The 55683-nt window shown below is 65.0% G+C and carries 58 protein-coding genes and 3 other RNA genes (2 of these 61 only partly in view); 19 read left to right on the top strand and 42 right to left on the bottom strand.

Annotated elements, in window-relative coordinates:
* Nucleotides 1-614, top strand: partial view of a type III secretion system effector XopF1 gene (gene xopF1 / locus BJD12_RS24185; RefSeq protein WP_005994461.1) — the 3' portion only. 1405 nt of this gene lie to the left of the window's left edge; 614 of the gene's 2019 nt are visible here — the last part of the coding sequence; the start codon falls outside the window, past its left edge; its stop codon occupies nucleotides 612-614.
* Nucleotides 615-721: 107 nt separating this feature from the next.
* On the opposite strand, the gene xopZ is transcribed toward xopF1, so the two are convergent.
* From xopZ to sctU, 13 genes are all read right to left on the bottom strand, one after another.
* On the bottom strand, nucleotides 722-4675 hold the full coding sequence (gene xopZ / locus BJD12_RS07980; RefSeq protein WP_039421390.1) for a XopZ family type III secretion system effector: 3954 nt from the start codon (nucleotides 4673-4675) through the stop codon (nucleotides 722-724).
* Nucleotides 4676-4907: 232 nt separating this feature from the next.
* The gene (locus BJD12_RS07975) at nucleotides 4908-6011 is read right to left on the bottom strand and encodes a pectate lyase (protein ID WP_161793293.1); all 1104 of its coding nucleotides are present in this window, start codon (nucleotides 6009-6011) and stop codon (nucleotides 4908-4910) included.
* Nucleotides 6012-6172: 161 nt separating this feature from the next.
* Entirely contained in the window at nucleotides 6173-6655 is a 483-nt protein-coding gene (locus tag BJD12_RS07970) for a CesT family type III secretion system chaperone (RefSeq protein WP_005994469.1), read from the bottom strand.
* A gap of 55 nt (nucleotides 6656-6710) precedes the next feature.
* On the bottom strand, nucleotides 6711-6998 hold the full coding sequence (hrpE, locus tag BJD12_RS07965) for an HrpE family protein (protein ID WP_005994471.1): 288 nt from the start codon (nucleotides 6996-6998) through the stop codon (nucleotides 6711-6713).
* 84 nt (nucleotides 6999-7082) lie between these two features.
* Nucleotides 7083-7325, bottom strand: a complete 243-nt coding sequence (hrpD6, locus tag BJD12_RS07960) for an Hrp regulator HrpD6 (protein ID WP_005994473.1) — start codon at nucleotides 7323-7325, stop codon at nucleotides 7083-7085.
* Nucleotides 7326-7335: 10 nt separating this feature from the next.
* Entirely contained in the window at nucleotides 7336-8283 is a 948-nt protein-coding gene (gene hrpD5 / locus BJD12_RS07955; RefSeq protein WP_005994475.1) for an HrpD5 family protein, read from the bottom strand.
* Nucleotides 8280-9110 (bottom strand): hypothetical protein, encoded by an 831-nt coding sequence (locus BJD12_RS07950; protein WP_042828243.1) that lies wholly within the window; start codon nucleotides 9108-9110, stop codon nucleotides 8280-8282. Before BJD12_RS07950 ends, hrpD5 begins: the two co-directional genes overlap by 4 nt.
* Nucleotides 9107-9367 carry a type III secretion system export apparatus subunit SctS gene (gene sctS, locus BJD12_RS07945; RefSeq protein ID WP_005994479.1) on the bottom strand — a complete coding sequence of 87 codons (261 nt, stop codon included), beginning with the start codon at nucleotides 9365-9367 and terminating at the stop codon, nucleotides 9107-9109. Before sctS ends, BJD12_RS07950 begins: the two co-directional genes overlap by 4 nt.
* A gap of 4 nt (nucleotides 9368-9371) precedes the next feature.
* Nucleotides 9372-10016, bottom strand: coding sequence for a type III secretion system export apparatus subunit SctR (gene sctR / locus BJD12_RS07940; RefSeq protein ID WP_005994481.1), 645 nt, complete (start codon nucleotides 10014-10016; stop codon nucleotides 9372-9374).
* Nucleotides 10003-10956: a type III secretion system cytoplasmic ring protein SctQ gene (gene sctQ / locus BJD12_RS07935; protein ID WP_039421384.1), complete on the bottom strand. Its 954-nt coding sequence runs from the start codon at nucleotides 10954-10956 to the stop codon at nucleotides 10003-10005. Before sctQ ends, sctR begins: the two co-directional genes overlap by 14 nt.
* Nucleotides 10957-11048: 92 nt before the next feature.
* Complete coding sequence (sctP, locus tag BJD12_RS07930) at nucleotides 11049-11678, bottom strand: type III secretion system protein SctP (protein ID WP_042828244.1); 630 nt, start codon at nucleotides 11676-11678, stop codon at nucleotides 11049-11051.
* The gene (locus tag BJD12_RS07925; protein WP_005994488.1) at nucleotides 11678-13600 is read right to left on the bottom strand and encodes an FHIPEP family type III secretion protein; all 1923 of its coding nucleotides are present in this window, start codon (nucleotides 13598-13600) and stop codon (nucleotides 11678-11680) included. Before BJD12_RS07925 ends, sctP begins: the two co-directional genes overlap by 1 nt.
* A gap of 8 nt (nucleotides 13601-13608) precedes the next feature.
* Nucleotides 13609-14682: a type III secretion system export apparatus subunit SctU gene (gene sctU, locus BJD12_RS07920; RefSeq protein WP_005994490.1), complete on the bottom strand. Its 1074-nt coding sequence runs from the start codon at nucleotides 14680-14682 to the stop codon at nucleotides 13609-13611.
* A 212-nt stretch (nucleotides 14683-14894) separates the two neighbouring features.
* On the opposite strand from sctU, the gene BJD12_RS07915 reads away from it, so the two are divergent.
* The 10 genes from BJD12_RS07915 (at nucleotide 14895) to BJD12_RS07870 (ending at nucleotide 22890) form a co-directional block, all read left to right on the top strand.
* Nucleotides 14895-15350, top strand: a complete 456-nt coding sequence (locus BJD12_RS07915; protein ID WP_005994495.1) for an HrpB1 family type III secretion system apparatus protein — start codon at nucleotides 14895-14897, stop codon at nucleotides 15348-15350.
* Between the two features lie 31 nt (nucleotides 15351-15381).
* The gene (locus BJD12_RS07910) at nucleotides 15382-15774 is read left to right on the top strand and encodes a type III secretion protein HrpB2 (protein ID WP_005994497.1); all 393 of its coding nucleotides are present in this window, start codon (nucleotides 15382-15384) and stop codon (nucleotides 15772-15774) included.
* Nucleotide 15775: 1 nt separating this feature from the next.
* Entirely contained in the window at nucleotides 15776-16540 is a 765-nt protein-coding gene (sctJ, locus tag BJD12_RS07905) for a type III secretion system inner membrane ring lipoprotein SctJ (protein ID WP_005994499.1), read from the top strand.
* A gap of 24 nt (nucleotides 16541-16564) precedes the next feature.
* Nucleotides 16565-17194: a type III secretion protein HrpB4 gene (locus tag BJD12_RS07900; RefSeq protein WP_039421382.1), complete on the top strand. Its 630-nt coding sequence runs from the start codon at nucleotides 16565-16567 to the stop codon at nucleotides 17192-17194.
* A complete protein-coding gene (gene sctL / locus BJD12_RS07895) occupies nucleotides 17179-17880 on the top strand; it encodes a type III secretion system stator protein SctL (RefSeq protein WP_005994503.1) in 702 nt (233 codons plus the stop codon). Before BJD12_RS07900 ends, sctL begins: the two co-directional genes overlap by 16 nt.
* Nucleotides 17870-19198, top strand: coding sequence for a type III secretion system ATPase SctN (gene sctN, locus BJD12_RS07890; protein WP_005994505.1), 1329 nt, complete (start codon nucleotides 17870-17872; stop codon nucleotides 19196-19198). Before sctL ends, sctN begins: the two co-directional genes overlap by 11 nt.
* The gene (locus BJD12_RS07885) at nucleotides 19191-19700 is read left to right on the top strand and encodes a type III secretion protein HrpB7 (RefSeq protein ID WP_005994507.1); all 510 of its coding nucleotides are present in this window, start codon (nucleotides 19191-19193) and stop codon (nucleotides 19698-19700) included. Before sctN ends, BJD12_RS07885 begins: the two co-directional genes overlap by 8 nt.
* Entirely contained in the window at nucleotides 19697-20527 is an 831-nt protein-coding gene (gene sctT / locus BJD12_RS07880; RefSeq protein ID WP_005994509.1) for a type III secretion system export apparatus subunit SctT, read from the top strand. Before BJD12_RS07885 ends, sctT begins: the two co-directional genes overlap by 4 nt.
* Before the next feature lie 178 nt (nucleotides 20528-20705).
* The gene (sctC, locus tag BJD12_RS07875; protein WP_005994511.1) at nucleotides 20706-22526 is read left to right on the top strand and encodes a type III secretion system outer membrane ring subunit SctC; all 1821 of its coding nucleotides are present in this window, start codon (nucleotides 20706-20708) and stop codon (nucleotides 22524-22526) included.
* Nucleotides 22527-22814: 288 nt separating this feature from the next.
* A non-coding RNA gene (locus tag BJD12_RS07870) (sX9 sRNA) lies at nucleotides 22815-22890 on the top strand.
* 4 nt (nucleotides 22891-22894) lie between these two features.
* Here the strand turns inward: BJD12_RS07870 and BJD12_RS07865 are convergent.
* Both BJD12_RS07865 and xopA read right to left on the bottom strand, forming a co-directional pair.
* Nucleotides 22895-23335 carry a hypothetical protein gene (locus tag BJD12_RS07865; protein WP_005994513.1) on the bottom strand — a complete coding sequence of 147 codons (441 nt, stop codon included), beginning with the start codon at nucleotides 23333-23335 and terminating at the stop codon, nucleotides 22895-22897.
* Nucleotides 23336-24545: 1210 nt separating this feature from the next.
* Nucleotides 24546-24827, bottom strand: a complete 282-nt coding sequence (xopA, locus tag BJD12_RS07860; protein WP_005994515.1) for a XopA/Hpa1 family type III secretion system protein — start codon at nucleotides 24825-24827, stop codon at nucleotides 24546-24548.
* A 378-nt stretch (nucleotides 24828-25205) separates the two neighbouring features.
* Between xopA and BJD12_RS07855 the strand changes: the two genes are divergently transcribed.
* Both BJD12_RS07855 and BJD12_RS07850 read left to right on the top strand, forming a co-directional pair.
* A complete protein-coding gene (locus BJD12_RS07855; protein WP_005994517.1) occupies nucleotides 25206-25778 on the top strand; it encodes a lytic transglycosylase domain-containing protein in 573 nt (190 codons plus the stop codon).
* Between the two features lie 126 nt (nucleotides 25779-25904).
* A non-coding RNA gene (locus BJD12_RS07850) (sX9 sRNA) lies at nucleotides 25905-25980 on the top strand.
* A 149-nt stretch (nucleotides 25981-26129) separates the two neighbouring features.
* On the opposite strand, the gene BJD12_RS24180 is transcribed toward BJD12_RS07850, so the two are convergent.
* Both BJD12_RS24180 and thiE read right to left on the bottom strand, forming a co-directional pair.
* Entirely contained in the window at nucleotides 26130-27473 is a 1344-nt protein-coding gene (locus BJD12_RS24180) for a hypothetical protein (RefSeq protein WP_229003605.1), read from the bottom strand.
* Nucleotides 27474-28639: 1166 nt separating this feature from the next.
* Nucleotides 28640-29263, bottom strand: coding sequence for a thiamine phosphate synthase (thiE, locus tag BJD12_RS07835; protein ID WP_005994522.1), 624 nt, complete (start codon nucleotides 29261-29263; stop codon nucleotides 28640-28642).
* Between the two features lie 51 nt (nucleotides 29264-29314).
* On the opposite strand from thiE, the gene BJD12_RS07830 reads away from it, so the two are divergent.
* A complete protein-coding gene (locus BJD12_RS07830; RefSeq protein WP_039421375.1) occupies nucleotides 29315-29527 on the top strand; it encodes a rubredoxin in 213 nt (70 codons plus the stop codon).
* A 327-nt stretch (nucleotides 29528-29854) separates the two neighbouring features.
* Here the strand turns inward: BJD12_RS07830 and BJD12_RS07825 are convergent, their stop codons facing one another.
* From BJD12_RS07825 to BJD12_RS07790, 8 genes are all read right to left on the bottom strand, one after another.
* Nucleotides 29855-30736: a SirB1 family protein gene (locus BJD12_RS07825; RefSeq protein WP_039421356.1), complete on the bottom strand. Its 882-nt coding sequence runs from the start codon at nucleotides 30734-30736 to the stop codon at nucleotides 29855-29857.
* Nucleotides 30737-30776: 40 nt separating this feature from the next.
* Nucleotides 30777-31223: a DUF192 domain-containing protein gene (locus BJD12_RS07820; protein WP_005994528.1), complete on the bottom strand. Its 447-nt coding sequence runs from the start codon at nucleotides 31221-31223 to the stop codon at nucleotides 30777-30779.
* A 378-nt stretch (nucleotides 31224-31601) separates the two neighbouring features.
* A complete protein-coding gene (gene rpiA / locus BJD12_RS07815) occupies nucleotides 31602-32249 on the bottom strand; it encodes a ribose-5-phosphate isomerase RpiA (protein WP_005994531.1) in 648 nt (215 codons plus the stop codon).
* 94 nt (nucleotides 32250-32343) lie between these two features.
* Nucleotides 32344-32814 (bottom strand): EVE domain-containing protein, encoded by a 471-nt coding sequence (locus tag BJD12_RS07810; protein ID WP_005994533.1) that lies wholly within the window; start codon nucleotides 32812-32814, stop codon nucleotides 32344-32346.
* Nucleotides 32811-33401: a 5-formyltetrahydrofolate cyclo-ligase gene (locus tag BJD12_RS07805; protein ID WP_005994535.1), complete on the bottom strand. Its 591-nt coding sequence runs from the start codon at nucleotides 33399-33401 to the stop codon at nucleotides 32811-32813. Before BJD12_RS07805 ends, BJD12_RS07810 begins: the two co-directional genes overlap by 4 nt.
* 276 nt (nucleotides 33402-33677) lie before the next feature.
* Nucleotides 33678-33861, bottom strand: a non-coding RNA gene (gene ssrS / locus BJD12_RS07800) — 6S RNA.
* A 96-nt stretch (nucleotides 33862-33957) separates the two neighbouring features.
* The gene (locus tag BJD12_RS07795; RefSeq protein WP_005994537.1) at nucleotides 33958-34257 is read right to left on the bottom strand and encodes a cell division protein ZapA; all 300 of its coding nucleotides are present in this window, start codon (nucleotides 34255-34257) and stop codon (nucleotides 33958-33960) included.
* Nucleotides 34254-34475, bottom strand: a complete 222-nt coding sequence (locus tag BJD12_RS07790; protein WP_039421372.1) for a TIGR02449 family protein — start codon at nucleotides 34473-34475, stop codon at nucleotides 34254-34256. The genes BJD12_RS07795 and BJD12_RS07790 overlap by 4 nt, the downstream gene beginning before the upstream one ends.
* 237 nt (nucleotides 34476-34712) lie before the next feature.
* Between BJD12_RS07790 and BJD12_RS07785 the strand changes: the two genes are divergently transcribed.
* Together BJD12_RS07785 and pepP are read left to right on the top strand one after the other, a co-directional pair.
* The gene (locus BJD12_RS07785; protein ID WP_005994541.1) at nucleotides 34713-35255 is read left to right on the top strand and encodes a YecA/YgfB family protein; all 543 of its coding nucleotides are present in this window, start codon (nucleotides 34713-34715) and stop codon (nucleotides 35253-35255) included.
* A gap of 13 nt (nucleotides 35256-35268) precedes the next feature.
* Nucleotides 35269-36600 (top strand): Xaa-Pro aminopeptidase, encoded by a 1332-nt coding sequence (gene pepP / locus BJD12_RS07780; protein WP_039421353.1) that lies wholly within the window; start codon nucleotides 35269-35271, stop codon nucleotides 36598-36600.
* Nucleotides 36601-37034: 434 nt separating this feature from the next.
* On the opposite strand, the gene BJD12_RS07770 is transcribed toward pepP, so the two are convergent.
* From BJD12_RS07770 to rph, 8 genes are all read right to left on the bottom strand, one after another.
* Nucleotides 37035-37433 (bottom strand): XVIPCD domain-containing protein, encoded by a 399-nt coding sequence (locus BJD12_RS07770; protein WP_005996749.1) that lies wholly within the window; start codon nucleotides 37431-37433, stop codon nucleotides 37035-37037.
* Nucleotides 37434-37461: 28 nt separating this feature from the next.
* Nucleotides 37462-38787, bottom strand: coding sequence for a Xaa-Pro dipeptidase (gene pepQ, locus BJD12_RS07765; RefSeq protein WP_005996751.1), 1326 nt, complete (start codon nucleotides 38785-38787; stop codon nucleotides 37462-37464).
* Between the two features lie 60 nt (nucleotides 38788-38847).
* On the bottom strand, nucleotides 38848-39195 hold the full coding sequence (locus tag BJD12_RS07760; protein ID WP_005996752.1) for a PilZ domain-containing protein: 348 nt from the start codon (nucleotides 39193-39195) through the stop codon (nucleotides 38848-38850).
* The gene (locus tag BJD12_RS07755) at nucleotides 39192-41621 is read right to left on the bottom strand and encodes a DUF1631 domain-containing protein (protein WP_005996754.1); all 2430 of its coding nucleotides are present in this window, start codon (nucleotides 41619-41621) and stop codon (nucleotides 39192-39194) included. Before BJD12_RS07755 ends, BJD12_RS07760 begins: the two co-directional genes overlap by 4 nt.
* A gap of 196 nt (nucleotides 41622-41817) precedes the next feature.
* Nucleotides 41818-42975, bottom strand: a complete 1158-nt coding sequence (hemW, locus tag BJD12_RS07750) for a radical SAM family heme chaperone HemW (protein ID WP_005996756.1) — start codon at nucleotides 42973-42975, stop codon at nucleotides 41818-41820.
* A gap of 16 nt (nucleotides 42976-42991) precedes the next feature.
* A complete protein-coding gene (gene rdgB, locus BJD12_RS07745) occupies nucleotides 42992-43591 on the bottom strand; it encodes an RdgB/HAM1 family non-canonical purine NTP pyrophosphatase (RefSeq protein ID WP_005996758.1) in 600 nt (199 codons plus the stop codon).
* A complete protein-coding gene (locus BJD12_RS07740; protein ID WP_005996760.1) occupies nucleotides 43588-43980 on the bottom strand; it encodes a VOC family protein in 393 nt (130 codons plus the stop codon). Before BJD12_RS07740 ends, rdgB begins: the two co-directional genes overlap by 4 nt.
* Complete coding sequence (gene rph / locus BJD12_RS07735; RefSeq protein WP_005996762.1) at nucleotides 43977-44702, bottom strand: ribonuclease PH; 726 nt, start codon at nucleotides 44700-44702, stop codon at nucleotides 43977-43979. Before rph ends, BJD12_RS07740 begins: the two co-directional genes overlap by 4 nt.
* A 113-nt stretch (nucleotides 44703-44815) precedes the next feature.
* Here rph and BJD12_RS07730 point away from each other — a divergent pair, with 113 nt between their 5' ends.
* From BJD12_RS07730 to rpoZ, 3 genes are all read left to right on the top strand, one after another.
* Nucleotides 44816-45676: a YicC/YloC family endoribonuclease gene (locus tag BJD12_RS07730; protein WP_005996763.1), complete on the top strand. Its 861-nt coding sequence runs from the start codon at nucleotides 44816-44818 to the stop codon at nucleotides 45674-45676.
* 149 nt (nucleotides 45677-45825) lie between these two features.
* Nucleotides 45826-46437, top strand: a complete 612-nt coding sequence (gene gmk, locus BJD12_RS07725) for a guanylate kinase (RefSeq protein ID WP_005996765.1) — start codon at nucleotides 45826-45828, stop codon at nucleotides 46435-46437.
* A 288-nt stretch (nucleotides 46438-46725) separates the two neighbouring features.
* The gene (gene rpoZ, locus BJD12_RS07720) at nucleotides 46726-47025 is read left to right on the top strand and encodes a DNA-directed RNA polymerase subunit omega (protein ID WP_002812428.1); all 300 of its coding nucleotides are present in this window, start codon (nucleotides 46726-46728) and stop codon (nucleotides 47023-47025) included.
* A 303-nt stretch (nucleotides 47026-47328) separates the two neighbouring features.
* Here rpoZ and BJD12_RS07715 read toward each other — a convergent pair whose 3' ends face one another.
* The 9 genes from BJD12_RS07715 to BJD12_RS07680 all read right to left on the bottom strand — a co-directional run.
* Nucleotides 47329-48690, bottom strand: a complete 1362-nt coding sequence (locus BJD12_RS07715) for an FGGY family pentulose kinase (protein WP_005996768.1) — start codon at nucleotides 48688-48690, stop codon at nucleotides 47329-47331.
* A complete protein-coding gene (locus BJD12_RS25105; RefSeq protein ID WP_005996770.1) occupies nucleotides 48654-48983 on the bottom strand; it encodes an FGGY family carbohydrate kinase in 330 nt (109 codons plus the stop codon). Before BJD12_RS25105 ends, BJD12_RS07715 begins: the two co-directional genes overlap by 37 nt.
* Nucleotides 48984-48986: 3 nt before the next feature.
* Complete coding sequence (locus BJD12_RS07710; protein ID WP_042828589.1) at nucleotides 48987-49760, bottom strand: SDR family NAD(P)-dependent oxidoreductase; 774 nt, start codon at nucleotides 49758-49760, stop codon at nucleotides 48987-48989.
* 87 nt (nucleotides 49761-49847) lie between these two features.
* The gene (locus BJD12_RS07705) at nucleotides 49848-50867 is read right to left on the bottom strand and encodes an ABC transporter ATP-binding protein (protein WP_005996774.1); all 1020 of its coding nucleotides are present in this window, start codon (nucleotides 50865-50867) and stop codon (nucleotides 49848-49850) included.
* A 25-nt stretch (nucleotides 50868-50892) separates the two neighbouring features.
* Nucleotides 50893-51723 carry a carbohydrate ABC transporter permease gene (locus tag BJD12_RS07700; RefSeq protein WP_005996775.1) on the bottom strand — a complete coding sequence of 277 codons (831 nt, stop codon included), beginning with the start codon at nucleotides 51721-51723 and terminating at the stop codon, nucleotides 50893-50895.
* Nucleotide 51724: 1 nt separating this feature from the next.
* The gene (locus tag BJD12_RS07695) at nucleotides 51725-52594 is read right to left on the bottom strand and encodes a carbohydrate ABC transporter permease (RefSeq protein ID WP_005996777.1); all 870 of its coding nucleotides are present in this window, start codon (nucleotides 52592-52594) and stop codon (nucleotides 51725-51727) included.
* Nucleotides 52595-52695: 101 nt separating this feature from the next.
* On the bottom strand, nucleotides 52696-53991 hold the full coding sequence (locus BJD12_RS07690; protein WP_005996778.1) for a carbohydrate porin: 1296 nt from the start codon (nucleotides 53989-53991) through the stop codon (nucleotides 52696-52698).
* A gap of 108 nt (nucleotides 53992-54099) precedes the next feature.
* Complete coding sequence (locus tag BJD12_RS07685) at nucleotides 54100-55443, bottom strand: ABC transporter substrate-binding protein (protein WP_042828590.1); 1344 nt, start codon at nucleotides 55441-55443, stop codon at nucleotides 54100-54102.
* Nucleotides 55444-55627: 184 nt separating this feature from the next.
* Nucleotides 55628-55683, bottom strand: the end of a protein-coding gene (locus tag BJD12_RS07680) for a sugar-binding transcriptional regulator (RefSeq protein ID WP_005996784.1). Its footprint extends 898 nt past the window's final position; the window shows 56 of its 954 coding nt (coding positions 899-954); its start codon lies off the right edge, out of view — the gene reads right to left on this strand; it ends in the stop codon at nucleotides 55628-55630.

Here is a 55683-nt window from a genome sequence, read left to right as displayed (position 1 = left end):
TGCTGACCAATCTGGCTTCACTTGGGGCCGGCCGCCTGATCGCCGCGCCCTTGCGTGGCGGAAACGAAAGCGGCAGCGTGACGGGCGAAGCCGCCAACTCCACCGCGACGGTCGTGCAGCAGGCCGCGCAGACCCTGTTCAACGATACGATCTGGAATGCGCTCAAGGCCAGGAATGGGGCCAACACCACCCAGGCGACGCGACTGGACCAGGAACGTGCCGTCACCGCAGCCAGGTATCAACGCACCATCGCACGCACGCTTCAGTCGCTGGCCGAACCCATCGACACGGCGATCGCGCTGTTTTCGGATCCGACACCGGCACAGATGGCGCGCGCCCTGGAAGAAGGGGAGCAGCAAGCGATTGCACCGGGGCCGCTGGCGGTGAGATTGCGCGAAAGCCTGGAGCAATTGCGGGTAGACATCGGCACGCGTTCCATCTCGATTGCGACCATCGACAGTGTGCGCGCTCGGTTGCGCGCCGGGCACGCGGATAGATTGAGCGGAGTACCGCGCAACGACCTGACCAAGACGCTCGATAGCGAGTTGAAAACGCTCAAGCATGCATTGCAAGGGAGCGAGGAACTTCGCCAATGGGAAAACGGCCGGCCATGATCGGTCGCTGCTGCAGTGATCGACTCGGAGTACATGCCGCGGCGGCATCCGCAGATGCCGTTGCGGCTGTCGTTGGCGTGCAGCCCGGTGCCCGCCTGATGCGCGGTTCAGGTGCGATCAAACGGTGCGGAACCGGCGGCGCGGGGTACAGCTTCGTACGCCGGCCATTGGCCGACGGTGCGCATGGCTTCGGCAATCCGATTGCGCTGGCGCTTGACGATGAAATCCACGCCACATTCTTCGGTCAGTTTCGCCTTCTCGCGGACCAGCAACAAGGTCGGCTCCCACACCGCGCGCTGCTGCAACAACGCGTCGAAGGCCGTGCGCTCGGCGAGTGCGCGAGCGTGGTCACCCGCATGCTCTGCCATCAGGGCAAGTGCCCGGTGTACGTCCAGCAGCGGCGCAGCCTCGCTGCGCAACGCCTCGTCGGCAAACAGCGCGGCCAGCGCGTTGCCGTCGGCGAAGCGCTTGGCCTGCTGCATGAAATGCTCCAGCTGTAGCTCTGCCAGCACAGGCTGCAGGGTGCGGTCGACGTCGTTGCCCAGCTTGACCAGGCCGTAGTCGGCCCAGCGCTCCCACTGGCTGCGCACCAGGCGCTCGAACGCTGCGAACTGCGAAAAATCGGTCGCGCGGTCGCTGCGAACCGGGTCGATTTCACCGCCAAACTGGAACAGCGTGCAGAACGCGGTGGCTATATTCGCGCTTACTTCGGCGGCATAGCCGGCATCGATGGCCGAGGCCGTGGTGCTGGCCACAGGCGTCGGCGATGAACCCTCGCTCCGATGTTGGGCAAGCGCCACCTGCACGCCGGCCGTCAGGCGTGCGGCAGCTTCCACCCGGTGGGCGGCAGTGGCGTCGACGTACTGCGTGGTCATGTAGCCGGCCACGGTCGTCGACGTCCAGCCGAGGTCCTGGCGCGATCTGACGCCGAGCCCGAGCGAGACGCCTGCGCGACGGCCATGCGCATCGCCCGCACGCAGCCCCGCACTGATGCTGGCGCTGCATTCGGTGCCCTGGCTGACGCGTGCGGCCTGGTCGATCAGTCCGACGCTGGCATCCGGGTGCTCGGCCAGCAAGCGCTGCATCCAGTCCGCGCCCTGCGGCTGTTCTGCAGGGTGGGAGGTCGCCTGGCGCACCAGATGTTCCAGCATGTTCAAGAACGCCTGCAACAGCTCGGGTTCGCGGCCCTTGCCCAGCCGCGGGATCCGCAGCTGCAGGCCATCTTCCACGCCGACTTCGCGCCGGTAACGCCAGTCCGCCGCGGCCGCCACGCCGACCGCGGCGTAATCGCTGCCCACATCGATGCCATAGCCAGCCGTCAGCCCCGCACCGAGCTGGCGCTGTGTCGCGGATTGACGGCTGATCTGCAGGTACAGGCCGGTGCGGCCCATGTAGAACTCCAGCGAGGCATCGCGATTGCACTGCATGCTGGCAATCAGGCGCGTGCCCATGCCGAACGCGGACCCTGCAATCGCAGCGGCGGCCGAAAGCGGCGCAAGATTGGCGCCCCGGGTCCGTTGGCAGGTGATCCGCCAGCGGTCTCGCCATTCCAGGTGCGACAGCATGTCGCGCAGCAGGTCCAGCAATGCCTCGTGATGGGCGAGGGCATTGGCACCGGTCTGCTTGACCAACTGCAAGCTCTTGTCCATGGCTGTATCGAAATGCGCCAGGCACTCGTCCGCGTGTGCCAGCCACAACGCGTCGTGTGGCGATGCATCGTCCGGCTGTCGCTGCGCAAGGTGTTCTGCGTGTTCGGCCCGCGCCACGCGCAGGCAGCTGCGCACCAGATCCAACGCCGCCGGCGCGGTGCATCTGCCGCTCTGCAGCTGCTGCCAGACATGCTCCAATCCTGCCGGCGGGGCTGCCTGAATCACTGCAGCGCCCGGGCGTTGGGATGCCTGCGCCTGATGATGGGCGTGCAGTGCCGCAGCACGTTCGGTGATGCGTGCCAGAGTGGCGGCATCGAAGACCACGCAACTGCGGTCCACGTCCTCATCGACCCACTGCAGCAGTTCTGCAGCCGCCCGCCAGTTCAACTCGGCCTGCGATGGAACCCAGCCCTGCGGCCGGGCCGCATGCAATGCGCTCAGGTAGCCGATCAAGGCAACAGAGGCATGCTCCAGCATCAGGTTGGCGCGTCGACGCGGTGTCGGCAGTGCCGTGGCCGATCCCACCTCCAGCCCTTCCGACAAGGCGTGCAGTGGATTGGGCGTGCGCGCGTTGGCGGGTTGTGGCGAGGTGGCGGTGCGCACCGCGTCGCCGAACGCCTGCAGGTGGGCGTTCGCGCGCGCATACGCCGAACCGGGAGCGCGCGATTCGTACCCGTTGCGCAGCGCATGGTAGGCCGCGCGTTCGTCGCTGCTGCAGTCGCGCAGCGCCTGCGCCGGGTCGGCTGCGTGCAGGGCGGCACCGGCTGCGCGCCGCGCACCGCGCAGCCAGCGGCGCGTGGTGGCATCGTCACCAGGTGCGGCACGCAGCAGCGTATCGGCCCGCAGCGCGATGCGCGCGATGTCCTGTCGCGCGGGGGCGGCGGCACGCTCATGCCGTGCCTGGATCAGGTGACCGAGCACCTGGCGGCCACGCGGAACACGCGCCAAGGTGTCCAGCCAGTGGATTGTCGCCGCTTCGATCGCTGCACGGGGAACGGACTGCTCGCCCATCGTTGCGTCCTGCTGCGCATCGGGTCGCTCCGGGTCGGCGGGGATCAGCGCGCTCCAGGTGCTGCGACGCACATGCTCGAAGGTGGCAAGCAGTAGCGACGCCTCGTCGGCACGGTTGTCGCCAGGCACCCCGGCCACTGCCGAGCGCAGCGCGGCCAGCGCGATGGCCACCACGCCTGCTGCAGGGACCGCCTGTTCTCCGAAACGCACGGTGGAGAGCCCGCTCGCCCATGTCGACAAGCGCTTGCGCAACGCATCGGCGGCGGCAACATCACTCGCGCTGGATGCGGTGTGCGCGATCTGCGCGGCAATCAGTGCATCCGATGCGGCCCGTAGCGCCTGGCCGGCGCGTAGATCGTCGGCCACTGCGCTGTCGAGCTCGCGCTCGAGCGATCGGGTGAGCCCCGATAGCGGCGGCAGCAACGCATGTAGTGCGTCGGCGTGCTCCGCAGTCTCGAACAGGTCACCAGCCACGATATGCGCAGACCGTAGCGCCTGGGCCAGGGTGGTGTGGAGACTGGCGGCGCTCGCCTCCAGCCGCTGTAACCATGCCTGCTGTTTCTCGCGCCGCGCAGACAGACGGCGAGCGTCTTCGTGCAGCGCGCGGATCCGATCCAGTTCGGCTTCGTGCTTGAGCAGGTCACCCAAGCGCGGCCGGCGATCGCCTGTAGCAGGCGCCGGCGTGGCTGTCAGCTGGTCCAGTCGCTGCTGCAGCTGTTGCTCGGTGCGCGCCAGGCGCTCGCTGCAATTGGCGATGTGGTGGCGCAGGAGCTGGTTCCAGGTGGTCAGCACCTGGTGGCGTTTGCGGGTTTCATTGGCACGGTCGGCCAGGCGCGGCGCGCGTTTGGCATGCAGTCCTGTGGCCTGCTCCAGGCGATCGATATGCAGCAGCACCAGACGCTCCAGCGCGGCGGCCTTGCGCACGGCGATCCGTGCATCGTTCAACCGTTGCGAGGTAGAAAACTTCGCTGCCTGCAAGGGCGCGAGCGCGTGCCAGTCGCCGGGCCCCGCCGCAGCGGTCGGGGCAGGCTGCGCAGGCGTACCCTGGTAGCGCAGCAGGCGCATATGGTCGGGCGTAGTGTGTCTGGCCAAGCCAACCGCCGTGCCGGCGAACCGTGCGAGCTTCTGCAATGACTGTTTCACCCGGCGCAGCCTGCCTGCCTTGGGTGGCGCAGGCGTGTCCTGTCCTGTGTCGGCAGGGCCTGTGGCGGCGATGTAACGACGTACGCGTGCGCCCACGTCCATTTCCGCAGCGCGTGCTTCTGACTCTGCGCCGAGCCCATCGAGCTGATGCAGCCGATGATGGGCCTGCTTGTGCGTCGACGGTGTCCCCGCATGTGCGGCGCCATGACTGTTGCCAGGCAGTCCGAATGTGAGGGTGGAAGGGCGTATCCGGGTCACGCTAGGCACCTCGCACGTTGACTGTCAGGTGGACCGCCCCTCTCATTCGGTAACAGCGTGCAGGATTTCCATGCGATGCGATGCGCTCGCGTAGGCAAACCGATGCGCACCGCGCAGGGCGCAACACAGGCACCCGGCGCTGCCGCCCTCACCAGCGCCGATGCCCGGCAGATGCGGCAATGCAGTACATCTGCCGGGCACGAGCCATACGCAGCGCCGGTGCGGGCTGCGATCAGCCGCTGTAGGCTTTATGGCCGATACGTGACGCTCCGGTGGCCTGGGAGGCGTCGGGGGCAATCACCTCCTCGGGCGCATCGGTCTTCAGGTTTGCCAGCGTCACCGTCGCGCCGGGCGCGTCGGTACGGAAGACCGCTTCCTTGACCCGGCTGAACTCGCAATTCTCGACCTGAAGGTGCGAGTCGATATCGCCATGCCCGCCGTTGGTACGGAAAACCTTGCTGGCGCCGATGACGGTGTCGCCCGACATCACCACGTCGGCAGCGCCGTTGTCCTGCACGACCTTGTCCGCAGCGTTCTTGAACGTGCAATTGATGATTTCGACCTTCGGCCGGCCGCTGACCTCGGGGCTGCACCCGGCAATCCCCGCATCATGCTCACGGTTGCCCTGCCCATCGATGGTGACGGCGTCCTCGCTGACATCTTCGTTGACGCAGTTGACCATCTTGCCGTTGCCAATGAAGTGCACGCCATCGCCGCCGCCTTTCATGTGGACATTGCAGAGGCTGCCACCGTCTTCGACGATGAACAACGGTTGCTGGTGCTCGTCCTGATCGCCCCTACCCATGCAGGGGCCGCCGATGTACGTCTGATTCTTGCCATCGAACACCTCGCCCTTGTGCACCACGATGGGCTTGTTCTGCACGCCGGCTGGTGCGGTGACCACCTTGCCGGGAGGAAGCGGCGCTTGCTCGCCGTTTGGACCTGGCGTGCCGTTGGTCGGCGTGGGGGTTGTCGAGTGACCAGAAGTGGTGGGCGATGCGCCGTTGCCGGTTCCCGCTCCTGAGGGGTTGCTGCCGTTGCCACCGTTGCCACCGGTGTTGCCATTGCCAGTGTTACTGCCGTGCTGTCCGCCGGAATTGGTGGAACACGGCGGGTTCGCTTGTGGCAGCGACGGTGATGGCATCGGACTGGTGTCGTTCGGCGGCAAAAGACCATTGGACGGTTGATTCGCAGCCTGCAGCATGTCGCTTAGCATGCGCTGCATGCAGTACGCCAGCATGCTCATGATCACCGCGGTCAAGGCCTGCTGCTGCGAAAGGGAAAACGAGGACGGCTGTAAGCTCGCAGTGGGTTGTGAGGGTATGGCGAGATTCATTGGCGAGTGTCCTTAGTGCATGAGAGTGCAGGCGATATCATGTAGACGGGAACCACGTCCTGGCAGGGTGCCCAGTCGCCAGGGCCCAGAGCAGGACGGCATGCTGCCGAATCGTGCATGGTGTCGCTGAAGCCATCGGCATACATGCAGGGCCCAGTTCCTTATGCGCGTAGCCACAGATAGTTTCCCGTTGCGATTCCTTCGAACATTTCGTCGTGTGCAATGAAGATGTTGTTGGTCCAGTAACGGCCATGCTCGGCGTAGTGGGCAAGCAGATCGCAGATCCATGCTCCATCCACGTCGTCGTCCAGCGGTACGCGCACGATCAGTACGATCACACCCGCATCGTTCAACCCGAGTTGCGCCTGGTCCTGTGCGTAGACCGACAGATTGGCTTCCAGTAATAGCCGGAACACCGTCAAGGTCCGTCCGGCGGGAGCAAGACCGTAGGAGATGCGTAAGTACAGCGCTTCTTCTTCCGGTGCTTGCTCCGCTTCATGGTCGGTCTGGGCTGCGGGCATGTGCAGATAGACTTCAAATCCCTCTACCCACAGCACGCGGCTGGTCAGCACTGCTTGCACATCCGGCAAGTCCAGTGCATCGCACATCTGCCTGACGATCGCTTCGAATCGGGCGTTGCTCATCTGCCGTGCGACACGCGCAGGGCTGCGAACTAGCCCTGCGTCATGTCAAAAGCCATTACTGACCGACCAGGCTTTTTGCGTTGTCCCCTGCCTTGCCGATGAACTTGTTGAGCGCCACGTTGAAGTCAAGATCATTCTTGAGCATGGTGATCTTGTTGTTCATGCGCTTTTGATCCTCGTCAGATGAGCCGAGGTCGCCCAGCAGCGAATCGATCTGCCCGCTTGCGCCATGCGTCGCAGAGAAACCTGACATTCCGTTTGAAACGCCGCCCGTGTAGCTGTCCATGCCCTGGCCGTAGCGCGAGTGCAATGAGCTCAAATCCGGAAGCAATGTGTTTGACATATCGAAACTCCTTAGCAGTGATGAGTAACATGTAGCGCCTGACGGCGCGGTTTTACTTGGTCGAGCCGACCAAGGAATCGATGGTCAGGGCATGCCGGCGATGTGCGCGACGATGCCGCGGGCGGCGTTGATGCCCTCGTGCAGGACGGTGAAGTCGTTACGCGCAGCCTGATCGCTCGCAGCAGACCAGTGCGTGCGGATCTGTTGCGCTGTCGCATCCAGCGCCGTCTCGATGTTGTGCAGCCGCTCGCCAGAGACATCCAGCTCCTTGGTCTGCAAGATCTTGCTCATATCCTGGGTGACCGTATCGGTCATGGCATCGAACATGGTGTGGTTCTCATGGCGCCGCTTGCTGCGGCAGGGAAGTCAAATGCTTGGTGCCGTCTGGTGTTTCCACGTAATGCAGGCCTTCCACCAACAAGGCGGCGTCGTAGTTCGAAGGCGGTTTGATGGAAGGGTCCTGCTGGGTGATGTCTACATGCAGCTTGCGGATTTCCGGACCCAGATCGCTGCGTAGTTCGTCGATCCGCCGGATCGCCCGCTCTGCGTTATCGCTGCTGCCGGCGACGGAAAACACGCCCTGACCGTCGTAGCGTACGCTCAGATCGCGGTCTGCCAAGGTATCGCGCAGGGTTGCCAGTACCTCATCCACCACCACCACATCGACCGTCACCGCACCTTGATACCGATGCAGCTGAGTACGCAGGCGTGCCGCATCTGCGCTGCTCGCCACCAGGCCCTCGACCCGGACCCGTGCGCCGACCTGCTCCACGCGCGCTTCATGCAAGCCCAGGCGTTTCAGCACGGATGCGACCTGGTTGCGCTGGTTATCCTGGGTGCGCGGCGGAGCGGCATCGGACAGAAAGGCCGGGAGCAGGGAAGGCAGCAGTGCTGCGGCGGCCAGCGCTAGCATGGCGCCCACCACTGCACGCATCGCGGTGCGTCTGGATCTGCGTGGCGATGCCGCTTGCGGCGCGGCGGCCGTGGACAGCAAGCGCTCCAGCAGCGCCACATCGTCTGGCCAATCGCCCGCAGCGTCGCCGATGCAGAGCACCAACGCGCCAAAGCGCACGGGTTGCAGTGCAAGCCACTGTGTCGTTGGCAACTTGTCGCTGCGATAACGAGCTTGATCATCTGCATCCACCTCGATGATGAGCGTGCAATCAGTCCAATCTTCGATCCGGATCTCGGCTTGGCGATCTGCGCCTAACGTATAGCTCCCTGGCCGCAAATCTAATCGTGCGCCGGCGTGCATCCCCGTCAGTATGCGAAGTTGCATGGTCATGCGCGAATCCCCTGAGCGGTTCCATCGTGGTGTTCAATCAGTAGCGCATTCAATCGCGTGATGGCGCGTGCGCGATCAACGCGTTTGCGCGGTTTTTCAGCATTGAGCAGCATCAACGGCAGCAATAGATGGAAGCTGCGCAGTGCCGGCGACGCATCCGGTTGCGGCGTCATCAGGTCCACCAGGCGCTTGCACAGCTCCTGCAGGGTTTCGGCAGATGCGCCGGCGCTGTACGCGGCCAGGTGATCGCGCATCAGCCTCCAGGCCATGGCAGTCAGCGACGCGGCAGCCGGATGCGCGATACGGATTGCGCGCAACTCGACAAACGCAACGGCAAGTGCATGTCGCTTGACTGCCCGGTCGGCGGCAGGCGTCGCCGCGTAGCGGTCCAGAACGTCCTGCACGCTTGCACGTACGCTGTCGTGCACGTGCACGTGCACGTGCACCGGCGCGGCGATCGGCCAGGCCCCGGCTTGCGGTTCGCCGGCAAACGTGTGGCCGCCTTCGCCGTGCTGATCGTCCTGGCTTTGCCCCTGGCCCTGCGGCTGTGCGACCGCCACGCCCACCCGGCCGCGCAGTGCCGATACGCGTGCCGCTTCGGCCTCTTCCAGTTCAGTGGTGTCGAGTTCGTCGTCCTGACCTTCCAGCGACCGCATCCCACGCCTACGCCTGCGCGGTGGAGCCGAGCGCAGACGCGGTGCGTGCGGTGTTGTTGCGTCGGCGAGCGGCGGCTCGCCGGCGTGCGGCGCATCGGCATGATGGTGCGATGCGTCGTGGGCGGTGTGCAGCGGTGGCGATGCCGCGCCTGGCAAAAGACGGCGGATCATGGAAAGGCCGCCTGCATCAGCGCCTGGCCGAACTGCATGATCGCCGAGGCGCCCCAGGGTGCGGTAACCGCGATGGCAGCCACCACCACCACCAACTTGAGTGCGAACGAAATCGACGCATCCTGCAGCGACATCACTGCCTGGATGAAGGCGATCAGCAGCCCCGCCACCGCGGCCACGCCGACCACCGGCAACGACACCTTGAGGCACAGCAACAAGGCTTCGGAAGTGAATCGCACCAGATCGTCATGGTCCATGGCGTCACCGATAACTCAAGACTAGCCCGTGGATGAGCATGGACCATCCGTCCAGCGCCACGAACAACAGCAGTTTGAACGGAATAGCCACGTTGGTCGGCGTCACCTGCGACAGACCCATCGCCATCAACGCATTGGCCACCACCAGATCAATCACGATGAAGACCAGGTACAGCAAAAACCCGATGCGGAACGCGTCGGTCAGCTCGCTGAGCGTGAATGCCGGCGCCAGCACCAGCAGGTCGTCCGGCTTGAGCGTGTCTGCCTTGTCCTTGGGCCAGATCTGCTGCGCCGAACGAATGAAAAAGGCCTTCTCGCGCTCGTGGGTGTGCTTGAGCAGAAACTGCCGAAACGGCTCCCGGCAGGCGTCCAGCAGCACCACGACGCGGCTGTTGTCGGCACCGGGGCTGTAATTCTGCGCGGCCTTGAATGCCTCCATCCCCACTGGCGCCATCACAAAGCATGACACCAGCAACGCGACGCCGTTAAGCACCATGTTCGGCGGCACCTGCTGTACGCCGATGGCGTTGCGCAGCAGGCCGAGCACCACCACGATCTTGGTGTAGGAGGTGACCACCATTGCTGCGAAGGGAAGCAACCCCAGCATGATGACCACCAGCAGCAGCGAGCCGACATCAGGCATCTGCATGCGGTGTCTCCGACATGCTTAGGATCTGCACGCCCAGATGGTCGCCCACCGCCAGCAGCCTGCCGACGCCGATGGTCTGGCCGTAGACGACCAGGCGAATGTCGGCCTGATCCACCGGCACCGACAGCTCCAGGATCTGGCCGGGCTGCAGGCCCGACAGGACCGACAGGGACAGCGCGAGCTGGTCCACTTCCAGGTGGACGGGCAACTCCAGTGCCGCCACATCGGTGGTGGACAACGACGTATCGGACTCGGGCGTATCTTGGTGCATGGCGGGGGCGGTCTCCAGGAGCATCTGTTGCGGGGTCAGGCTTACCGGAGCGCGCAACACTGCGCCTCCGGGCAAGCCCCAGCGCAGCTCTCCGCTGCGCACAGGAGGCGGCGCAAGCGCATGCAGCAGCACATCGCCCGGGCGCAGCGATTGCAGCAGCGACGCAGGTGCCGTGCGCTGGCCGATGCGCAGGCGCGTACGCATCGGCAGCGCGCTCAGCCAGGCCGGCAGTGGCGATAGCGGCGCAAGCGCAGCGGTCGCCGTTTGCAGCGCGGCGAGCAGCTGCGGGTTGGCCGTCTCTGCGATCGCCTCCATGCCGCCCAGCGTGAAGCCGATATCGAGGCAATCGTCTGCCTCCGTACAGCGTTCGAAGCCGACGACCTCGGCAGCGCCCACTCCCAGGGGAGCGAAGGCTTGCAGGTCGTCGCTCAACAGCACGCCGGCGATCGCCACGCGCAGGGCGTCATCGGTTTCGTTCAACAGCAGAGCCAGGCCGTCGTGCGCTGCGATGCGCAGGTCCAGGCTGCCGTTATCGAATTGCAGCCGCAGCCGTGCCGCCTCCGCGGCCCGGACGCCGCGGCGTTGCACGGCGAAGCCACAACGGTGCGCCGCGCGCCGATCGCAGAGCAATCTGCCGAGTTGCGCGCGCGCGGCAGGCACCTTGGTCAAGGCCTGTGACAGGTTGCGTGCCGGCGACATCGAGTTCTGCTCGGTTGACAACACGGAGTACTCGCTATGGCTGTTCTGCGGCATGTGCGGCGCTAGACGATCTCGATGCTGATCTGAAGTCTCTCGCTGAGCGCAGCCCTCAATGCGGTATCCAAACGTTCTTTACCATTGCAAAGTACCTCGCGCGTCTGCGGCGAGCCGCTGTCGAAGCGAAGCGATAGCTGGTCTGGCGAAAGCCGCAAGAACAGCGTGGTCTGCGGCAGGATGTCGTGGTTGATGTCCAACCACGCCTCCCAGATGCCTGCACCGCGGACCGGGCTGGCATTGCAGAAATCGGCCACGCGCAGCGCGATGTGGTGGATGGCCATCTGCGCGCGTTGGGTGCGGATCCATTCGGTGGCGATCTGCCGCCCCAATGCATCGCCGTCATCGCCCTGGGCGATCTGTCGTTGCGTACCGTCATCAAGATGGGGTGGCGCACTTGGCACCGGCGCAGGGCGGCCACTGTCGCTGGCAGCATCGGCCGCTTCGGGCGGATCGTCGTCGCCGTCCTCCGGCAGCAGCGGGCCGGGCAATCCGGGCAGCACGCTGCTCGCCCGCCGGCGCAGCTGCATGAAGCTGACGCGTTGCATTGCACTTACCGGTGTGGGAGCCGTATGCGGCGGTACCGGCGCGCCGGCAATCGGCAGGATGCGCACGTGGCGGATGGGGGGCTTGCGCATCAGGCCACCACTCTTCCGATCGGCTGAAGTTGCACCTCTGCGCCAAGCTCCTGGAACGAGTAAACCTCCAGCCAGTTCAGGCGCGCCTCGATCATGCGGCGCACGTAGCGCCGCACGTCCATCGATGCAACCACCGCCAGCGGATGCCGCGCCTGATCTTCGACGATGCGCTCCACCTGCTCGACCAGCTGATTGGCCTGCTCCGGTGGCAGGGCCAGAAAATTGCCGGCCGGAGTGGCGCGAATCGATTGCCGGATCAACTGTTCCACCGCGTGGTCGAGCATCACCGCAGGCAGCTGACCGGTTCCCGCGGTCGCCGTATGCGCAAGATAACGACCGAGATCGCAGCGCACGTACTCGGTCAGCATCAGTAGATCCTTTTCCTTCGGTCCCCACACCACCAGGCTCTCCAGGATGCTCTTGATGTTGCGCACCGGGACGCGTTCTTCCAGCAGCCGTCGCAGAACGTCGGCGATGCGTTGGGCGGGCATGGCCTTGTTGACCTCTGCAACCAGCCCGGGATAGTCCGCGCCCACCTGTTCCAGCATCCACTGGGTTTCCTGGATGCCCACGAACAGATGCGCGCGTGCATGCAGTGGCGCGATGGCCTGTTGGGCCAGCGCCTTCTGCATGTCGGCTGTATCGCTCAACGCGCTGCGGGTTTCCGGCACGTCGTGGATCAGCACTTCGTACTCCAGGTCCTGCAGGGACTCGCTCTGCCAGATCGCGATCCCGGGAAACGGCAGGCCCAATAGCTCCACCAGCTGCCGGCGTTCGCTCTCGATCGCCTGGTCCAGCAGCGCCGGGTCAAGCCGGGCGGCTAGTTGCGGTGACAGCCGCATCGACAGGGGCGAGGCGAAATCCGGCGCGCTCTTGCGGATATGCGGCGCATCGCCTTTGGCGCCCTTGCGGCTGGTCGATGGCAGCGTGGGTTGATCGGTGCCGCTGCTGTCGCGTTGCTTGCGCCAGATCGTATAGCCGCCCGCACCCACCGCCCCTGCCAGCAGCAGGAACAACAGTGCCGGAAACCCCGGAACGAACGCGAAGCAGGCAAGCAGGACGCTGGCTGCCAGCAAGGCGCGCGCATTGCTGGTGAGCTGGCGTCCGATGTCGAGCCCGAGTGAGCTGACCTTGGCCTCGTTCTCGTTGGCCACGCGGGTGATCATGACGCCGGCCGCCACCGAGATCAGCAGCGAGGCGATCTGCGACACCATCGCATCGCCCACCGACAGGATCGCAAAGCGGTTGGCCGCCTCACCCGCGCTCATGCCGTGGTAGGTCACGCCCACCACGATGCCGGCCAGAATGTTCACCATGGTGATCACCAGGCCGGCGATGGCGTCGCCCTTGACGAATTTCATGGCCCCATCCATGCCGCCGTGCAGTTGACTCTCGATGGCCAGCCGCGCGCGTTTGCTGCGCGCTTCGTCTGCGCTCAGGTTGCCGCCGCGCAGGTCGGCATCGATGCTCATCTGCTTGCCGGGCATCGCATCCAGGGTGAAGCGCGCACCGACTTCCGCCACGCGCTCGGAGCCCTTGGCGATCACGATGAACTGCACCGTGGTGATGATCAGGAACACCACCAGGCCCACCACCAGGTTGCCGCCAACCACCAGCTCGCCGAAGCTTTCGATGATGTGGCCAGCCTCGGCATGCAGCAGGATCGATTTTGTCGATGCGATGTTCAACGACAGCCGCAGCAGTGTGGTGAACAGCAGCAACGAGGGAAACGACGACAGCGAAATCGAGTCGGGTACATACATCGTGACCATCAGCAACACCACGCTCAGGGTGATGTTGATGCCCAGCAGCGTATCGATGAGCGGGGTGGGCAGCGGCAGGATCATCAAGCCGATGACCGCCACCACCAGGGCGGCGATCGCCACTTCACCGGTGTATGCGAAATACCGTGTCAGGCGCATGCGATCTCCTAGCAGGGCAGCGGACCGCTGCCGTCATCGTTGTCGCGGCCCAGCTCATCGACCCAGCGCAGCACCACCGCCACCGTTTCGAACAGCGATTCGGGCACCGCCTCGCCCAGTTCGACCAGATGCAGCGCGCGGGCCAACGGCGGGTTCGCCACGATCGGAATACCCTGGTTGTGCGCATAGGCACGCAGTTCCAGCGCACCATCGTCCACGCCCTTTGCAACCACCTGCGGCAGACCGAAGCCGTCCGGTTCGTAGGCAAGCGCAACGGCGTAATGGGTCGGATTGACCACCATCACCTTGGCCTTGGCGACGCGTTCGCGCGGGTCGCCGAACACCAGCTCCTTGGCGAATTCCTTGCGCTTTCCCTTCACTTCCGGGTCGCCTTCGCTTTCCTTGTGTTCGCGCTTCTGCTCGTCCTTGCTCATCCGTTTGTCGCGAATGAACAGCCAATGCTGGATGCTCCAGTCCGCTGCGCCGACCAGCACGAACACCAGGACCGCCAGCGCGCTCAGGATGCCCAGTGCGCGCCAGCCGATCTGTGCGATGTCGGGCACAGGCTGGTAGGCGAGTCCGATGATCGTCGGCATGAGCGCCCGAAGGCCATACCACAGAACAACGCCGATCACGGCCGCCTTGATGCCCAACTTCAATAGGTTGATGAGACTTCGCAACGAAAAGAGTTTTTGGACGCCGTTCACGGGATTGAGCGAATCGAACTTTGGCGTGACCGGTTTGAGCGAGGCATTGAGCCCGGTCTGCAGAAAGGTGCCGATCAATCCGGCGGCCAGGCAGGCGACCACGAACGGCAGAGTCAGCAACGCTCCCTGGATGCCGATGCGAGCAAGCGCACGATTCAATGCGGTGGCATCGCGCGTATTGGCGGTGAAATCGAAACCGATCGACACCAGTGCGTTCATATGTTCGACAAAATAGCTGCCTGCCAGTTTCATCACCAGCAGCGCGGCCAGCAGGACTGCGGCAGCGGTGACGTCCGGGCTGATCGGAATTTCCCCGTCCCTGCGCGCATCCTGCAGTTTCTTCTCGGTCGGTTTCTCGGTCTTTTCGTCCGACATGGCGCCCTCAGGCCGCTGATGCTGCTCGCCGATTGTGGTTGAGCCACGGTCGGACAATCCGCCTGTGAGGCGAACGCGTGCGCGGGTGGGCGAAGCCGGTACTGTTTGTTCGCGACAGCATTCCGATGTTCGCTTCTGAAAAGTCTTCTTCCGCCAGGACGCGTAGCGTTATCCATGCATGCTGTCCACAGCCATTGAAGACGAGGTGCGGTATGGAAAAGATCGAATGTCCCGGCCCGGTGGTAAGTGGGCTGATCGAACTGATCACGGTTGGGCTGACCCATGAAAAACTCGATGAGGCCGCAGCGTTGCTGGCCGCCGTGCGCGTGCTACGGCCAGAGTTGAAGGCGCTGGATACCTTCGATGCGTGGATGGCCATCAAGCGCGGCAATTATCTGGAGGGCTCACGACTGCTGCGCGAGATGGAGGCCGATGCCGGCTCCAAGCCGCTGTGCAAGGCCCTGTATGCCTGCTGCCTGTTTGCGGTGGGCGACCAGTCGTGGCACGGCGTTGCAGAAGGGCTGATCGAAGAGGACGCCGACGCCGACGCCGTCGGCCTGGTCAAGGCGCTGTCCGGGCGCTACACCCCAACGCCCATGCCGGTAGAGGCGCCGGTCGATTCCGCGGCGCCAATGGAAGTTCCCAACGCGCAGTATCTGCGCGCCTGACCCGGACTTCACCCAGCCTGCGGAGCAGCGTATGACGCTCATTCCTCCTGTCGCACCAATCACTGCCAATACCGGCCTGTCCATGCAAGCGGTGTCGCCGACGGCGGCACCCAACCAGGCGCTCGTCAACCGCTTTCAGGCACTCATGCAGTCCTCCAGCCCATTGCCGCCTGCCATGCAGCGTGTGGGGGAGCCGAGCATGATGAGCCGGATGATCGATGTGCAGAACGATGGCGTACGGACCGTTACCGAGCACATCGATGCCTTCAGCATGCAGGCGCCGACCATGGGCCTGCAGGAAATGGCGTCGCAACAGATGAAGCTGATGCACGAGCTGACGATGGTCGGCTTCAACCTCAACGTGAGCGTCGGCGTGGCGCAGTCGGGCAAGAACGCCGTGCAGACATTGTTCAAGAACCAATAGCATGCCAAAGCTCAGATATCTGGTGGTGTTGTTGCTTGCACTGCTGTTGTCTGGCTGCGATCAGCAGCTCTATTCCGGGCTGACCGAGAACGACGCCAATGACATGCTCGCCGTGCTGCTGACTGCCGGTGTAGATGCGGAAAAGGTCACCCCCGATGACGGCAAGACCTGGGCGATCAACGCGCCGCACGCACAGGTTGCGTACTCGTTGGAGGTCCTGCGCGCGCATGGCATGCCGCATGAGCGCCACGCCAATCTTGGCGAGATGTTCAAGAAAGATGGCCTGATCTCCACGCCCACCGAGGAACGCGTGCGTTTCATCTATGGTGTCTCCCAGCAGCTGTCGCAGACCTTGTCCAACATCGATGGCGTCATCGCCGCCGATGTGGAGATCGTGCTTCCCAACAACGACCCGCTATCCACCTCGGTCAAACCCTCGAGCGCTGCGGTGTTCATCAAGTTTCGCGTCGGTAGCGATCTGACCAGCCTGGTACCCAGCATCAAGACGCTGGTGATGCACAGCGTGGAAGGACTGACCTACGAAAATGTCAGTGTCACCCTGGTGCCAGGTGGGGCCGAAAGCGATGCGCAGCTCCCTGCATCGGCGCCCCCGCGCACCTGGGCATGGCCATGGCTGGCCGGATGCGCGCTGGCGCTGTGCGTGGCGGTCGTTGCGGCGGTGCTGTACTGGTGGCCGAGCGCCGATGCGCGCCGCTGGGGCGGCTGGCAGCGGCTACGCGCGTTGACCAGAAAGAATGCTGGGTGAGGCCGGCCGATGGACGATGCAGGGATCGACAACGCACGTATCGAAGGTGCAGCACTGTGGCTTCAACGATCGACGGCGGCCATCTCCGTCCTGGCGCGATCGCTGGATGCGGACCGGGTAGCGCATTGGCTGGGTCCGGTGGCTGCGTCGGGCTGGGAACGTGCGCCAACGCAGCGGCGTTTGCGCGTGATCCAGGCATGGTCGGGATGGTCGGGCGTGCCGGTGAGTGCGTCTGGTTCGCTTGCCAGCCGGCTGGTCGTGCTCGCGCCCGAGCTGCTCGCCAAGGTGTTGATGAGCCGTGCGTTGTTTTCGCGCGCGCTGGCGCTACGACGCTGCATCGAGCGCGAGCGCCTGACCTGGTTCGAGCAGCAGGTGGGGCCGGCGGTGCTTGAACACATACGCCATCGTGCGGTCGGCGGCCTGCCGGTACCGCTGCTGCCGCACGATGCCGATCAGGCGACGTGGATCGGCGATGGCTGGCGGCGCTTGGAAGCCGATGGCGTGTGGCCCGATCCCGGCGTGGCTAAGGTGCTGGCGCTGGGCTTGCCGCTGGGCGCGGCGCAGGTGGCGCGCGTCAGCGCAGATAGCCACAGCGATGCATTCCTGCAGGTGCTTCCCACCCTGTTGCCGGAGTTGTCATGCGTCTGTGGCTGAGATCCACGCCCGACGCCGTCGGCCTGGATTGCGACGTCATCCCGCGCGAGGCGCTGGCCGAGGTGTTGGCATTGGACGCGGCGACCGCGCAGGTGCACGCCCGTTGCGCGCAGACCCTTGCCGAGGCCGAGGCACATGCACAGACGCTGATCGACGACGCTCAACAGCAGGCCGAGGCGATCCTCAACGATGCCCAGGACAAGGCCGAGCGCAGTGCGCGCCTGGGCTATGCCGCCGGGCTGCGCCGTCAATTGGATGAGTGGAACGAGCGCGGCCTGCGCCATGTCTTCGCAACCGAGGATGCTGCGCAGCGTGCACGCGCGCGCCTGGCCGAGATCGTCGCGCGCGCCTGCGAGCAGGTTTTGCATGGGCACGATCCGGCGGCACTGTACGCGCGCGCTGCACAGGCGCTGGACGGCGCCCTGGACGAGGCAAGCGCCTTGCGGGTGAGCGTGCATCCCGATGCGTTGGACGACGCCCGGCGCGCCTTCGACGCGGCGGCGGCCGCCGCAGGCTGGAGGCTGCAGGTGGAACTGTGCGGCGATGCGGACCTGGCCCTGGGCGCCTGCGTGTGCGAATGGGACACCGGCGTGTTCGAGGCCGACCTGCGCGCCCAACTGCGCAGCATCCAGCGCGTCATCCGTCGCGTCCTGGCCACGCAGCAGGCGGTGCCGGATGCCTGCTGAGATGCCGGTGCTGGAAGCAACGCTCGAGCGCGAACTGACTGCGCTCGCATTCGGTCGTCGCTACGGCAAGGTGGTCGAGGTGATCGGCACCATGCTCAAGGTCGCCGGTGTACAGGTCAGCCTGGGCGAGGTGTGCGAGTTGCGCCAGCGCGATGGCACGCTGTTGCAGCGCGCCGAGGTGGTGGGCTTCAGCCGCACTCTTGCCTTGCTGGCGCCGTTTGGCGAATTGGTGGGGTTGTCGCGCGAAACGCGCGTGATCGGATCCGGTCGCCCATTGGCGGTGCCGGTCGGCTCGGCGCTGCTGGGGCGCGTGCTCGATGGCCTGGGCGAGCCGGCGGACGGGCAGGGACCGGTCGACTGCGAGGAGTGGGTACAGATCCAGGCGCAGGCGCCCGACCCCATGCGCCGGCGGCTGATCGAACAGCCCATGCCAACCGGCGTGCGGATCGTCGATGGCCTGATGACGCTGGGCGAAGGTCAGCGCATGGGCATCTTCGCCGCAGCCGGCGTCGGCAAGAGCACCTTGATGGGGATGTTCGCGCGCGGCACGCAGTGCGATGTCAACGTGATCGTGCTCATCGGCGAACGCGGACGCGAGGTGCGCGAATTCATCGAGATGATCCTCGGCGAAGACGGTCTGGCGCGCAGCGTGGTGGTGTGCGCCACCTCCGACCGCTCCTCCATCGAGCGCGCCAAGGCCGCCTATGTCGGCACCGCCATCGCCGAATACTTTCGCGATCAGGGCCTGCGTGTTCTGCTGATGATGGATTCGCTGACGCGCTTTGCGCGCGCACAACGCGAGATCGGCCTGGCCGCCGGCGAGCCGCCCACACGTCGCGGCTTTCCGCCGTCGGTGTTCGCCGAATTGCCGCGCCTGCTCGAACGTGCCGGCATGGGCGAGACGGGCTCGATCACCGCGTTCTACACCGTGCTGGCCGAGGACGACACCGGCAGCGATCCGATCGCCGAAGAAGTGCGCGGCATCCTGGATGGTCATCTGATTCTTTCGCGCGAGATCGCGGCCAAAAACCAATACCCGGCCATCGACGTGCTGGGGAGCCTGAGCCGGGTGATGAGCCAGATCGTGTCTGCCGAGCAACGCCAGTACGCCGGCCAGTTGCGGCGTCTGCTGGCCAAGCACAATGAGGTGGAAACCTTGTTGCAGGTCGGCGAATACCGGCAGGGTAGCGATGCGGTGGCCGACGAGGCGATTGCCAGGATCGACGCGATTCGCGACTTCCTCAGCCAGTCCACCGATCAGCTCAGCGACTACGACACCACCCTGGACCAGCTTGCCGGTGTGATCGACGATGCGTAAGCGTGCCAGCACCTGGACGACGTTACAGCAGCTGAAAACGCGTCGTTACGAGCGGATGCAGGCGCGCCTGAGCGAATGCGCGCGCGCGGTGGAACAGCGCGACCGCGAGTGCCTCAGCTGCACGCAAGAGGTCGACGCCTGCGTCGCGCGTCTGGACGCATTCGACACCGCGCTCGCCGACAAGGCTGCCGCAGGCGAGCCGATCGGTATCGAGGCGATCCTGCAACACCAGCACTTTCGCACGGTGCTGGAAGAGCGCTGCCGCGCCGCGGAGCAAACGCTGGCCACGGCGAGGCAGGCGTTGCAGCACGCGCGCGATGAGACGGCAACCGTGCAACGGACAATCAGCAAGCTGCAGGCGCAGGCGCAGGTGTATGCAGAAAAAGCCGCCAGCGCGCAGCGCGCCTGGCAGGCGCAACGCGAAGCGGCGGAGGAAGACGACGCGATTGAAGCGTTGCTCGGGTTGCGATTGCATCGTGCCGCGCGTGGAGCTGGGCAATGAACGACACCGCCAACGCGCTGCTGGCGCTCTCATCCCAGGGCGTGTCGCTGCTGACCCTGTTGGCGCTGTGCGGGGTGCGCGTGTTCGTGATGTTCTTCGTGCTGCCGGCAACGGCGCAGGACAGTCTTCCCGGCATGGCGCGCAACGGCGTGATCTATGTACTGAGCTCGTTTATCGCATACGGACAGCCGGCCGATGCGCTGGCCAGGATCGAGGCGACCGGCCTGGTGGGGCTGGTGTTCAAGGAAGCGTTCATCGGCCTGCTGATCGGGTTCGCCGCTTCGACCGTGTTCTGGGTTGCAGAGAGCGTGGGCCTGCTCATCGATGATGTGGCTGGCTACAACAACGTCCAGATGACCAACCCGTTGAGCGGTGAGCAGAGCACGCCGGTTTCCACGGTGTTGATGCAGCTGGCGATCGTGTCCTTCTACGCACTGGGCGGCATGCTGATGCTGCTCGGTGCGCTGTTCGAATCGTTTCGCTGGTGGCCGCTGAGCCAGCTCACCCCCGACATGAGTGCGGTCTCCGAGACCTTCGTCATCCAGCAGACCGACGGCATGATGGCCGCAATCGTCAAGCTCTCCGCGCCCCTGTTGCTGGTGCTGGTGCTGGTGGATCTGGCCATCGGCTTTGTCGCACGCGCTGCAGACAAACTGGAACCATCCAATCTGAGTCAACCCATCCGCGGGGTACTGGCGCTGTTGCTGCTCGCTTTGCTGACCAGCGTATTCATTGCGCAATCCGGTGATGCACTCGGCTTTTTCCACTTCCAGCAGCAATTGCACGATGCCGCCAACGTCGGCGGCAAGGGAGGCGCATCGAATTGATTATTTTTGAGACATCGACGGCCGTGCACTGCCTACACTGACTGCACGCGCCCAAGATGCGCTGTCCGACGCTAAGTTGCGCAGCCCGGCGCTGCGCGCAGCACGCACTCCCCGGCCGTCGCCTGCATGCCAGGTGTGGCCCTATCGACTTCTTTCACTGCCTCGCAGAGGGAACGCCATGGCATACGCCGGTCCTCCAGTTCACTGCCATCGACGCGCGCCAGTGGCCGCCGCATTGCTGCTCGGCCTGCTGCCGCTATTGCCGTCGCATGCCAATGCCGCGCAGGTGCCGTGGCATTCGCACAGTTTCAAATACGTCGCCGACCACAAGGATCTCAAGGAGGTCCTGCGCGACCTGTCCGCCAGCCAATCCATCACCACCTGGATCTCGCCGGAGGTGACCGGCACGCTCAGCGGCAAGTTCGAGGCCAGCCCGCAGAAATTTCTCGACGATCTGTCTGCGACGTTCGGCTTCGTCTGGTACTACGACGGTTCTGTGCTCAGAATCTGGGGCGCCAACGAAACCAAGAATGCGACCTTGAATCTGGGCGCTGCATCGACGACTGCGCTGCGCGATGCGCTTGCGCGCATGCGGCTGGATGATCCGCGCTTTCCGGTCCGCTACGACGAGGCAGCGCACGTGGCGGTGGTGTCCGGCCCGCCGGGTTACGTGGATACCGTTACCGCGATCGCCAAGCAGGTCGAGCAGAGCGCGCGCCAACGCGACGCCACCGACGTACAGGTGTTTCAGCTGCATTACGCGCAGGCGGCCGATCACAGTACCCGGATCGGTGGGCAGGACGTCCAGGTGCCGGGCATGGCCAGCCTGTTGCGCAGCATGTACGGCGCACGTGGCGCCACCACGACGGCGCTGCCCGGGCCGGGCGTCAATTTCGGGCGGGTGCAACCGATCGGCGGTGGCTCGTCCAATGCCTTCGGCAATGCGGCCCAGGGCCAGACTGGCGGTGCCAGCAACAATGGCATCCTCGGGTTGCCTGCATCGTGGTTCGGCGGTGGGTCGCCCTCCGATCGGGTGCCGGTCAGCCCGCCATTGCCGGGCAGTGGCGGCACCAATGCGCCGGCCAGTGTCTGGCCTGAGATGAGCCCGGCCAGACGCGATGGGCCGCTGGCGGTGGACACCGGCGGCGGAGAGCCGGCGTCCGATGCGCCGGTGATCGAAGCCGACCCACGCACCAACTCCATCCTCATTCGCGACCGTCCGGAGCGAATGGCCGCTTACGGCACCTTGATCCAGCAGCTCGACAACCGGCCCAAGCTGCTGCAGATCGATGCCACCATCATCGAGATCCGCGACGGCGCCATGCAGGATCTGGGCGTGGATTGGCGTTTCCATAGCCGACGTGTCGACGTGCAGACCGGCGATGGACGGGGCGGCCAGCTTGGCTACGATGGCACCTTGAGCGGCGCAGCGGCCGCCGGTGCAACCTCCCCGTTGGGCGGCACGTTGACCGCTGTCCTGGGCGATGCAGGGCGCTACCTGATGACGCGCGTGTCGGCGCTCGAGCAGACCAACAAGGCCAAGATCGTCTCCACCCCGCAGGTGGCGACACTGGACAATGTGGAAGCGGTGATGGACCACAAGCAGCAGGCATTCGTCCGCGTCAGCGGCTATGCCTCGGCAGATCTCTACAACCTGTCTGCCGGGGTTTCGTTACGGGTATTGCCGAGTGTGGTGCCAGGGTCGTCGAATGGGCAGATGCGTCTGGACGTGCGTATCGAAGACGGACAGTTGGGTGCAAATACGGTCGATGGCATTCCCGTCATCACCTCCAGCGAGATCACCACGCAGGCATTCGTCAACGAAGGCCAGAGCCTGCTGATCGCCGGTTATGCCTCCGACACCGATCAGACCGATCTGAACAAGGTCCCGGGTCTGTCCAAGATTCCATTGATCGGCAACCTGTTCAAGCATCGCCAGCAGAGTGGCTCGCGACTGCAGCGGTTGTTCTTGCTGACGCCGCATATCGTCTCGCCCTGAGCGGCGACCGGAGTGCATGGATGCGCTTACCGCGCGCATGCGGCATGAAGCTGCGGTATCCATCAAGCACAGCCGTTCGCACTCCTTGAGCGCTGATACATGAAGATACTCACGTGACGCCGGCGCGGCCGGGGCACGTGATCGGACCGTGGCAACCACGATTTTTGAATTCCCGGCGCGAAGGCGCCCGTCTTGCGATCACCACATCAACCTGGTGAGCACCGATTTAGGGCAGCTAAAAAACGACTGCTCGGCCGCCAGGCGGGCGCGGCCTGTGCTCGGTGCGGCATGTACCACTCGTACACTGCGGTCCCGAGCGCAGCGCCCGCACCCACCTGGCATCGCTCGCTACGTTTTGCTAGCCGCTCTTAGTTGGTGCTGCCGTTTGGACTTTGAGCCAACTGCATCACGATCTGCATCAACATCAGCGTGAGTGGACTCGGGTTGCCCTGATGTTCGTGCTGAGATCCTGGAGCGCGGTTCTCTTGCATCGTCTCGCTACCGCCCTGGCTCTGCTGGAGCAACATCGAAATAAACAGGGCAAGCAGATGGTCTAGTTGCTGTTCGGTGTTGGCTGAACGCGTGCCTGGGGTGGCGGCTCCGGTCTGCCACGGCGGGATGGGCGCGTTATTGATGCGCTGTTGATCTTCGGCTGATCCGGACATATCGTCGACAAATCCAAACATCTGCTGCCGCGCACCATTGACGGCGTCGTCGCCAGCGTTCGGGTACGGAAGGTCGTAGTCGGGGTCATTCTGTCCTGAACCGTAGCCAGGGTTGAACCGAGCATATTCCGGGTAGATTTGCATCTGCAGGCTCCTTGAAACGGTGGGGCACGCAAGGGCGCGACCTGTCGTGTGGTTTACGTGGTCAAGCGATCAGGAAACCAGGTGGTGTGGTGCAGGCGTGCCAAAACTATGGACGACGAGGAGGTTGGGCGGGGCCTGGTTGCTGCGGCTGGATGGGTGCGTTAACCATGCGTCGTTGATTGTCGACGACTCCGGAGAGACTCCTAAGAAAGCCGGACATCTGTTCCCGCGCGCCGTTGACTGCATCGGCGCCTGAATTGCGGTACGGGATGTCGTACGGGTTGGGAGATTGCACGCGGCCTGTTGGCCTGCTGTCGGGCAGTGGCTGTTCCGGGCTTGCCGGAGACGGTCTTGGAGTGGAGGGGGGAGGCTGCTGCAGCCAGGCGGGGGAGTGATTCATGCGGCGCTGATCGCCGGCGAATCCGGAGAGACGATTAAGAAAGTCAGACGTCTGTTGCTGCGCGCCATGGAGCGCGTCGGCGCTTGAGTTCGGGTACGGGATCTCGTGTAGGTGAGGAGGCTGCGAGCGGCTTACTCGCCTGCGTTCGGCCGGCGGCTGTGCGAGGGTGGTTCGATGAGTTTCAGCACCGGCGGCGCCGCTCTGTCGCGCTAATCTGACTGCGGCGGAGTATCGCCGTTGATCCTGTGCCGACTCGGAGAGATCGGCGAGAAATCCAGACATTTGTTGCCGAGCACCATTGACGGCGTCGACGCCAGCGTCCTGGTATGGAAGGCCGTAGTCAGATGAGTCGTGACGGTAGCCTGGATGTGACGAGCCATTTTCCGGACGTATTCGCATATAAGAAGACTTCTTGAAGCGGTGAGACGAGGCGGTGTGGCGTTACCAGACCGAAACCATCACGCAACGGTTGATGAGGGCATGCCTGCCATATGGGCAACGACGCTGCGTACGGTGCACCAGGCCTGGCCGCGGATGGCGCCGCAAGGAACGCATGCACCTGCGTCGATTGTGGTCTGAGCTTCTGCGCCAATCCGCTCGGCAAGGTAGCTGCATCGATGCACTGATCCAGGTCAGTCGACGTCGTTGCGGCATGCAGGCCGTCGCAGCGCGCGGCAGCCTGCATGCTTCGGCCGATCAGGCTCGGCCGCTGATGCTAGACAAGTTGGCATTGAAACCGCCGCCCAGGCCGTTGCTACCCAGGCTGCTGTTGACCGAACCGCCACCGCCCATGCCGGCGCCGCCCTGGTTCTACATCAGCTGCATCACGATCTGCATCAGCATCTGCGTCAGCGGACTCAGGCCTTCCTGCTGACCGTTCTGCTGTCCGTCGTTCCCGCAGTCCTGATTTGCATCGCTGCCCTGGCTTTGCTGGAGCGTCATCATAATGAACATGGCGAGCAACTGATCCAGTTGCTGCTCGGAGTCAGCGGAGGACGAGCGCTGCCCGGAGTCCTGAGATTGCTGGGGCCCGATGCCCATCGTGTTGAAATTACTGATGTTCGAATAGTTGCTTCCGATAGATGAGTCCATGGTGATTCCCGTCTCATGTGATTGAACTGGGTACATCGCGGGTTGCCGGAAAATTGCGACGGCAGAATCGCAATGGGGACGCTACGTTGCTCCCGATCGCAAAGTAGAAGACGCGACGGAAACGCATCTGCTAGGACGCGAAAGCACGCTTTTCCTAGCGAACTTTGCGACGGAGAATTCGCGTTAAAAACGCCACAAGACAGCTGCGTTGCGACGACGCGTGCTGAAATTTCGTTTACGTCATAGACGCTTCGTACAGCGTGTGCACGCGTGCGCAAAGCATCGTTATGGTGTCGCGCTTGAGCGGGGTGTTGGATCCATCGGGGTACGTGCCCACTCCGCTGCGTTGCTGGAATCAACGACGATCAGGTGATAGACATGACAGAGACCGCTACGCCGGCCATGCGCCCGTCCGTGCACGGCAAGGATGTTCGGCGTCCGCAGCCTTGGGCGACACTCTCCAGCAACATGTCAGTGAGCCTGCGATGGTGCGCGCTGCGCGCCAGGCATGCCGGCGCCCCTGGGCGACACGTGCTGATTGCGGCTGCGTTGCTGTGCGCTGCGCCGCTCGCACGCGCAGATTGTTTTGAAGACGCTGCCGGTTACCAGCATGTCAATCCATGGGTATTGCGCGCCATTGCCTGGCAGGAATCACGTGGCCGCGCCGACGCGATCCATCGTAATAACAACGGTACGATCGATTATGGAAAGATGCAGATCAATTCGATCCATCTGCGACGTCTTTCCAGCTACGGCATCTCCAGGGACGCGCTGATGCAGCCATGTGTCAGCGTGTATGTCGCTGCCTGGCGGTTACGCGAGATGACCAATAGGTACGGTAACACCTGGGCCGCTGTCGGCGCCTATCATTCCGAAACGCCCGCGGAGCGCGACAAATATGCGCATGCCATTCACGCGATTCTGATCAGGCGTGGTGTGGTGGACGAGTAACGCTGCTGCGACTGCGGTAGTGCATATGATGCAGTACACGCCATGCAAAGCATTTCAGCATGGTGTGTCGCAAGTGCACGAAAAGCAGCTAACAAAACGACTGCGCGGCCGGTACCGGGCATCTGTAGGTATTACTCATACACTGCGTTTCCTTCGTACCATCCATGCCCAACTCACGACCACTCGCTACCTTGTGTTAGCCACTCCAAAGCCTGCAGCACGATGAAACGGAATAGCCGCGGCGACCGGCGGATGTGCGTCGGTCGCCGCGGATATGACGCTTGAGGCGATGGATAACCTCACAGTAGTTGTGAATGAGGGCCGACAGCGTGTTCGGTTCGGCCGCTCTTATCACGCCTGCGGGCGAAGCGCTTCGGCCTCGCGGACCGCCGCCTCGGCCTGCCAGGTCGCGCCGATGATCTTGTATTGCAGGCCGGCAGCAACCCCGCTCATCGTATTGGCAAGCAAGGCGCTGCGAGCGGACGATAAGCCGAGCCACGTGCCAATCATGTTGACGGCAGTACCGAGTGCGATATTGGAGTTGATTGCCGCGGTGCGGGTGATCGACTGATCCATGACCCGCTCGTAGTCCTCGCGCTTGCCCTTCCATGCGGGGTCCAGGAACTGCTGTGTCCCGGCTTGCTCGGCTTCGTGCTGGGTTACGTTGAGCCAATCCGCTGTCTCCATGGCGGCATTCAATGCAGCCGACACTGCGGATTGACGTACCATCACCCTGAGTGCCTGGCCCTTGTTGAAAGGCGAGTTCAGGCCTCCCCAGCGTTGCCGTGCCGCTGCAAGATCGGGGGATGCCACTTCATTGGCTGCCAGATTGGTCAGCGTGTTTGCCATGCCGTAGAATCGTCCGGCGCTGGTAAAATGCGGACCGCTGATGCCGCCGTTGGTGGGGCCGCGCATTCCCACCATGCGAAATGTCGCCTGGATGGTGTCGCGCGCCGCGGCGTACCCGGCGATCTTCAGATCGGTGGTCAGCAGCCTGGCCGCTATCTCCGGTTGACCGGATGCCTTGCAGGCTGCACCTACGGCGATATTGCTCGGGATGCCGCACAGTGCGAGCCGGGTGACCAGATCCGAGTAATGCTGCTGCTCGATCTTCTTGGCTCGCTGCTCGTCGACGGACAACGCATCCCACTGTTCGAGACTTAGGTTGTGGAAGCCGCGCGCAGCCGCGTCGGGATTGCGGTCTTCCCGGTTCTTTCGCAGCGTATGCAGTGCCAACTGCAGTGTGCCGGAGACTGCCTGCATGGCGACGACTGCTTCGGGCGGAAGCTGGCGAAGAGCGGCAAACAAGGCCTCACCCAGTAACTCACGCGCGAATGTCGTCGTTCCCACGGAGCTAGTTTGGTGCACCAGATGCCCCAGCGCAGCACCCAGATATTGTTTATCGAAACTGATCGGAAGTACGCCGCATGCTGCAGCCGTCACCGCGGCGGCGGTTGGGCTCAGTACGGTGCGTACGCCGTGCGCTGCACTGGTTCCGATCGATGCAGCCAGCATGCCCACGCGCGCGGCGCGTGTCGGTGCGGCTGCATCTGCATGCATGGGCCGATTGCGTGGTGCAGGTTGTTCGTGGGGAATGGACGACGAATCTGATGACGAAAAGGAGTCTTCGGCGTCGAAGAAGTGTTCGCTCGTGCTCTCTTCACCATGCAGTATTGACGCGCCCGAGGCATGCAACAGCGAACTCTCACCGGTGTGCCGGTGGATGTCGGCAGTATTGCCAGCTCCTTGCTGCGTTCCGCGTTGCTACGTCGCATAGCAGGTTTGCGATCCAGGCCCGACAGTGCAGGGGCAGCCGGAGGTTGCCGCGTCTGCTCATGCTCGTGTAATGGCGGCATCTCGATCACGACGTCTGCACCATTGAGGTGCAGCGGCTGGGACGTGCTGGTTGAAGGGATCTTCGTCACGGCATGTCCTCGCTGTGGTCTGAAGAGCGGCTTGCTGCCGCCCGCGCTCGCGCCTGCCGACATGCGGTGCTTGCCGCCGGCACATCATTCGACGGATGCATGCCGTGGCAGCCTCGATGACAGCGCTGTGGTCGCTGATGTCCGGGCAACGCCTCGATCGATACGACAGAACTGTCCACGTGCTGTACGCAGACACGGTCTGACGCACGTGCCGTCGTCAACGGTCCGGGCAACTACAGTGCGAACTCTCAGCGTGCAATCGAAGTGCTCAGGCGAGCCCGGGCGGTCAAGGCCACCCTGGGTGGCATACGTCATCGTCGTCAGTGACTTAAAAATGACATCAAGCTGAAATTTGATTGCGCTTCAAATGCGAAACAATCATTCCGAAAAAGAATATGTCATGACGTTGTGCAAATGAATTCTATCTGCGGGCGGGCGTCTGTTCGCCTGCCCGAATAAAGGTTCGTATGCGCCGGTGATGGTGTGTCATGCATTCTGATCGACATCAACTGTGCTGGTACGAGGTGGCGGTGCAATCGCGACCGGCACATGACGCAAACGGTCGCCAGGCATTTGCTCGCCAATCGCTCGCCGCGGTCGTTCATGCTGCGACATCGGCAACGCCACGCATCTGCTCGGGCTGTTCAACGATTTGTTGGATGTAGCACTGGCGCTCTCTTCCTGCGCCAGCATCCGTGCAATGCGATAACGCAGCGACCGCAAGCGCAAACCAGCGCGAACGCACCGGAGTCAGCGCTTTATCGATCACCGATCACCATTTTGGTGCGGTTTCCTCGTCGCTTGCCGATCCTGTCGCACCCCTGGTGCCGCCTCGGTTTCAGGCGTTGCGCGCGCCACCGGGGTCATCGACGCGATGTACGGCAGCCGGCTGCTCGGTGCGGGCACCGCGCGTCCAGTCCTTGCGCCCGCAAGCCGCTAACGCGCAAATCCGGCCCGATACGCCTGCAAGGCAGCGACCGGGTCCGGCGCTGCATACACGCCGCTGACCACGGCAATCAGATCGGCACCTGCCGTCACCAGCCCAGCGACCTGCGCAGGCGCAATGCCACCGATGGCCACGCGCGGCACGCCGAGATCGGCGGCCTGTTGCAGCAGCGCAGGCGTGGCACGGCGCGTTGTCACCTTGGTGGTGGTTTGGAAGAACGCACCGAATGCGACATAACTGGCACCGCGCGCAACGGCGGCGCGTGCGCGCGCGATGTCGTCGTAACACGACACCCCGATGATTGCCTGTGGCCCCAGCACAGCGCGTGCGACGCCCACATCGCCATCGTCTTCGCCCAGGTGCACGCCGTGCGCGCCAACCTGTACTGCCAGCTGCGCATCGTCGTTGATGATCAGCGGCACGCCCTGCGCGGCGCAGGCCTCGCGCAGGGCTGTGGCCTGCCGCCGCCGCAACGCCGTGTCGGCCTGCTTGTTGCGGTACTGCAGCCAGGTGATGCTGGACAACAGCGGCGCCGTACGCGCAAGCAGGCGCTGCGTATCGGCGTCGTCGGGGGTGATCAGGTAAACGCCGCGGGCGTCTTGCAACTGGGGCATGGCAGCGCTTCCGAAAGCGGGGTGGGGGATGGGACAATGCAGGTCCCACCGTTGTACGACCGCGATTATCCGATGAGCGACACATCCACCACCACCTATCGCACCTGGATGTGCGTGGTCTGCGGGTTTCTCTACCACGAAGCCGACGGCATCCCGGAAGAAGGCATCGCCCCCGGCACCGCCTGGCAGGACGTGCCCGACACCTGGACCTGTCCGGACTGCGGCGTGACCAAGGACGACTTCGAGATGGTGGAGATCGATTGAGTCGAGCCAGCTGACGCGCCGCGCCAGGCTCGATAGACGGCTAGCGCCTCAGTTACGCAGATCTGCGCATTGCGGCCAGTCATACGCGTCAGGAGCGAAGTAGCAGCGAGCTTGCCGCGCGTCTGCAGCCGGTGGAGTTCACCGCATGAGCCTCCGATATTCGGATGGCTTGAGGCCGCCGTAGTGTCTGTCCTCAACTGAGGGGCAGATGTGCGGAAGCTGACGTGCCCGTTCGATGCCGACTATCGACTGTGTCGTGATCGAACGAAGGAGGCGTCAATCGCACGGATCGCTACTGCCCACGCTAACGACGCGGCGGAATCGAAGTCAGTGCGCGTGCGCGCGCTGACTGTTCAATTCCACCAGATGCTCGTGCAGGTTTGCGGCATCCTGCGCACTGGGGTTGAGCAGCAGATAACGCGACAGGTCGTGCCGCGCGCCGTTGCGGTGGCCCAGGTGCAGGTAGGCCATGCCGCGGTCGCGCAGCGCTTCGGGTTGGTCGGGCACCAGCTTCAGGATGCGGTCTGCGCTGCGTGCGGCGCGGTCCCAGTGCTCGGCGTCGGCGTAGACGCCGTGCAGATTGCGCAGGATGCGAATCAGGATTGCGCGGTGTGGGGCGGGGTCGAGAATCTGCGCCAAGGCACGGTCGTCGGGAATTTCGCCCCCCAGATGCGGGCGGGCGCGTTCGCGCAGCTCGTCCACGCCCAGCGGGCGGCCGCCGTTGAAGGGGTCCATCACCAGTACGCCGTCGTCCACCGGCAGCCGCACCAGGAAATGCCCGGGAAACGACACGCCCGCCAGCGGGATGCCCAGGCGCCGGGCCACTTCGATCTGCACCATCGCCAGCGAGATCGGGTTGCCCAGCCGGCGCTCGAACACCTGGTTGAGATAGCTGTTGCGCGGGTCGTAGTACTCGTCGTGATTGCCCGAATAGCCCAGCTCATCGAACAGGTAGCGATTGACCGCCGCCATCTTCAGCGGCCACAGATCGATCGCATCCACCTCGCGGCGCAGATGCTCGACGTGGCTTTGCACCAGCGTGTCGTACAGCTCGGCGTCCAGCTGCGGATATTCGTCGCGCGCGATCAGTAGCGCGGTGGACATCAACGGCACCGCATCGTCGTCCAGGCTGGCGAGTGCGGTCCAATGGGGAAGTGGGAGCATGTCGACCATGCCGACAAGAGTGTCGGCAAGCGGCGCGGGGTTCAAGTCCGGTACTTCCTGACAGGAGACACCGCATCGCTGTGAATCACTTCAGCTTGGGAATATCCGGGCTGAAAACAAGCTCGGCGCCATCCTGAAGGTTGAGCTTGGCCGCCTGGCCCGCATTGAGCTCCAGCACATAACGGGCCGGCGCCTTGCTGGGGTAGGGTGGGCAGGCATCGCCGGCCGAACACGGCGGCACGTCGCGCTGCTGCGACACGAGCCGGCGCTGGTCGTCGAAATACAGGATGTCCAGCGCGATCTTGGTGTTCTTCATCCAGTACGCCATCGGTTCCTGGCGGTCGTGGATGAACAGCATGCCGCGATCTTCGTCCATGGCATCGCGAAACATCAGCCCCTTGGTGCGGTCGGCAGCGTTCTGCGCCAGCTCCACTTGATAGCGCGCGCCGGCCAGTTCCACCCAGGAACCGCTGCTGGCACAGCCGCCGAGCAGGATCAGACATGCAAGAGCGAGGAAGCGGACAAGGCGCATGCGGCATACCGACGGGCGAGGGATGGCGCACCTTCTGCCATGCAACGGCGTGCGTCAAGCCATCCGCGTGCACTGCAGTGAGCCCTTCGGGGGGTATGCATTGCCGGTGCAGGCAGCGTGATGCGAGGCAAGCTGCGTGAATGTCGGAGATTGACGCTGCGGCGGTCGCTGCTGCCTTCCCGTGCGCCAGGTGTTTTGCTGGCAGGCAGGCTGCGTGCGGTGATCGCCCGGGCGACCGTGCAAGGACCTGACCCCAGGGAGAAGGGCAGGCACCATCGGCGTCGTTTGCTTCTGCAAGGCCTGAGGTGTTGGCGCCAGGCCTCGTTACGCATGTCCGCGCATCGCATGGACGCGCGAACCTGGTGCACGCGGCGTGCGTCAGAGCACGCGCGGGGGCTCGCCACCGACGATCACCACATCGGCCGGGCGGCGCGCGAACAAACCGACGCAAACCACGCCGGGGATCTGGTTCAAGCTGCGCTCCAGCGCCACCGGATCGGTGATCTGCAGGTTGTGCACGTCCAGCACCACGTTGCCGTTGTCGGTGACCACGCCGTCGCGCCACACCGGCTGGCCGCCGGTCATGGCCAGGATCTGGCGGGCCACCAGGCTGCGCGCCATCGGAATCACTTCTACCGGCAGCGGGAATTTGCCCAGCACCGGCACCTGCTTGCTCGGGTCGACGATGCAGATGAAGCGCTCGCTGGCTTCGGCAATGATCTTCTCGCGTGTCAGCGCCGCGCCGCCGCCCTTGATCAGGCAACGATTCGGGTCGCACTCGTCGGCGCCGTCCACGTACAGCGACAGTGTGCCGGTGTGGTTGAGATCAAGCACCTCGATGCCGTGCTGGCGCAACCGCGCGGTGCTCTGTTCGGAGCTGGACACTGCTCCCTTGATGCGATGGCCGATCCGGCCCAGCGCATCGATGAAGTAGGCCACCGTCGAGCCGGTACCCACACCGACGATCATGCCGTCTTCCACATAATCGATCGCCTTCTCGGCGGCCAGGCGTTTTGCTTCGGACATGGTAGGAGCTCGGGATGGGTGGTGGGGAGTCGGGATTCGTCAAGGCGATGCAATGCGGGCGGGCAGTGGGCCAATCTCCCATGCCCAATCCCGGCTATTCCAGCGCTAAAAGCAGCTTCCACTGCGCGGCGGTCACCGGCAGGATCGACAGCCGGTTGCCGCGTGCGATCAGTGGGAAGCCTTCGCCCAGCGCATCGGCGTGCTGCTTGATCTCATCCAGCGAAATCGTGCGTGTGAGTTTGCGCTCGAACGCCACGTCCACCAGCATCCAGCGCGGGTCTTCGCGGCTGGCCTTGGGGTCGTGGTAATCGGACTTGGGGTCGAACTGGGTGTCGTCCGGATACGCCGCGCTCGCCACCTTGGCGATGCCGACGATGCCGGGCACCTTGCAGTTGGAGTGATAGAAAAACACGCCATCGCCGACGTGCATGCCGTCGCGCATGAAATTGCGCGCCTGATAGTTACGCACGCCGTTCCACGGCTCGGTACCGACACGCTCCAGATCATCGATGGAAAACGTGTCCGGCTCGGACTTCATCAACCAGTAGCGCTTGCGGGCAGTCATGCAGAGAGGGTGTCGTCTTTCAGGAAAGTGGCGTGTTCGGTGCAGATGGCGTCCACCGCCACGTCCCAGGATTCGGTCGGCAAGGCAGGCACCTGCTGCGCAGCGAAGCCGACGCCGACCAGCCAGGGTGGCGGCGCCTGGCGATGCCGGAACGCGAAGCTGCGATCATACCAGCCGCCCCCCATGCCCAGCCGCCGACACGTGGCGTCGAAACCGGTGAGTGGGGTGACCACCAGCGCCATGTCTTCTGGCGCAAGCGTGTCGGCACGCGCCACGTCCGGCTCGGGAATGCCGTAGCGATTGCTGACCAGGCCCTGGCCCGGTCGCCATGGCGCAAAGCGCAATACGCGGCCGTCCAGCACCGGCAGGCAATACCGCACTCCGGCTGGCAGGCTCAATTGCCAGCGATGCAACGCGATCTCGCCATCCATCGCCCAATACCCGGCCACCGCGCCGCTTTGCGGCGCAAACGGCAGCGCCAGCAAGCGCTCCGACAAGGCATCGGCTGCGGCCAGGCGCTGCGCGGCCGGCAGGCTGCGCCGCTGCGCGCGCAGCTGTTGGCGCAATACCTCTCGGTCCTTGGTCATCGGTGTCTCGCAGCGGTGAGGGAGGCACATTGTCGGTGGCCGGCGTCCAGCTGCCTAGCGGGGCGTGTGGAAGGGCGCGCTGGCGGTGTGCCGTGTCTGCTGCAAGCTGCGTTTTTTGAACGCGCCAAGACGTCACTGTGCAAGCGCGGATGGCGTGCGAACGCACATCGCAGCAATACCGCAAGATCATGCTCATGCTGCAGGCGATGGACGTACGAAAAGACAATCAGCGGACGCACAAAAAGAAACGACGCCCGAAGGCGCCGTTTCAGATTTGCATTCTCCGCCGTGACGATGCGGGCGAAACGACCTTGAACCCGGGGTTCAAGTGGGGACGTTGTGAGGCCATCGGGCTTCCCGCTGCAAGGCGGACTTGCACTCCCGGCTTCGTCGCGCCCCCGTGGTCGTAATTAAGGGACAAGGCGAATGTTTTGCACGCTGTCGTTTACAGCAGAGAACGCATGCGAATTATAGACCTCTGCTGCGCGATGGCTAGCCCATTCGTCGGCGAGTGCGCTGCAGAGTTCATCTTTGCGACGGCAGTGCGACGTACGCCTCAACGTGGCGTGTCGGCAACGCTGTCCAGACGGCGATTCAAGGTGTCGAGCGTGTTGGCCAGTTCGCGATCGTAAAGCGCCTGCTGATCGCGCAACTGCTGCAGCTCGTGCGCAAGATTGAGCGCGGCCAGCACCGCGACGCGATCCACCGCTGCCATGCGGTTGCTGCCGCGGATCTCGCGCATGCGCAGATCCAGCAGCCGCGCAGCGGCGGTGAGGCTCTCGCGCTCGTCCGCGGTGACGCCAACCGTGTATTCACGATCCAGAATACGCACGCTGACCGGTTCGTTGCTGCTCACGTGTGCTGCTCCAGTGACTTCAACCGCGTGATCATTGCTTCCACGCGTGAGCGCGCCTGTTCGTTTTTGGTCAGCAACTGCGACCGCTCGCCGATCAGCTGCTCCTGCTGATGCCGCAGACTGCGGTTCTCGTCGGTCAATCGTTGAGTCCGCTCGACCAGCGCCTCCACGCGGGCGGCAAGTGCGCGGATCTGGGCGAGGGCGGCGGCGTTGTCCATGCACTCACGATAGGGGCGCGTGCGCGTGGCGGTCAAGCGCCGGACGAGCGCCGGCTTGCGCGCCTTCAGGCCAAGCCAGCACAGGCCTTGAGCCGGGTCGAGCCGGCCCGGCGCTTGGCTCGTGGAACGCTGCATGGAACGTCGTGGTAGAGGTCCGATGCCGGGTGCCTTGGTACACTGGGAAGTCAAATCGCCCGGCGTGCTCGGGCACCTTCTGCTCTTAGCCTGGATGACTCGATGGATCTGCCTGACGTAACCGCTGTGCAAACTGAAAGTCGTCAGCTCGCGCTGGCGTCCTCTGCGGCGGAGTTGCACGGCGGGTTATGCGGATGGCTGTCCGGCGGTGGTGCCGACAGCGGCGACTGGCTTGCGCGCATCCTGGCCGATACGTCCCAGGTGGCGCCAAAGCAGGGCGGCGCGCTGGACCAGATGCGCCAGGCGACGGTGGCCCAGCTGGAAGATCGCGATTTCGCCTTCGAGCTGCTGCTGGTCGAAGACGGCGCCCCGTTGCCGGCGCGCACCGACGCCTTGTTCGACTGGTGCCGCGCGTTTCTGGGCGGTTTCGGCCTGGCAGCGCAGCAGCGCCAGGCGCTGAGTGAAGAGGGCGACGAAGCGTTGCAGGATCTGGCGCGTCTGGCGCAGGCATCCAGTGACGATTTTGATGCCGGTGAAGAAGACGACACCGCGCTGGCCGAAATTGAAGAATTCGTGCGCGTGGCAGTGCTGTTGCTGCATGGCGACTGCGTGATGGGGCCGCGTTTCCGTCAACGCTTGAACTGATCGTCGCACCACGATGAAAAAGCTCACCGGGATCGGCGCGGCCGAATACGCGCGCCGGCGCAAGCAGCTCATGCAGATGGCTGGCGAGCAGGCCATCCTGATCCTGCCCGCTGCGCCGGAGCGCATCCGCAGCCACGACACCCATTACCCGTATCGGCAGGATTCGGACTTCTGGTATCTGAGCGGGTTTCCCGAGCCGGAGGCGGTACTGGTGCTGGTGCCCGGGCGCAAGCATGGCGAAGCGATCCTGTTCTGCCGCGAGCGCGATGCCGAGCGCGAAGCCTGGGACGGCCCGCGCGAAGGCCAGGAAGGGGCGGTGGAGCGCTATGGCATGGACGATGCCTATCCCATCGACGATGTGGACGAGATCCTGCCGGGTCTGCTCGAAGGCCGGAGCCGTGTGTACTACCACTTCGGGCGCGATGTCGATTTCGATCTCAAGCTGATCGGCTGGCTCAAGCGCGTGCGCGAGCAGGTGCGCCACGGCGCGCAGCCGCCGCACGAATTTCTGGAGCTGGGGCATCTGCTGCACGAGCAGCGCCTGTTCAAATCGCGCGACGAAATCGCCTTGATGCAGCAGGCCGCCGACATCAGCGTGCGCGCGCATCGTGCGGCGATGCGTCTGGCGCGCCCGGGCATGCACGAATACGCACTGCAGGCCGAGGTGGAGCGCGAATTCCGCGCCGCCGATGCGTGGCCGGCGTATGGCAGCATCGTCGGCACCGGCAGCAACGCCTGTGTGCTGCACTACCGCGCCAACAACGCGCGCAGCCGCGACGGCGAGCTGGTGCTGATCGATGCCGGGGCCGAATACCGCGGCTATGCGGCCGACATTACCCGCACCTTTCCGGTCAATGGCCGCTTCACGCCCGCGCAGCGCGCGCTGCACGACTTGGTCGGCGCCGCGCAGGCGGCTGCGCTCGCGCAGGCACGCCCCGGCGTAGCGTACGAGGCCGGCCATCTGGCTGCGGTGCAAACCCTGACCGAGGGGCTGCTGCGCCTGGGTCTGCTCAAGGGCAAGCTGGAGCGCAATATCGCCGAGGAGCAGTACAAGCGCTTCTATCGGCACAAGACCGGGCATTGGCTGGGCCTGGACGTCCACGACGTCGGCGATTACCGCTTGGCCGGCGACTCACGGTTGCTGGAGCCTGGCATGGTGTTCACCATCGAACCGGGGCTATATGTCTCGGCCGACGATACGAGCGTGGACGCCAAGTGGCGCGGCATCGGTATCCGCACCGAAGACGATGTGCTGATCACTGCCGATGGCCATCGTGTGCTCACCGATGCGTTGGCGCGCAGCGCCGATGACATCGAAACGGAGATGGCTGGCGTTCGTTTGTAATTGCTGACGGATCGATCGTCAGAAGCGCCTGCCACCTGGCCGTCAGCCCCTTCACAGGGATGTTGAGGCTTGGCATGGCGATGCATCAGCGCAAGCGGCTGGTGGGCCGGCGCAACTGCCCAAGGCGCTCAAGATGCGAAATGCATGTAGAGCAGCTCATAAAACTGCTGTGCAGCAGCCAGGCGCGCGCGCCCAGTGGTCCGTGACATGTACTCCCTCCCACATTATCGGTCGGCGAAAGCTTGCCGGCGGCTGTCGGTCGCCAGCCAGACAAAGATCAACACCAGCAATGCGGTTGTGAGTACGCCGTCTTCACCCACCTGACGGCTGCTCGCTACCTTGTGTGAGCTCCTATTGATGCTTTGCGCCAAGCGCGCGTCCAGGCAGGGCGTGTGCGGTCGATGGCGCACCGCAAGCATGACGCGCCGCCGATTTCATTGCCCCAGCTGCGGGGTCTGCGTGCGCTCGGGCTGTTGCATCACCTCGCCAGGTGCGGCGATCTGCTGCACGCGCGCGAAGGACTGTTCTTCGGGCGTGGCCAATGCGTGCTCGGTTTTCATGTGCGCGCGCAGATGTGCCGGGTTGGCGGGGTCGCCCTGCACTACGAACACGTTTTCGCCGCCGTGCACGCCGGTCTTGTTCGCTTCGCTCATCAATACGTGATCCACGCGCGACAACCCGCCTTCTTTGGCCAATGGCAACAAGGCAGCGGTCAATCGCGCACTGGTCTGGTCGGGCGCGCGTCCGTGCGCGGCGTCGATCGCATGCACGCCGCGTTCGATCTGCTGGTACATCGGGTGGTCGGGGTGCGAGGTCTGGCGTGGGTCGTTCATGGCGATGCTCCGTGCTGTGCTGTGCAAATCAGGGTGCGGCAAAGACCGGGCGGGTCAGGTTTTCCGGTGCGTCATCGGTGCACACCACTTCGTCTTCGATGCGGATGCCGCCGTAGGGCTTGAACTGCTCCACGCGCTGCCAGTCGACGCTGGCGGCGTGTCCGTTTTTCTTGACCTCGTCCAGCAGCATGTCGATGAAGTACACGCCCGGCTCGATGGTCACCACCATGCCGGGCTCCAGGACGCGGGTCAGACGCAGGTACGGGTGGCCGGCCGGGCGTTCGATGTGGCCGCCGCGGTCGCTGGCGGCGAACCCGGCCACGTCGTGCACCTGCAGGCCGATCAGGTGACCCAGGCCATGCGGGAAGAACGCGGCGCTGACGCCGGTGGCCAATGCGGCTTCGGCCGACACGGTGAGGATGCCGAACTCCTTGAGGATCCCCATCAGGGCCAGATGCGCGTCGAGATGCAGCTGCTTGTAATCCACCCCGGCGCGCACGCTCTGGCCCATGCGCACTTGGGCGGCATCGACGGCGTCGATCAGCGCCTGAAATTCGCTGCCGGTGTCGGCGGCGTAGGTGCGGGTGATGTCGCTTGCATACCCCTGCGCCGATGCACCGGCGTCGATCAGAAAGCTGCGCAGCGGTTGCGGCGCGTGTTGGCCCAGCTCTGTGTAATGCAGCACCGCGCCATGCTCGTTGAGCGCGATGATGTTGCCGTACGGCAGCGCGTTGGCGTCCTGGCCCACCGCCGCGCAGTAGGCCATATGGATGCCGAATTCGCTCTGGCCGGCGCGAAACGCCGCTTCGGCCGCGCGGTGCCCACGCACCGCCAATTGCTGGGCGAGGCGCATCAGCGCCAGTTCGTACGGCGTCTTGAAGGCGCGCTGATAGTCCATGTAATCGATCACCGGCTGCGGGTTGTTCGGCACATAGGCGCCCAGCGCGCTTTGCACCTCGCCTAAGATGGCGCAGCGTTCGCTACGCGCGGGCAGCAGCTTCAATGCCTCGTCCGGAGTGCGGATGATGTGGATATCGCAGTGCTCCACCCACCAGCCGCTGGGGGCGTCGGGTACCACGTGCCAGTAGTCGAACGGCTGATAGAAAATTACCGTCGGGCGCTGGCCCGGGGTGTAGATCAGCCAGCTGTTCGGGGTGTGCGTCAGCGGTACCCAGGTCTTGAACTGCGGGTTGACCGCGTACGGGTAATCGCGGTCGTCGAACAGCTGGTAATGCGTGGTGCCGCTGGGCACCACCAGGTGATCGAAGCCGCCGCGCTGCAACGCTTCATCGGCGCGCGCGCTGAGCGTACGCAGGTGGTCGGAGTACAGGCGGCTCATGGAAGGCTGGGTCATGTGGAACTCGATCGGCGATGCAAGGCAGGCCGCAAGTCTGCCGCAAAGCTTGTGAATCGGTCAGCCGACCATGTGTTCTTCGGCGATCCAGGCGCGCAGGCGCAGGCGATGCGGCTCGGACATGCTCAGGAAACGAAAGCCGGCCCAGGCCTGGCCGGGCGCATGCGCCGCTTCGGACCACAACAAGTGCACGCCGACATCGATTTCGGTGGCACGGCCGATGCGCTCGGGCAGGCTGAAACGCAGCTGGTACAGCGCGTCGTCGTGCAACGGAACTGAGGCCAGCAGCAGCATGCCGGTTTCGGAGACGTTGCCGACCCGGCCGATCTGCGCTTCGCTAAGCATGTCGACCACCGGCACCATGTCGCTGGGCTGGCGGCGCGGGGCGCGACGGGTCTCCTGGATCATGTCGATGCCTCAACGGGGGAGTGGCCGGCCAGGCTGCGCAGCGTACGCACGGTGGCATGCCAGGCGCGGTCGATCAGCCGCGATTTTTCTTCTACCAGCAAGCGCGCCTGGCCGCTGGCCATCAGCCGCGCCAGGCCATCGAGCGATTGCTCGCCGAGCTTTTGGCCGCGCTGATTGACGAACAACGCATTGCCGGTCATCGGGCTGTACCAGGACAGGCGTTGCCGGCGCAGATCGCCTTGTTGATTGATCACGAACTCGAACCAGGTGCCGAAGGGCAGGCTACGCAGCTGCACGTAGCAGGCTTCCTCGTCCGGTGTGCGCGGCGTGGTGGCCGGCTTGCGCGTGGCGGCGTCGCCCTGGTCGCCCAGCCGGGCGCGCGCCTTGAGTTTGGCAGTGAGCTCGGTGCGCGAGGTGAGTTCATCGTCGCCACCGGGCGTGGACAGACGCCGCGCGATCGCGGCCGCTTCATCGTGGTGATAGCCGACCTGCAGCAATGCGGTTTCGACATCGGTGCCCAGCGCGATATCGGTCGGCAGGCCCTTGCTGCGGCAGGTGACCTCGGCAATGCGCGCGGTCAGCGCCTGGCGCTCGTCCCATTCGGGCGATTGTTCGCCTTGCCGCAGCAAGGTGAGCGTGAGCACATCCGACCACGCCTGGCGCAGTAGCGATTGCACGAAGCGCGGCGGCGCGCTGTCTTCACAGAGTTTTTCGATGCGCGCTTGGGCCTGCTGCTTGGCCGATTCCAGGCGTTCCTTGCCGCGTGCGGCATCCACGTGCCGGCGTTCGGCCACCTCGGCCTTGCGCGCCAGGTTGCGCAGATGCGCCTGGATGTCGTCGTTGGCGGCGGCGAACACCGCCTCGTCGCCCTGGTAGTCGTGGACGATGGTGTCGACCGCGCTGCCCAGCTTGTGCAACAGCTGCGGGTCGACATCGTCGTCACCCAGCCACACCGCGCCGGACTCGGCCACGGTATTGAGCAACTCGCGCACCGGGTGCTGGTCGCGCACGAAAAAATGCGTGTCGGCCAATGCGGCGCGAATCACCGGCACCTGCAGCTTGGCGAGCAGGGCCTGCGCAGGCGTGTGCTCGCGCACCTCGCGCTGCATCTGCGCGTAGAGCAGGCCGAGCAGATCGAAGGTGTCGTTATCCTGCGGCGACAGCGCGGCCTGTGCACCGTGCTCGGCGCGCAACAGCTCCAGCACCTGGCGCTGCACTGCATCGATGCCGGCGGCCTGCGGCGTGGCAGCCGCCTGCGCGCTCAGCGCGCTCAGCGCGCCTTGCAGGCTCGCCAGCGCCTCGCCAAGCATTGCCCTGGGTACGCTGGCCGGCGCCGGGCCAGCGGGTTGCGCGTGCGCCTGTGCCTGTGCCGCGGCGGCCTGCGCCAGGCTGCCCGGCGTGCCGCCCTGATGTGGAGCAGGGCCGCCCACCGCTTGCGACTGCCGGGCCGAGGACATCAAGCCGCCTAGCGCGTGCGCCACCTCGTCCAGTGCGGGCGGGGCCGATTGCGCGGCTGCCGATGCGGTGGGCGCAACCGCAGAAGTGCCGCGCGGAGCGAGCAGCGCGCTCTGCCATGCGGTTGGCGCGGATTGGCCGGCCCATGCAGTGGCCGGGCGGGCGCTGCGTTGCGCAGCGCCGGGTGTTCCCGAAAGTGCAGACTGATTGGACGCAATCGCGCTGCCCGGCAGGGTGCGACGTGTCTGCACCTGTGTGGGTCTGACCAGATACGGGTGGTAGATCAGGCCGGGCAGGATGCCTTCCTGCGCGAGCGAGCCGTTGGCGCGCTCGTACACGTCGCCCAGGCGGTCCATCACCTGGTGCTCGAACACCTTGTACAGCGCCAGCTGCCCATCCAGGTTGAGGCCCAGGGTCTGGCCGCACTCGCGCACGATCCGGCAAAGCGCGTAAGGGCCAAGTGGCAACGCATCCAGCTCGAACTCCGGCACCGCGCCGATCACCGCCAGCCGCTGCGCCAGCAATTGCAGCGCATCGGCACGGCGCGAGGTTTCGCGCCGGGCGATGTCACTGAGCACGATATCGCGGTCGATATCGGTGTCTTCCACCAGGGTCAGCATCTGCGGCTGGGCGGCTGTCTCGGCGGGCGGTGCCAGGCTGGGGCGATCGCGCAGTGTTGCCAGATCCTGCGCCAGGTGCTGCAGGAACAGCTGCGGAAACCGGTCGATGTGATCGCGCAGCCCGCGCATCTGCGCATAGGTGTCGGCCTGGATCTGGCTATTGCGCGCATGTTCGGCCTGATGCAGTAGCGCACGCTCCAGCTCGACGATGGTCAGCCGCAGCGGGCCATTGAGCGCCTGCACGCAGTGCGCATGCAGCATGCCGAGCAGGCGCCGCCCACGCGCGGACACGGGTGCCTCGGCGATCGGGCCGCTGAGTGTGGGCTGCAGGGAGGAAACGGGCGTGGACATCCGGGAGGGTGGGCTCGATGCAAAGCGTGAGCTATGTAGCATGTTTTTCCACCGCCCAGCGACCCTGTAGGCGCCTGACGAGGGATGCGCTGATGTCTGCACGCGTGCGTCGGCAGGTGCGTGCGCCGCTGGCTCCAACGTAGCCGGCCGTCGCGTCAGCGTGTTACCGGCAACCTTTGCGGGGCGACGCGCGCTGTCAGCTCAGGAACAGTTCGACCACATCATTGGTGAAGCGGCGGCCCAGCTCGGTGGGCACCACGCGTCCGTGCTGCTCGATCAGCCAACCCTGTGCCACCGCACGCGCCACCGGCGCCGCGATGGCGCTGGCAGCCAGGCCGGTCGATGCCTCGAAATCGCTGAGGCGAAAGCCTTCGTGCAACCGCAGCAGATTGAGCATGTATTCGAACGGCAAGCGCTCGAGTGGCACGATTTCATCGCCGCCGATGGACGCGGCGCTGCCGGCACTGGCCAGATAGGTCTGCGGATGCTTGTGCTTCCAGCGACGCAGCACGTGCTGCTGCGCACCGGAACTGATCTTGCCGTGCGCGCCGGCGCCGATGCCCAGGTAATCGCCAAAGCGCCAGTAGTTGAGGTTGTGCGCGCACTGCCGCCCCGGTTTGGCGTAGGCGCTGACTTCGTACTGCGCATAGCCGGCCTCGGCCAGCAGCGCCTGGCAATGTTCCTGGATATCCCAGGCCGCATCGTCGTCGGGAATGCCCTTGGGCGGCCGCGCGAAGAACACCGTATTCGGCTCCAGCGTCAGCTGGTAATGCGACATGTGGGTGGGCTGCAGCGCGAAGGCACGCTCAAGATCGTGCTCGGCCTGCAGCAGCGTCTGCTCGGGCAGCGCGTACATCAGGTCGATATTGACGTTGTCGTAGCCGGCATCCTGCGCCAGCTTGATCGCGCGCTCGGCGTCCGCGCTGTCATGGATGCGGCCCAGCCGCTGCAACGCCACATCGTCGAAGGTCTGCACCCCGAAGCTCAGCCGGTTTACGCCGGCCGCACGGTAGTGCTCGAAGCGGCCATGTTCGGCCGTGCCCGGGTTGGTCTCCAGGGTGATTTCAAGGTTGGGCGCAAAGCGCAGGCGCGCGGCGGCGGCCTGCAAAAGGCGGTCGATCGCCTCGGCCGGGAACAGGCTGGGCGTGCCGCCGCCGAAGAACACCGAATGCACCACGCGCCCCCACACCAGCGGCAGATCCGCATCCAGGTCGCGGATCAATGCATCCACATACTCCTCGAACGGCAACACGCCCTTGACCGCATGCGAGTTGAAATCGCAATACGGGCATTTGCGGACGCACCAGGGCAGGTGCACGTAGAGCGAAAGCGGGGGCGGGATCAGGTCGGGCACTGCGTGGGGTCGTCCGTTACAGCGCCAGCGCGTGCAGCTTGTGCTGCAGCGTGGCCAGCGCCACTGCGCGGTGGCTCAGGCGGTTCTTCAGGTCACTGTCCATTTCCGCCGCCGTCAGGCCGTAGACCGGGTCCAGAAACACCGGGTTGTAGCCGAAGCCGCCGTCGCCGCGCGGTTGCGTGGTGATCACGCCTTCCCAGCTGCCTTCGGCGATCAGCGGTTGCGGATCTTCCGGGTGACGCAGCAGCACGATCACCGCATAAAAGCGCGCGCTGCGGCGTTCGGCGGGCACATCGCGCATGGCATCGAGCAGCTTGGCGTTGTTGGCCTGCGCATTGGTCGGGCTGCCGGCGTAGCGCGCGCTGTACAAACCGGGCGCACCGCCGAGCGCATCGACGATCACGCCCGAGTCGTCGGCCAGCGCGGGCAGGCCGGTGACGGCGCTGGCGTGGCGTGCCTTGATCAACGCGTTCTCGACGAAGGTCAGGCCGGTTTCCGGCACGTCTTCCACGCCGAGTTCGCCTTGCGCGACGATGCGCAGCGGCAGCGCGGCCAGCATGGCGCGCAGTTCTTCCAGCTTGCCGGCGTTGCCGCTGGCCAGGACCAGTTGTCTCATTGCTTGGGCTCCAGCAGATCCCACTTGGTGCCGTACAGATCGCGGAACACCACGACCGTGCCGTAGGCTTCTTCGCGCGGGGTTTCCAGAAACTCCACGCCAAACGCCTGCATCGTCGCGTGGTCGCGCCAGAAGTCGTCGGTATAGAGGAAATGATCCACGCGCCCGCCGGTCTGGTCGCCGATGCGTGCGCGCTGGGCGGCGTCGGCCGGCTGCGCAAGCAGCAAGCCGGCCTCCTGCGCGCTGCCGGGGCCGATCACCACCCAGCGCTTGCCATCGCCGAGCGCGCGATCTTCCAGCACCCGGAAGCCCAACGCGCCGGTGTACCAGGCGATGGCCGCGTCGTAGTCGGCAACCAACAAGGTGGTCAGGGCGATGCGACGGCTCATCCGGCCAGCGCAGCGCGTTGCAGTGCGAACAATTCGCCCATGCCCTTTTCGGCCAGGGCGAGCAGCGCGTTGAGTTCGTCGCGGCGGAATGCGTGGCCTTCGGCGGTGCCCTGCAGCTCGATGAAGCCGCCGCCATCGTTCATCACCACATTCATGTCGGTGTCGCAGTCGCTGTCTTCCGGATAATCCAGATCCAGCACCGGCTCGCCGCGATAGATGCCCACCGATACCGCAGCGACGGCGCCGATCAATGGGTGCTTCTTGATGTCGCCGCGCTTGAGCAGCAGATTCACAGCATCGGCCAGCGCCACGTAGGCACCGGTGATCGCCGCAGTACGGGTGCCGCCATCGGCCTGCAGCACGTCGCAGTCAAGGGTAATGGTGCGCTCGCCCAGCGCATTGCGATCCACGCAGGCGCGCAATGCGCGGCCGATCAGGCGCTGGATTTCCAGCGTGCGCCCGCCCTGCTTGCCGCGTGCGGCTTCGCGGTCGGAGCGGGTGTGGGTGGAGCGCGGCAGCATGCCGTATTCGGCGGTGACCCAGCCTTCGCCCTTGCCGCGCAGGAACCCTGGCACGCGGTTTTCCACGCTGGCGGTGCACAGCACGCGGGTGTCGCCGAAGCTCACCAGCACCGAGCCTTCGGCATGGCGGGTGAAGGCGCGTTCGATGCGCACCGGGCGCAGCTGATCGGCCGTGCGGCCGCTGGGACGGGAAAAGGTCATGCGATGAGTCCGGAAGTCGGGAGGTGGGTCTTGGCGCCAATGCACGGCGGGCAGCAGCCGGCCGGTGTGGGCGGCTAGGGTACCATTCGCGCTTTGACGGTACGGGATTGACGATGATCCGAAGCATGACCGCGTTTGCTGGCGGCGAACGCATCACGCCCTGGGGCACGCTTGGTTGCGAGCTGCGCTCGGTCAACCACCGCTTTCTGGAAGTGGGCGTGCGCCTGCCCGAAGAATTGCGCGCGCTGGAGCCGCTGCTGCGCGAACGCGTGGCAGCCAGGAACAGCCGCGGCAAGCTGGATCTGACGCTGCGCCTGCGCGCGCCGGACAACGCACAGACGCTGGCGGTCAACGAATCGCTGCTGCACGAACTGGGTGCGCTGGCCACACGACTGGACGGGCTGTTTCCCAAGTTGCAGGTGGGCTTCACCGAGTTGCTGCAGCTGCCCGGCGTGCTGCAGGTGCAGGACGTGGATGCCCCCGCGCTGCAGGCGCAGGCGCTGGCCTTGCTCGATGAGGTGGTCGACAGTTTTGTGGTTGCGCGCGAGCGCGAGGGCGGCAAGCTGGCCGAGGCCATCAGCGAGCGTGTGGATGCGATCGAACGCATCGCCGCCGAGGTGCGCGTCTTGATCCCGGTGATCCGCGAGGGTCAGCGCGTCAAGCTGGCCGCGCGCCTGGCCGATCTGCCGCATCCGGTGGACCCGGGCCGGGCCGAGCAGGAACTGGTGCTGTGGCTGCAGAAGCTCGACGTGGACGAAGAACTGGACCGTCTGTCCAGCCACATTTCCGAAATCCGCCGCGTGCTCAAGCAGCGCGAACCGGTTGGCCGCCGGCTGGACTTTCTGCTGCAGGAGTTCAACCGCGAAGCCAATACGCTGGGCTCCAAGTCGGTGGACAGCCGCACGTCCAACGCCGCAGTGGATCTGAAGGTGCTGATCGACCAGATCCGCGAGCAGGTGCAGAACATCGAATAGCCGGGATTGGGGATTTGGCATTCGGGAGTAGCAACCGCCACTGCCGGAATCTGCGGGCTGTGAGCAATCCCGGTAGCATGTCGCCCCCGGTGGTACCGGTCCGCAGTCCGTTCGCGAATCCCGACTCCCCAATCACGAATCCCTGACCTATGCGCGGCACCCTCTATATCGTTGCGGCCCCTTCCGGCGCCGGCAAGAGCAGCATCGTCAACGCCACGCTGGCGCGCGACCCGAAGATCGCCTTGTCGATCTCGTTCACCTCGCGCGCGCCGCGGCCGGGCGAGCGGCATGCCGAGCACTACCATTTCGTCTCCGCCGACGAGTTCCAGGGCATGATCGAAGCGGGCGACTTCTTCGAATATGCGCTGGTGCATGGCGACTGGAAGGGCACCGCGCGGCAGTCGGTGGAGCCGCAGCTGGCCGCCGGCCACGACGTGCTGCTGGAGATCGATTGGCAGGGCGCACGCCAGGTACGCCAGAAGGTGCCCGATGCAGTGAGCGTGTTCATCCTGCCGCCCTCGCGCCAGGCGCTGGACGAGCGCATGCGCAAGCGCGGGCAGGACAGCGAGGACGTGATGGCGCAGCGCCTGGCCGCCGCGCGCGAAGAGATGCTGCATTTCGAAGAGTTCGACTACGTCATCATCAACGAAACCTTCGACACCGCGGTGTCGGAGATGTGCGCCATCTTCACCGCCAGCCGGCTGCGTCGGCAGGCGCAGCAGCAGCGGCATGCCGGATTGATCCAGGCGCTGCTGGACTGAGGCAGTGCTGCAGGGCATCGATGCTCGATGCCCCGGCGCAACGACGCTGCTGCTGGAAATCGGCAATAGGTCCTGCACGTTGCCGCGGTCCATGGGAGGACGGCCCAGCCCAACGTGCGGGGCCGTTCTGCGCACCAGGACAGCGCTGCGTCTTGATCGATGTGATCCAAGTGGCTGATTCCAAAGCAAACTGAATGGGCGCCGGTTGCCCGCCCAGCGGCGCAGGCGTACACTCCGCCCCCTTTCCCTCATTCGATGCGCGGCCGTTGCTGGTCGCCGGGAGCCCGCATGGCCCGCATTACCGTAGAAGATTGCCTGGAAGTCGTGAACAACCGTTTCGAGCTGGTCATGATGGCCTCCAAGCGCGCCCGTCAGCTCGCCAACGGCGTGCAGCCGTTGATCGAAAACGCAGACGCCAGCGACAAGCCCACCGTGATGGCGCTGCGCGAGATCGCCGCCCGCCGGATCGACAACGCGCTGATCGATGAAGTCGAGAAGGCCGAACGCGAGCGTGCCGAGCGCGAAGCGCTGGAATGGGCCGCCGCCGAAGTGGTCGCCGACGAAGACATGTCCAAGAACGACGACTGACCGTCACTCGCCACCGCGGTGGCCGACGATCGCCAGACAGCCCGCCTTGTGCGGGCTGTTTGCGTTTTAAGGTATGGCGCGAGCGGCGGGATGGCTGCGCCGGGGTGGGACGAGTCCGCAGCCCGCGCGCTGCGCTGCCGCGTGGCACGCATGCTGCGTGTCGCATCCGACCGCTGCCCGTGACGGTGCCTCAGCTGCACTTATCGACGTGGATGCAATGCAGATGCCCGATCTGCGCTCTGGCCGTCAGACCGACGCCAACTACGCGCGCGCTTGCCGCCCGCGCGCCACAGGCGTCAGCAGTCATCCTTCGCCGATGCCGTCCATCGTTTGGCGCAACTGCCGATCCAGCGCCTGCATGGCCTGGTATCCGCGTCGCTTCGCGGCATGCAAGCGTGCGATGTCGTCCGGCGTCGCTGCAGTACTCGCGCCCAGGCCGCTCATCGCCGACATGGCGGCCGGCAGGTCGGCAACGTCGCCGCTGGCCACCGCGGCCAGCATCGCGCTGCCCAGCAACACCGGTTCGGCGGTGGCGGCGACCTGCACCGGCACGCCACAGGCATCGGCCATCAACTGGCGGACCAGGCGGCTGTGGCTGGCGCCGCCACTCATGATCACGTTGTCGAACCTGACACCCTGTGCGCGCAGCGCATCGATGATCTCGGCCAGCCCATAACCCAGGCCGCAGATGCCGGCCACGTACAGCGCTTGCAGACCGTGCAGGTCGTGGTCGATGGTCAGCCCGGCAATCATCGCGCGGGCGTTGGGGTCGGCATCGGGCGAACGGTTGCCCAGATAGTCCGGCAGTACATGCAGCCCGCGCGCCAGCCAGGCGGCCTGGGAGGCGCTGCCGACGCGCGCCAGCACGCCTTCCTCCAGCCACTGCAGCACCTCCTGGCCTGCGGCTCTCGCCTGTGCGCTGGCGTCGGCATAGCCCGGGTGCGAGCGCACCAGGGTGTCGATCGCCACGCCGGCGGCGGATTGGCCACCCTCGTTGAGCCACAGTCCCGGGACCAGTGCGGAGCCGTAAGGCCCCCAGACGCCGGGCGTGAAGCACGGCGTCTGCGTGCTGGCCAGTACGCAGGCCGAGGTGCCGAAGATATAGGCCAGCCGCGCGGTGAGCGGCATCGGCCGGCCCTCTGCGGCCGGGCTGGCGAGCGTGCCGATGGCACCGGCGTGGGCATCGATCAACGCCGCACCCACCGCAGTGCCCGCCCGCAGGCCGAACTCGTCCGCGGCGCGCGCCGTCAGCCCCTGGCCCAGCGCGGTGCCTGGTGGCACCACCGTGTTGCCGATCCGTGCGGCCGCATCGTCCAGCAGGTCGGCCAGGCCGATGCGTTCGAAGTAATGCCGGCTCCAGCCCCCTTCGTGCTGCACATAGGTCCACTTGCAGGTCACCGTGCACAGCGAGCGGGCGGTGCTGCCGGTCGCGCGCCAGCTCAACCAGTCGGCCAGGTCGAAGAAATGCGCCGCGCGCGTGTAGCTCTCCGGCAGGTGCTGCTTGAGCCACAGCAGCTTGGGGGTCTGCATTTCCGTCGAAATCTGCCCGCCGACATAGCGCAGCACCGGCTCGTCGGTGGCGTTGATGTGCGCTGCCTGGGCGATGGCGCGGTGGTCCATCCACACGATCACATCCCGCTCGACCTGGCCGCTGGGCTGATGCACACCGGCCCGCCGTCGGCGGCCACCGCCACCAGCGAGCAGGTGGCATCGAAGCCGATGCCGGCCACGTGCGCGGCGTCCACGCCGGTGTGCGCCAGCGCGGCGCGGATCGCCAGCACGCAGGCCTGCCAGATGTCGGCCGACGATTGCTCGACCATCTCGCCGGGCAAGTACCAGGTCTGGATGGCGTGGCGCGCGGTGCCGAGCAATTGGCCGCGCGCGTCGAACAGCCCGGCGCGGGCGCTGCCCGTGCCCACGTCCACGCCGATGTAGATCGCCTCGTCGGTCGGTTGCATGGCTTACCAGCAGGTATAGCCGCCATCAGCCAGCACGATACTGCCGGTCATCAGGCTGGCGGCGGGGGAGGCCAAAAACAGCGCCACTGAGGCGATTTCTTCCACTTCGCCCAGCCGCCCCATCGGCGTGCCGCCGATCCAGGCCTCGTACATTGCCGGGTCTTCCTTGACGAACGCATTGAGCGGCGTGGCGATGTAGGTAGGCGCGACTGCATTGACGCGCACCCCGCGCGCGCCCCACTCGGCGGCCAGCGATTTGGTCAGGTGATGCACCGCTGCCTTGGAGGCGTTGTAGTAGGCCTGCGCCTGCGGTTTGTTGACGATGAAGCCGGACATCGAACCGACGTTGACGATCACGCCGTCGCCGCTGTCCAGCATGTGCTTGCCGAATGCGCGGCAGCACCAGAACGTGCCATTGAGATTGACGTCGATGACATTGAGCCAGTGCTCGTCGGTGACCGTTTCGGCCGGGGTCTGGCTACGTGCGATGCCGGCGTTGTTGACCAGGATGTCGACCTTGCCGAACTGGGCGTTCAATGCATCGGCCACGCTGGTGACGCGTGCCGAATCGGTGACGTCCATCTGCACGATCTGCGCATCCAGGCCCTTGCTGCGCAGCATGGCCAGGCCTTGCTCGGCCACCGCTGCATCGTGATCGGCAATGACCACCTTGGCGCCGGCTTCGGCCAGCGCTTCGCAGATCGCCAGGCCGATCGCGCGGCCGCCGCCGGTGACGACCGCCACGCGGCCATCGAGTTTGAACTTGTCCAGATACATCGGCATATCTCCTGCGGGTCTTGATCGTGGGGGAGGAACAAAAACGGGGGAGGAATACGTGGAAGGAACAACCAGGCAGTGGCGCGCTCAGCGCATGGCCTGTTGCTGCGCGTCGAAGCGGTGCAGATGCTGCGGGTCGGGGACCAGGGTCACCGTTTCGCCGACGTACACGCGCAGATCGCCGGTGCAGCGCGCATCGACCGTGCCCACGCCGGGGATCTCCACGTAGACGAAGGTGTCGCTGCCCAGATGCTCGGCCTGGATGACGCTGCCCTGCCAGGCATCGCCGGTGCCCGGTGCGGGGCTGCCGCGTTGCACGGCGATATGTTCCGGGCGTACCCCGAGCGTGACCGCGCCGTGGCGCGCGGCCACCTCGCCCTGCAGCAGATTCATGCGCGGCGAGCCGATGAAGCCGGCCACGAACACGTTGGCAGGGCGCTCGTACAACTCCAGCGGCGTGCCGACCTGCTCGATGCGTCCGGCCTGCAGCACCACGATCTCGTCGGCCATGGTCATCGCTTCGACCTGGTCGTGGGTGACATAGACCGCGGTGGTCTTGAGCTGCTTCTGCAGGCGGGTGACTTCCAGGCGCATCTGCACGCGCAGGGCGGCATCCAGGTTGGACAATGGCTCATCGAACAGGAAGCCCTTGGGCTCGCGCACGATGGCGCGGCCGATCGCCACGCGCTGGCGCTGGCCGCCGGACAGCTGCCCGGGTTTGCGGTCGAGATACTCGGTGAGGTTGAGCACCGTGGCCGCCTGCGCCACGCGCCGCTCGATCTCGGCGCTGGCTACGCGCGCCATCTTCAGGCCGAAGGCGATGTTGTTGCGCACGCTCATGTGCGGATACAGCGCATAGGACTGAAACACCATCGACAACCCGCGCTTGGCCGGCGCCAGGCCGGTGACGTCCTGGCCATCGATGAGGATGCGCCCGCCGCTGACGTCTTCCAGCCCGGCGATCAAGCGCAACAACGTGGTCTTGCCGCAGCCGGACGGGCCGACGAAGACCACGAACTTGCCATCGTCGATCTCCAGGTCCGCGCCGTGGATGACCGGTGTGTCGTCGAAGGATTTGCTGACACCTTGCAGCGTGATGCGTCCCATGAACCACCTATCAAAGTTGAGTGAGCTATTTCACCGCGCCGAAGGTGAGCCCGCGCACGAGCTGCTTCTGGCAGAACCAGCCCAGCACCAGGATCGGCGCGATGGCCATCGTCGAGGCGGCCGACAACTTGGCCCAGAACAGGCCCTCCGGGCTCGAATACGAGGCGATGAACGCGGTCAACGGCGAGGCCTGCGACGAGGACAGATTCAACGACCAGAACGCCTCGTTCCAGGCCAGGATCACGTTGAGCAGCAGCGAAGACGCGATGCCGGGAACGGCCATCGGCGCCAGGATGTAGAGGATTTCCTTGCCGATGGTGGCGCCATCCATGCGCGCTGCCTCCAGGATGTCCTTGGGGATGTCCTTGAAGTAGTTGAACAGCATCCAGACCATGATCGGCAGGTTGCTCAGGCACAACACGATGATCAGGCCCAGCTGCGTATCCAGCAGCCCGGAATCGCGGTACAGCAGATAGATCGGCACCAGCACGCCGACCGGCGGCAGCATCTTGGTGGACAACATCCACAACAGGATGCCGCGCGTGCGCTTGGTGGGCGAGAACGCCATCGACCACGCGGCCGGGATGGCGATGGCAAGCGCGATCAGGGTCGAGCCCAGCGATACCGCCACCGAATTCCAGGCGTGCGCAAAGTAGTCGCTGCGGCCCTGCACGGCAATGTAGTTTTCCAGTGTCCAATGGAAGAACACGAAGCTGGGCGGGCTGGAAAACGCATCGACTTCGGTCTTGAAGCTGGTCAGCAGCATCCACAGGATCGGAAAGAAGATCACGCCGCCAACCACCCATGCGGCAACCGTGGTGACGAGGATTTGCAGCGTGGAAGTACGTCGGGCCATCTCAGGTCTCCAGATTCTTGCCGACGATGCGCACCAGGAAGATGGCCGCGATATTGGCCAGTACCACGGCGATCAGTCCGCCTGCCGATGCGGCGCCCACGTCGTACTGCAGCAGTGCCTGCGAATAGATCAGGTACGCCAGGTTGGTGGTCTGCAGGCCGGGCCCGCCGCCGGTGGTGACGTAGATCTCTACGAACACGGTGAGCAGGAAGATCGTTTCGATCAGCACCACGATGGTCAGCGGGCGTGCCAGATGCGGCAGGGTCAGATGGAAGAAGCGGTCGAACGCGCCGGCACCGTCCATCAGCGCGGCCTCCTGTTGTTCTTCATCCAGCGATTGCAGCGCGGTCAGCAGGATCAGCACCGCAAATGGCAACCATTGCCAGGCCACGATGACGATGATGGAGAACATCGGGTACTGGGTGAACCAGTCGATCGGAGTCAGCCCAGCACATTGCCAAAGCCATGCCAGCAGCCCGGACACCGGATGCATCAGCAGGTTCTTCCAGATCAGCGCGCTCACCGTGGGCATCACGAAGAACGGCGCGATCAACATCAGGCGCACGATGCGGCGGCCCACGAACACCTGGTCCAGCAGTAGTGCGATCAACACGCCGAACACCGCAGTGATCGCCAGCACCGACCCGACCAGCAACAAGGTATTGCCCAGCGAGGACATGAACGCCGGGTTGCCCAGGAAGTAGCGATAGTTGCCCGGCCCGACAAAGGTCTTGTCCGGGGTGAGCAGGTTGTAGTTCAGCGTGGAAAACCACACCGTCATCGCCAGCGGCACGATCATCCAGGCCAGCAGCAGCACGATCGCCGGGGCGATCAGGAACCGTGCGAGTTTTTGCGTTTGGTGCGTAGCCATCGGCAAGGTCCAGGGTGAAGGCAGGCAGCGCGCCTGCAATGCATGACAGCGGCCGGATGCGTCGACGCAGGATCAGCGTCGAACGCATGGCCGGTCGGGCGTCAGAAGTTCAGGCTGACCTGCAGGCCCAAAATGGTGGCGTTGTCGCCATCCAGGCCACCCGGATGACGGATGTACTGCACGCTGGGCATGACTTCGATCCCGCGGCTGACGGCGATGTTGTAATTGAGCTCGATCGGATATTCGTAGCGCTGCACGCCAATGGCCGCCGCGCCGGCAGGCAAGCGCTGGTTGTAGCGGGTTTGCGCTGCACGCAATGAGTCGCTGAGCGCGTTGCGGCCGACTGCCACGCCGACGCGGTCGTTGGGTCGCGTTGCGGAGAGTCCTTTCCAGAATCCGCCGATCGCCAGCACCTGGCCCACCGTGCTGACGTCCTCGTCGGCGTCGATGATGCTTGCAAATAGCCGCAAGCCGCCGCCGGCGCCATTGCTGGTGACCTGCTGTTCGAAATTGGCATAGAACGCGCGGTCGGTGTCTTGCAGCGCGGCCGGATCGGTGCCCAGGCTGGTCGGCAGGCCCGAACGGGTGTAGACGCGCAGTTGGTCGTTGCTGTTGCGGGTTGCGCCGATGCGGTAGTCGCCATCGATCCCATTGCCGTAGTCGGGCTTGACCTCCACTTCGGCGACGATCATGGTGCCGTGGTCGTCGCCGGAGGTGCCGAGCTTGAGGCCTTGGTCGGTGGATCGGTTCTGCGGGTTGGCATCGTAGCCGCCCACACGGAAAAACCAGCGTTTGTCCGGGCTGAACGTGACCACGCCGCCCCAGGCACTGAGCGGGTCGCCATACCAGTTGTTGCTGATGTAGTTGGACGAGCCACCGCTGCAGAAGGTCAGGTGCTGGTAGTTGCAATTGAGCGCGAAGAAATCGGCGCTGGGATACAGGCGGCCGGCTTTCAGCGTCAGCGTGTCGTCGAACAGGCGCTGGGTCAGCGAGAACTGGGTCAGGCGCGTCACATCGCCGCGGCCGAAGATCTGCTGCGACTGCAACAGCGTGGGGATGCCGGCGGTGTTGTTGATCAACTCGCCGTTGCGATTGGTGATCTCCAGTTTGAAATCGGCGCCGGACCAGCCCCATAGCCGTTCCAGGTCGAAGTAGCCGCCCAGGAAGAATTGATCGGCATACGCGGTGCGCTCGCGTAGCCCGCCGGAGGTGTTGTGCGCGGTCTGGCTGAAGTGCGCCAGTTTGAACTGGATGCCGTCATCGGCCAGCCTGCTGCGCAGGCCGCCCCAGTCGCCGCCGATGTGTTTGTCCGGATCGAATGCCTGGGCGTTGGCCTGCGTGCAGGCCAGACCGGCGAGCAACATCGTCAGCGCAGGTGTGGTGTGCCTGATCTTCATCGATTGCCTCGTGGTGGAGTGCGGCGCCGTGACGCCGGAGCATGTCTGTGGCCAGGGCGGGCCGGGCAGGGCGCCCGGCCCGGCGGACCTGCAGGTCGCGCCCTGCAGTTACTGTTTGGGGTAGCCGGCCCGCTGCATCTCGCGCTCGGTGGCGGCCTGCGCGTTCTTCAATGCCTCATCCACGCTGATCGAGCCGGTGAGCGCCGCAGAAAACTGCTGGCCGACGGTGGTGCCGATCGACTGGAACTCGGGGATGGCCGCGTACTGCACGCCGACATATGGCACCGGCTTGACCGTGGGGTGATGCGTGTCGGCGCCCTGGATGGCCGCCAGCGTCTGCTTGGCGAAGGGTGCGGCCTTGAGATACTCGGCCGTGGTGTACAGCGACTGGCGCGTCCCCGGCGGCACATTGCCCCAGCCTTCCTTGCCCGCCACCAGCTCGGTGTAGTGCTTGCTGGTGGCCCAGGCGATGAAGGCCTGCGCCTTGTCGGCCTTCTTGGAGCTGGCCGGGATGGCCAGATTCCAGGCCCATAGCCAGCCGGTGGTCTTGCCCTTGCCCGCATCCGGCGCGGCGGCAAAGCCGACCTTGTCCGACACCTTGGATTCGCTCGGATTGCTGATGAACGAGGCGGCCACCGTGGCGTCGACCCACATCGCGCACTTGCCCGCGGTGAACAGCGCAAGGTTCTCGTTGAAGCCGTTGGACGCGGCGCCCGGCGGGCCGGCCTGTTTCATGACATCCACATAGGTCTGCAGTGCGGCTTTCCACTCCGGCTGGTCGAACTGCGGTTTCCATTGTTCGTCGAACCAGCGTGCACCGAAGGCATTGCCCATCGCACTGATCAGGGCCATGTTCTCGCCCCAGCCGGCCTTGCCGCGCAGGCAGATGCCGTAGATGCCGGCTTGCTTGTCGGTCATCTTGCGGGCGGCCTCGGCCACGAAGCTCCACGACGGCTGCGCCGGCATGCTCAGGCCGGCCTTCTGCAGCAGGTCGGTGCGGTACATCAGCATCGAGCCTTCGGCGTAGAACGGCGCGGCATACAGCTGCCCCTTGTGACTGACCGCATCGCGGATCTGCGGGATCAGATCGTCCACCTGATAGGCCGCATCGAAGGTGAGTGGCTTGAGCCAACCGCGCTCGGCCCAGATCGGCACCTCGTAGGTGCCGATGGTCAACACATCGAACTGACCGCCCTTGGTGGCGATGTCGGTGGTGACGCGCTGGCGCAGCACGTTTTCTTCCAGCGTGACCCATTCGAGCTTGATCTGCGGATGGGTGGCGGTGAAATCCGAGGTCAGCTTCTGCATGCGGATCATGTCGCCGTTGTTGACCGTCGCGATCACCAGGGTGTCTGGCTTGGACGCGGCGCCGCTGTTGCTCGCGCCGTTGCCGCATGCCGCCAGTGTGGCACTCAGTGCCGCGCAGATCAGGGTCTTGATCGAAGTGTTCATACCGATGCCTCAGCTTGAGGTTGGTTGAGCAAATGCCCGTGTGGTGCGCATATGCCCACGACATCGCTACGCTGTAAAGCACTTTCGATCCCGCAGCGCAGCATCGCAGCGCACGCGCAAGTGCCCGCTTAGATCGGGAAATTTCAGCAATGAACAGCGATCGAGCCCGCTGCGATGGCGCCGCTCAGCTGGCGAGCAAGGCCTTGGCGGTGTGCTCGTCGGTGATGAGGCCGTTGAGGA

Source organism: Xanthomonas vesicatoria ATCC 35937 (genome assembly GCF_001908725.1).
Lineage (GTDB): Bacteria > Pseudomonadota > Gammaproteobacteria > Xanthomonadales > Xanthomonadaceae > Xanthomonas > Xanthomonas vesicatoria.
Note: the sequence above shows the minus strand (reverse complement) of the source record. Positions and strands in the feature narration are given on the sequence as shown.

Bases quoted from the DNA above. Each gene is read 5' to 3' on its own strand.
- thiE (WP_005994522.1), bottom strand. From the start codon at position 29,263: ATGCCCCAGTTGCAAGACGCCCGCGGCGTTTACCTGATCACCCCCGAC.
- BJD12_RS07710 (WP_042828589.1), bottom strand. From the start codon at position 49,760: ATGTATCTGGACAAGTTCAAACTCGATGGCCGCGTGGCGGTCGTCACC.
- BJD12_RS07790 (WP_039421372.1), bottom strand. From the start codon at position 34,475: ATGGACAACGCCGCCGCCCTCGCCCAGATCCGCGCACTTGCCGCCCGC.
- sctT (WP_005994509.1), top strand. From the start codon at position 19,697: ATGAACGACACCGCCAACGCGCTGCTGGCGCTCTCATCCCAGGGCGTG.
- rpiA (WP_005994531.1), bottom strand. From the start codon at position 32,249: ATGTCCGAAGCAAAACGCCTGGCCGCCGAGAAGGCGATCGATTATGTG.
- sctS (WP_005994479.1), bottom strand. From the start codon at position 9,367: ATGGACCATGACGATCTGGTGCGATTCACTTCCGAAGCCTTGTTGCTG.
- BJD12_RS07855 (WP_005994517.1), top strand. From the start codon at position 25,206: ATGACAGAGACCGCTACGCCGGCCATGCGCCCGTCCGTGCACGGCAAG.
- rpoZ (WP_002812428.1), top strand. From the start codon at position 46,726: ATGGCCCGCATTACCGTAGAAGATTGCCTGGAAGTCGTGAACAACCGT.
- sctC (WP_005994511.1), top strand. From the start codon at position 20,706: ATGGCATACGCCGGTCCTCCAGTTCACTGCCATCGACGCGCGCCAGTG.
- BJD12_RS07925 (WP_005994488.1), bottom strand. From the start codon at position 13,600: ATGCGCCTGACACGGTATTTCGCATACACCGGTGAAGTGGCGATCGCC.
- rph (WP_005996762.1), bottom strand. From the start codon at position 44,702: ATGACCTTTTCCCGTCCCAGCGGCCGCACGGCCGATCAGCTGCGCCCG.
- BJD12_RS07785 (WP_005994541.1), top strand. From the start codon at position 34,713: ATGGATCTGCCTGACGTAACCGCTGTGCAAACTGAAAGTCGTCAGCTC.
- BJD12_RS07730 (WP_005996763.1), top strand. From the start codon at position 44,816: ATGATCCGAAGCATGACCGCGTTTGCTGGCGGCGAACGCATCACGCCC.
- BJD12_RS07910 (WP_005994497.1), top strand. From the start codon at position 15,382: ATGACGCTCATTCCTCCTGTCGCACCAATCACTGCCAATACCGGCCTG.
- sctR (WP_005994481.1), bottom strand. From the start codon at position 10,016: ATGCAGATGCCTGATGTCGGCTCGCTGCTGCTGGTGGTCATCATGCTG.
- BJD12_RS07805 (WP_005994535.1), bottom strand. From the start codon at position 33,401: ATGACCAAGGACCGAGAGGTATTGCGCCAACAGCTGCGCGCGCAGCGG.
- BJD12_RS07770 (WP_005996749.1), bottom strand. From the start codon at position 37,433: ATGAACGACCCACGCCAGACCTCGCACCCCGACCACCCGATGTACCAG.
- sctL (WP_005994503.1), top strand. From the start codon at position 17,179: ATGCGTCTGTGGCTGAGATCCACGCCCGACGCCGTCGGCCTGGATTGC.
- sctU (WP_005994490.1), bottom strand. From the start codon at position 14,682: ATGTCGGACGAAAAGACCGAGAAACCGACCGAGAAGAAACTGCAGGAT.
- sctP (WP_042828244.1), bottom strand. From the start codon at position 11,678: ATGCGCAAGCCCCCCATCCGCCACGTGCGCATCCTGCCGATTGCCGGC.
- BJD12_RS07760 (WP_005996752.1), bottom strand. From the start codon at position 39,195: ATGATCCAGGAGACCCGTCGCGCCCCGCGCCGCCAGCCCAGCGACATG.
- pepP (WP_039421353.1), top strand. From the start codon at position 35,269: ATGAAAAAGCTCACCGGGATCGGCGCGGCCGAATACGCGCGCCGGCGC.
- sctJ (WP_005994499.1), top strand. From the start codon at position 15,776: ATGCCAAAGCTCAGATATCTGGTGGTGTTGTTGCTTGCACTGCTGTTG.
- BJD12_RS07975 (WP_161793293.1), bottom strand. From the start codon at position 6,011: ATGAATCTCGCCATACCCTCACAACCCACTGCGAGCTTACAGCCGTCC.
- BJD12_RS07915 (WP_005994495.1), top strand. From the start codon at position 14,895: ATGGAAAAGATCGAATGTCCCGGCCCGGTGGTAAGTGGGCTGATCGAA.
- BJD12_RS07820 (WP_005994528.1), bottom strand. From the start codon at position 31,223: ATGCGCCTTGTCCGCTTCCTCGCTCTTGCATGTCTGATCCTGCTCGGC.
- hrpD5 (WP_005994475.1), bottom strand. From the start codon at position 8,283: ATGACCATGCAACTTCGCATACTGACGGGGATGCACGCCGGCGCACGA.
- BJD12_RS07690 (WP_005996778.1), bottom strand. From the start codon at position 53,991: ATGAAGATCAGGCACACCACACCTGCGCTGACGATGTTGCTCGCCGGT.
- pepQ (WP_005996751.1), bottom strand. From the start codon at position 38,787: ATGACCCAGCCTTCCATGAGCCGCCTGTACTCCGACCACCTGCGTACG.
- BJD12_RS07970 (WP_005994469.1), bottom strand. From the start codon at position 6,655: ATGAGCAACGCCCGATTCGAAGCGATCGTCAGGCAGATGTGCGATGCA.
- xopA (WP_005994515.1), bottom strand. From the start codon at position 24,827: ATGGACTCATCTATCGGAAGCAACTATTCGAACATCAGTAATTTCAAC.
- gmk (WP_005996765.1), top strand. From the start codon at position 45,826: ATGCGCGGCACCCTCTATATCGTTGCGGCCCCTTCCGGCGCCGGCAAG.
- BJD12_RS25105 (WP_005996770.1), bottom strand. From the start codon at position 48,983: ATGCAACCGACCGACGAGGCGATCTACATCGGCGTGGACGTGGGCACG.
- BJD12_RS07810 (WP_005994533.1), bottom strand. From the start codon at position 32,814: ATGACTGCCCGCAAGCGCTACTGGTTGATGAAGTCCGAGCCGGACACG.
- BJD12_RS07755 (WP_005996754.1), bottom strand. From the start codon at position 41,621: ATGTCCACGCCCGTTTCCTCCCTGCAGCCCACACTCAGCGGCCCGATC.
- BJD12_RS07700 (WP_005996775.1), bottom strand. From the start codon at position 51,723: ATGGCCCGACGTACTTCCACGCTGCAAATCCTCGTCACCACGGTTGCC.
- hrpE (WP_005994471.1), bottom strand. From the start codon at position 6,998: ATGTCAAACACATTGCTTCCGGATTTGAGCTCATTGCACTCGCGCTAC.
- rdgB (WP_005996758.1), bottom strand. From the start codon at position 43,591: ATGAGACAACTGGTCCTGGCCAGCGGCAACGCCGGCAAGCTGGAAGAA.
- BJD12_RS07885 (WP_005994507.1), top strand. From the start codon at position 19,191: ATGCGTAAGCGTGCCAGCACCTGGACGACGTTACAGCAGCTGAAAACG.
- sctN (WP_005994505.1), top strand. From the start codon at position 17,870: ATGCCTGCTGAGATGCCGGTGCTGGAAGCAACGCTCGAGCGCGAACTG.
- BJD12_RS07685 (WP_042828590.1), bottom strand. From the start codon at position 55,443: ATGAACACTTCGATCAAGACCCTGATCTGCGCGGCACTGAGTGCCACA.
- BJD12_RS07950 (WP_042828243.1), bottom strand. From the start codon at position 9,110: ATGATCCGCCGTCTTTTGCCAGGCGCGGCATCGCCACCGCTGCACACC.
- hrpD6 (WP_005994473.1), bottom strand. From the start codon at position 7,325: ATGTTCGATGCCATGACCGATACGGTCACCCAGGATATGAGCAAGATC.
- BJD12_RS07740 (WP_005996760.1), bottom strand. From the start codon at position 43,980: ATGAGCCGTCGCATCGCCCTGACCACCTTGTTGGTTGCCGACTACGAC.
- BJD12_RS07705 (WP_005996774.1), bottom strand. From the start codon at position 50,867: ATGGGACGCATCACGCTGCAAGGTGTCAGCAAATCCTTCGACGACACA.
- BJD12_RS07865 (WP_005994513.1), bottom strand. From the start codon at position 23,335: ATGCAAATCTACCCGGAATATGCTCGGTTCAACCCTGGCTACGGTTCA.
- BJD12_RS07695 (WP_005996777.1), bottom strand. From the start codon at position 52,594: ATGGCTACGCACCAAACGCAAAAACTCGCACGGTTCCTGATCGCCCCG.